Source organism: Lientehia hominis (assembly GCF_021044755.1).
GTDB lineage: Bacteria > Bacillota > Clostridia > Lachnospirales > Lachnospiraceae > Lientehia > Lientehia hominis.
The window spans coordinates 1-57,671 of record NZ_JAJNOR010000006.1; the positions used below are offsets into that span (position 1 = coordinate 1).

The window sequence follows — 57,671 nt, forward strand, 5'->3', positions numbered from 1 at the left end:
CCCAGGCCGCCGGGCAGCCAGCCCACTATGGCCCTCGCGAACTTAAACAGACGGTCCGTGACTCCGCATTTGTTCATCAGCTTTCCGGCGAGCAGGAAAAGCGGCACCGCCAGGATCGTGAAGCTGTTGAGGCCCGCCATCATCTGCTGGCCGATGGTGACCCATTTCATGCCCGTGCTGAACCGCATGATGAACAGCGCGGAAAAGCCGAGGGCATAGGTGACCGGCAGGCCGGACAGGAAAAGAACCAATAAAAGTAATAATCCCCAGATCGGATCCATATGCTATTCCCCCTTTTCTTCCAGTTCTTTCTGTTGTTTTTCAAATTCTTCTTTCGCTGCTTCCAGCTCCATGGCGTCCTTCTCATCCTGTGAGACATAGACAGCCTGGCCGGTCAGCAGGAATACGCATCGTACGATGTTGAAGATCACGGTAGCCACCAGGCCGACCGCCACGATGATATAGACCCAGCTGATGTGCAGCCAGCGGTTGGATGCAGCGATAATGCCATTCGCGTTCTCAATGTTCTTGATCATACTGTAGACACAGATCCCCGCAAATACAGACATGGCAATATGAAAGACCGCCAGCACTGCATGCCGTATCTTTCCCGGCAGCTTATCGAATAAAAAGGTCACGCATACGTCCGTCCCCCTCAGAGCGGCGATGGGCCAGGCCAAGAATGCGAAGATCACATATGCATATCTTGCCAGCTCCTCCGTTCCTGTCATGGAGATGTTCAGTTTTCTGGCAATAACCTGAAATACAATAACCGCAGTGATAAATACAAGGAGTATACTGTCAATGGTCACGACTGCCTTTTCAATTCCATCCAGAATTTTATTAAATGTTTTCACCCTCGTTCTCCTCTCCCTTGTTTTATAAAAAAGAAATAAAAAAACACCCTTCTGCCGTATATCCCTATGGAATATACCCTGGCGGGTGTCCTGAAACAACTCAAAGTAAGCTAGCATCGATCATAATCTCATCGTTACCGCAACACTTACTTTTCATTTTCACCTGCCAAAATCCCCCTGAACCCATTCAAAAGAGAATATTGTTCAGGTGATCTCAAAGTAATTGTTCCATAACTCATGAAATTAATTTAATTAATTCGGCCGCGCATTTCTGCGTCTGACGTCAGAATAAATTCGTATCAGAAAAAAAACGGTTCCCCCTTCCGTTTCTATCCTCTTATATACAATTTATATGTATTCTCCGACGCCCCCGTCAACCATCTGCACGATGGACACTAGCCCTCCTTTCGTTAATTACTTCTATGAATCTGCCCCTTCTGTCCCTCATCCGCCTTTAATCATTCTGATATTATCAACAATTTCCAGCCGATATAAGACAATTTAACATGAAAGATAGAATAATTATACCTTTTCTGTCTCTCATGCTCCTCGTCTCACGCCATAAAGAAAACATTAAGATTTGTGTCGATGCCACAAAACCTATAGGGTTTCCATTTCTCTGGCCTGCTTCATAAGTAAACACATTTTGCTGTGAGGACATTTCCCATAGGCACAGCCGGCGCTCTCCAGACGGATCTGCCCATCCCTCTTCACAAACTCGCAGATCACTGTCCTCGTCTCATTAAAGGTCTTGCAAAAGCCACTGAACATTTCTTCTATCAAATCGTCATCCATAATGATCCTCCCATAAAGATTTACATTTCTTTCTCGTATTTTATACGGCAGCAAACACCATACACTTGAACAAACAGATAAGCGGAAACCAATAAAAGTACAGGCACCATATCCACTCCCATGAGGGCAAAGGCAAGCAGCAGAGCCCCGAATACATATGTCATCAGATCATACGCTTTTGCTTTCGCAGAATTGGAGATCATAATATTCCGCTCATCTTTTTTATCGATCTCCATCTGTCTACGAAGCTCAGGGCTGTTTTCAACCGCCTTGACTGAAGCAATATTTCCCATTCCGTGCCCAAAAATCCCGCATCCGACTCCAACACAGACATATGGCAGAGCGGTCATAAATCCCGCAGGATCATCAGCCGTTTTAATCAAAAATAGACCTAAGACCACTAAAGCAATCCCCCCTATGATCAGAAGATAATTTCTTTGCTTCTTCATTTTGGATCCTCCTCATATATAAATATCTCTTCAATGCTCATGTTAAAGTACCTTGCGATCTTAAAGGCCAGCAGAATGGAAGGATTGTACCTTCCATTTTCCAAGGAACCTATTGTCTGTCGGGATACTTCAAGTTCAGAAGCCAGATCTTCTTGTTTAATGCCTCTTTGCTTCCTCAATTCTTCTAAACGGTTTTTCACAATGTCCTCTCTCCCTCGTGGAAAGTTTACTTTCCATGCCTTTATTATACCAGGTGTGCAGCATATGTCAAGCTGGCTTTCCATGAAATCATCAAGAAAACCGTGTCAAAAAGTCATAGATAAATTGAGCATAATCTAGTGAAATTGAAACTTGTATATGATATTATGGGAATAAGTCAAAAAGATAAGCAAAAAGAAAGGATACGCATCCATGGAATATGGTTTGATCGGTGAAAAACTCGGACACAGCTACTCAAAGCTCATTCACGAAAAGCTGGCGGACTATGCTTACGACCTGGTCCCCCTCTCTCGGGAGGAATTCCCGGAATTTATGAAAAGCCGCGCTTTTAAGGCTGTCAATGTGACTATTCCCTATAAGAAAGAGGTCATACCCTATCTGGACGAAATAGACGCCCATGCTGCCGCCATAGGAGCAGTCAACACCATAGTGAACAAAGATGGCAGACTTATCGGCCACAACACCGATTTTTCTGGTTTTGAATATATGACGGTATCCAGCCAGACAGAAGTATTGGGAAAAAAAGCTCTGGTACTCGGAACAGGAGGCGCATCCCTTGCCATATTGGCAGTCCTTAAGAAGCTGGGAGCGGCCTCCATTATCTCTGTGAGCCGGAGCGGCAAAGGAAACGCTGTCACCTATGAGGAATGCCTGACTCACCATACAGACGCAGAGCTCATCGTAAATACGACTCCTGTCGGCATGTTTCCGGACCTCTCATCTTCTCCTCTGGACCTGACTCCCTTCACTGCCTGCCGGTGTGTACTGGATATCATATACAATCCCGCCGTGACCCGCCTTGCTGCCCAGGCGCGCAGCCTCGGCATGAAAGGGATCACGGGGCTTTCGATGCTGGTAGCTCAGGCAAAATATGCCTGTGAATTTTTCCTGGAACGTAAGATTGACGACAGCGTGATTCCTGAGATCACAAAGGAATTAACTAAAGGAGGGCTGATATGAAACCGCTGACAATACGCAGCAAAAAATTGGGAGAGGGAATCCCAAAACTCTGCATACCGATCACCGGCAGAAACGAACCGGATATCCTCGAAGCAGCCGGAAGGATCTCCGGCCTTCCCCACGATGCAATAGAATGGAGGGCCGATCATTTCCGAGACGTCACAAAACCAGAGAAAGTCCGCAGAATTCTGGCCCAGCTTCGCCAGATCCTTCCCGACTCCCTTATCCTGTTCACCTTCCGGACTATGCAGGAAGGGGGCAGAGGAGATCTGTCCGCCGAAAACTATCTGGCGCTCAATGAAATGGTTCTCCGAAGCGGTATGGCGGACCTTCTGGACCTGGAGCTGTATACCGGAACAGATCTTATGCCGGAAGACCTCCTGGCTTCCTCACCGCTTCATCCCCTCCTTTCTCTGGCCCGTCAAAAGGGCATTCCTGTTATACTGTCCAGCCATGATTTTGAAAAAACCCCTCCGGAGGCTGAGCTGATTTCCCGCCTGTGCCTCATGGAGAGCATGGGCTGCGGCATCGCCAAGCTGGCTGTAATGCCCCATACAAAAAAGGATGTGCTGGCACTTTTATCAGCCACCCTTCGGGCCTCAGAGTCCCTGAGCTGTCCCATCATCACCATGTCCATGGGACCGCTGGGAGTCATCAGCCGGGTGGGCGGAGAGTTTTTCGGTTCCTGCCTTACCTTCGGTACCTCGGGCCAGGCTTCCGCTCCTGGTCAGCTTGACGCAGAAAAGCTGGCGGACCTCCTCCGTCTGCTGCATACATGATCTCAAAAGGCAGACGGCACCGTGATGCCCCTGGCTTCCTCCACTCCATATTCCAGCGCGAATTCCCGCACAGATTTCAGGATTCCTCTGTATCCGGAAGCCAGTTCTTCTGCAAAACCTTTTTTGTCTTTTATCTGAAGATAATGGACAGCCGCTAGGCTTCTCTGGCGCAGTGTGTTCAGGCTTCTATTTCCGTACCGGAAGAAAAACAGATAATAGCCCCGCTGCAGCAGCCGTTCCAGCTTCACGAAAATTTCTTTCATGGGCTCCAGAGGGATATTCTCGATTACTGTCCCCGTCAATACAGCAATCGGAAGTTCTCCCTCCCTCCTTCTCTTTTTGAGGCGTCTCTCTGTAAGCTCAAGGTCTATCCCATCGAATGCTTGAAAGACCGCCGGTCCAATGGAGACGGCCATGAACTGCAGTGCGCTCACATACAGCATCAAATCCTGCCTGTACGTTTCTTTCTCCAGAAAGTGTACCGGAAAGCCTTTGTCCGGCAGCTTTGCGTATGTTCCCTTCCCATTCACGGTCTGTGCAAATCCCAGCTCGTTTAACATAGCTGCCGCTTTTCTCACTGTTGCCAGAGACACACCGTATTCTCGGGCAAGGGCCGCCTCTGGCGGTATCAGGCTTCCCGCCGGATATTCTCCGGTCCCAATTTTTTTGATCAATTCTCTTCCGATATGCATATATAGATAAGTCCTTCTTTTTTCCGGGTTCCAGACATACGAAACCTTCCGCCCCGCTCCCTGTCCCGTTTCTTTTTCCGGCTGCTGGTTTCCATACTCCCGCACTGCTTCAGCTGCCCTGCGGTAAATGACGGCAAATTTCTCCTCAACCTCCGGCAGGTAATTTCTCTTCAGAGAATTTACCATATCTCTTATTCTGTCAATCCTTTCTCTGCTCTCCCTTTCCCTGAACGGATGCTCATCCTCTGAGCAGGCCGCCGCAGGAATCTGAGTATAGAGCTCCATGCTGGTATAAAGATCGTTGAAAAGAAGGTTATTGGACTTTTCCAAAATATCGTAAAACACCGCAGAGGTCACTCTCCATGTCCTGTTTATATCCTTCTTTGCACCACGTTTTATGGCAGAATCGTATTTTATAAAATCCTCCGTACTGCAGAAAGCAGCGGAGACAGAAAATAGGCGGGGCATCAGGACCGCCATAGTCTCATATACTTCAAAAATGGAAACCCGTTCCGACAGTACGTCCCTAATATTCAGATCCCTTTTATTTTCCGCGTCTCTCCGGCAGATGACCATCGCCGGCTTTCGCTCCTCCGTCCATATATAACCGTCTTTTTTCAAGGCGGCGAGCACATCACGAACCGTCCGCATACTGACGTGATATATGCCGCAAAGCTCTTTCATAGAAGGCAGCCGCCCGCCGTAAGCCAGCCGTCCCGCCATGATCTGCTCAAGCAGGCTTTGATATACAAACGCAAACAATGTATGCTTCTTGTCTGGGATTTCTTCCGTCCTTCCCTCTTTCATCATGTAGATATTTCCCCCTTACCTATATACTTATGTACACAGATTAGGCCTTGTTTTATTCTGCCGCAGGCGCTACACTTTATCCTGTAATTTTCTGTCCTTTGACGGACAGCTGACACTATTCCTCTATTCAGGAGAATCCTATGAAAAAGCAGAAAAAAGGCCCTGTCTCACCGCATCTGAGCAGCAGAATACTTCTCTGCGCCTTCACCGTGCTTGTAATTGCTTTGTCTGTCATTGCCGTTCAAAATTCGGCAAGACTTCAGACCGCCGTGAGCCAGAAGACACGCGCTTATGTAACCGATGTCGCCTTTCAGGTGCAGAACAACATTGACTTCCGCCTCTCCAGACTCACCTATGATCTGGAAATGGTCGGGGACAGCCTGCTGAAAATCAGCGGCGCAGCAAAGCCGGATGTGCTGAAAGCGTTCCTGGATGAAAAAACACAGTCCCTGGGCTTTAACAGTCTTATTGTAACCGGCCTGGATGGAACCACCTGCAGTACAGGCGAAATTCCCGAAAACTTGTCAGAGCTTCCCGGCATAAAAGCTTCTCTGAAAGGAGAAAATGGCGTCTCCATTTTAGGCCGGCAAAGTATCCTCTATTCTATTCCCCTTATAAAAGACGGGCAAGTGGCCGGCGTCCTGGCCGGCATACGGAACAAGGAAAACATGCAGAAGCTGATCCGGACTCAGTGCTTCAGCGGACTCAGCCTCACCTGCATTTTGGACCGGGAGGGAAAAGTCATCATTTCACCAACGGATTTGGAGCCATTCCTTGCCCTGGATGATATTTTTGTCAAACAGGATGACCGTGATGTCTTAAATTCCATCGAACAGATGCAGGAAGATATGAGAAACGGACAGAACGGACTTCTCTCCTTTACTGCGGCGGACGGGACTGATTCCATCATGGCCTATAACGCGCTGGGCAGTTATGACTGGGTCCTCCTCACGCTGATACCGGCAAACCTGATATCCTATGAAACAGACCAATATATCGCAAAGACCTATATCATCACCGCGTGTATCATCCTCCTGTTTGCGGCGCTTCTGGCAGCCATGTTTTTCTTTTACAGAAAGCACCGCCGGCAGCTGGAGCACCTGGCCTTTACCGACCGTGTGACCGGAGGCATAAATAACCTCCGCTTCCAGCTCATGTGCCGAGGGCTCTTTCAAAACGCTCCGGTCAACGCTTATACCATTGTGTCCCTCAATGTAAAAAATTTCAAGCTGATCAACGAGAGCTTCGGTGTCCGGCGGGGGGATGATACCCTCCGGTATATCATGCACACCTTAGAAAGAAATCTCGGTCCGGAGGAGCTGGCGGCCCGTGGAGAGGCCGATAATTTCTTTCTGTGCCTGAAGGAAAACAAACCGGCGTCCATCCAGAAACGTCTGTCCTCGCTCCTTGGACAACTGAATGAGTTCAATCAAAGTCTGGAACTGCCTTACCATCTGGTGATGCTGCAAGGCGCATATATCGTGGAAAATCCGTCCGTGGAAGTCACTGTAATGCAGGACCGGGCAAAAACAGCCTGCAAGAACCGCCTGGACGCCGACGACGATACCTGTATATTCTATGACGCCTCCTTTACCGCGCGTCTTCAAAAAGAGCAGGAACTAAATGCGCTTTTCCTCCCTTCTCTGGAAAATGAGGATTTTAAAGTCTTTCTGCAGCCTAAGGTCCGGCTGGCAGACGAACGGGTCACAGGGGCAGAAGCCCTCGTCCGCTGGGATCATCCCCTCAAAGGTATGATCTATCCTTCCGATTTTATCCCGTTGTTTGAAAAGAACGGAAGTATCTGTCAGCTGGATTCTTATATATTCACAAAGGTCTGCTCTGTCCTGGAGCGCTGGATAAAGGAGGGACGGGAAATTTTCCCTATTTCCGTCAACCTCTCCCGTCAGAATTTTAAAAAACCCGGCATCCTCGAAGATCTCGCCGGGATAGCCGGACAATACCATATACCGACCGGTCTGATAGAACTGGAGCTGACTGAATCTGTTTTCTTCGAAGACCAGGATATCGAAAATATCAAAGACCAGATAAAAGAAATGCACCGGCTCGGTTTTCTCTGCTCCCTGGATGACTTTGGTTCCGGTTTTTCTTCCCTGGGCCTGTTAAAGGAATTTGATGTGGATACCATTAAGTTAGACCGGAGATTTTTCCTGGATATCTCCCAGAAAAAAGCGAAAGATGTGGTCTCTTGTCTCCTGGAACTGTCCAGGAAGCTGAAAGTCCATACTGTGGCAGAGGGAATCGAGACTCCTGAACAGCTGGACTTTCTTCGCAGCATAAACTGTGAGCTCGTACAAGGATACATCTTTTCCCGCCCGCTTCCCGTTCCTGATTTTGAAGCTTGGGCAGACGCCAAGTGATTAAATCCTGTCAGCCACCGACAGCTTATCTCCGATTCTTTCAGCGATCTCTGCTGCAATCTGCTCAACGGGTTTTCCATCCGTCATCACCGCAAAATCCGCGGCCGCCTCATAGGCAGGCCGCCTTTTTTCCATTAATTGAGCAATATATCCGACGTTCATGTTCCCATTGAGAACCGGCCTGGATTTCCCGCAGCGCACCCGTTCAAAGATGGTCTCCGGCTCGGCCGTCAGAAGCACGATCACCCCGTCGCGCTTCAGCGCCTCCACATTGCATGCCCGCAGCACCGCCCCTCCCCCGCAGGAAAGGATTCGGCCGTCTCCCGACGCCAGCTCTTTTATCGCCTCCGTCTCCCTATCCCGGAAGGCCTGTTCTCCTTCTTTTTCAAAGATCTCCGCTATGGGGCATCCCGTTTTTTCCACGATCCACTGATCAATATCCGTCTCTTCTATGCCAAGACGTTCACTTAAGGCGTGGGAAACCGTTGTTTTCCCCACGCCCATAAATCCAATCAATGCAATATTCATGATTTCGCCATCTCCCTGTATTCCTGTTTCCACTGTGACAGCAATTTCTGGATCCCGGCCTTTCGCCTGATGGAATCCTTCTCCCAAAGCTCCTCCAATTCCTTTCCCTTTCCCGAATACATAAGGTGCTTATACAGAGTATCGAATTCTTCCTTCCATTTAAACTGCTGCTCCGCCGGCACCGCCAGCATCATGGCCTCAGGAAGCTCCAGCTCTCCGCTTATCTGGCAAAGGAAAAAAATTTCCTTCAGGATTTCTTCTCTTTCCAGGCTCTCGTATGCCTTTTCCATACACTCCAGGGCTTTTTCGGCTTCAAAGAGTCCCGCATACGCCACACCCTTGTTGTGATACAGCGCACCCATGAATTCTTTTGTCATTCCCTTATCCTGTTCCCCGCCGATTATACTGTCATACAAATGTATGGCTCCCGCATATTTCCGCTTCTGGAGCAGATAATCCGCCTTTTTCTTCGCCCGCTCGGAAGGATTGGCACGGCGCATCCACTCCAGCTGAGTTTTAAATACTCCCAGCTCCGCTTCGCTGTAGTAGTGGATATCCTGCAGGATCATAAACAGAATCTGAGCCATATCTGACTGGTCCATGATCCACTTGCGGATCTTCTCTTCCAGCTTAGGCATGGCCAGCTCAGTGCCGATAAAATATAAAAGAGGCTCATTGATGAAATCGCTTTCCAGCAGAAACACATAGTTGTAGATATAATAACAGAGCTCCTCCGCAGTATGCAGGGATATCCCCAGTTCCGCGATGGGATACGGATTCTTTACATTTGTATCGTTACATAAAATCAACCCACTCATAATGGCCCCTCTTCCATCTTCTGTCTGTTTTCATATTTGAAAATCCTGGCGTATCATCTGGCCGGCCGCAGGAAAAAACTCTCCGAATCCCCTGTCTATGACACGGATGCTGATCTTGGACTCGCTCAGAAACGCTGCGATCACCTCCACCTTTGTTGTCTTGTTCGGTCTAGCCGGAAATTCATCCAGCTGGATCGTCAGCTTACTCTGGCGGCCGTTTCCCATCGGCGTCACAAGAAATTCCAGCACATTAGTATTGTCCAGTATAAAGGACGCGGCGGCTTTTGCCTCATACCAGTCGCTCCCGGCCGAAGCCAATACCAGCTGCCGTTCCCGGCCTTCATGCCAGACCTGCATGCTTATGGTGGACTGCAGACGTCCCTCACACAGACATACGTAAGGATAAGAAGTCTCCTCCTGTATATGATCGTATGCCATATATGCGGCCCCCCTGGCAAAAAGGCCGGGGCCGGAAAATGCCCTCCGCTTATTGCAGACGAAGCGCAGGAAGCCAGCGGCCCACTGGCTGTCTTCAAAACCTTTTCCCGTCAGGAATACGGAGGTCATGACCTTCCTCTGCAGAAGCCGTTCGGCACAGGAGCTGAGGATCGTATCACCCAGCTTTTTCCCGGCGTTCGTTTCCAGAATCTCCAGACTGAAGCCTTCCTCCAGCTCTTCGTGGTTTACCTCGACCACCTGCGGCTTCCTTCCCCGAATCACGTTGAGCTCGTAGTAATGAAGCCCTGTCTCAGAAAGATCGAAAAGGCAGGATTGATTGATCCACAGCTCTTTTTTCTGGCTGATGACATAGAACAGATACGTCTCCGCATGGTTTGCCATGTGTACGCATTCTCTCGGTATACCCATTTCATCTGTCACCTTTATGACCGTATCCATCACATCGGCGCTCTTATTTTGAAATGCGAACACTACCGAAGCAAATTTATCGCTGCCCAGGCGTCCCACCGGTATCGCCAGAATCTGCTTTATAAAAATACGCAGCAGATCATCGGCGGAATATTTGATTCCTTCGATGGTAGCCGTCCCCTTCTTTCCCGCCAGCTTCACCAGCTTATCCACCATAGTGCCTTTTCCATACAATGCACACCTGTACGCTTCCTCGCCAATAAACCAGGAATCTGTTCCTTTTTCCTTACAGATGACCGTGGGGACCATGCAGGAACTCTCATCCTCAGTCAGCCCGAGATTCTCTGCCTCCAGAGTCTGCGGGTTAAAATAGCTGATCTGGCTGTAATCATCGCATATGTCGATTCCCAATAGTAATTCCTGCATTTCTCCACCTCAACCTTTAACACTTACAAATATTCAAACAGCTTCTCCGTCATTGCATCCCGGACAGAATAGCTCTCCATTTTTTCTTTCAAATCCCCGTCTTCCGACGCCTGCAGGCGAAGCAGTTCATCCAGCCGTCCGGCGCGGTTGCCCTCCGTCCGGCTGCTGTCTCCCTCATATTGAGCAGTGCCTGTCAGCACCGGCTCCGCACTGTTGGTGTCATCATAGATTTCATACTCCATCGTCTCTCCATAGAACAGGGACACCAGCTTAACAAAATAACCGTCAAACATGTGGGGAATCGTTTCTATGACCGTCTCTCCGCCGTCCGGCAGAAGTCTCTGGTGGATCCAGATACTCTGGCGGCGCTTTCCGTGATACTCAATGACAGTTTTCCCCATCAGCTCCCGGGGAAGGTCGATAAACCGGCCCAGCCCTTTATAATAAGCGAATACGATGCGCTTCCGATAAAGCTCGTCGATGATACTCTGGCACAGTTCGATCTGACGGTCCGTCAGCCCATCTGCCGTGCTGTAATATTTAGTCAGTGCAAGCATACAAATTTCCGGAAGACCATTCTTGATGTCATACCGTTCAATCTGAACTTCTACGTAGCCCAGGATATCCGCGTCCAGCGTTCCGTTTCCTTCAAAATACATTTGGCTCTTTACCACCAGATAAGCCCGCACCAGGCTCTCGTCCACAGATTTCCCTTCAATGTAGCATCGGAACACCTCGTCCATGTGGCAGTATACTCCGTCAAAAAGCATCTGTCCCAGCAGGCGCTCCGGCATATCATAAACAGTTATGCGTCCGGTAAGGGCCGCGGAAAGGACATGGTACATGGGCCGGCTCAGTCCATTGTAATGGCAGCACAGATATTCCACGATCACATCGTCATACCGGCCGCCCACGAAACAGTAATAAGCCATTTCCAGAAGAAGCCCGTCCTTCTCAAACAAATGCTTCAGGATCATCTTGGAGGTCAGCTTCAGAATCCGGCTGATATTCAGGCTGCGGTATCCGTACCGCGCGGCCATCTTATATGCCTCGTCATGGAAATCCTTGGTGATAAGGGCGTCCATGACCTTCAGCCTGTCTTCTGCTTTCAGCAGCTTTTTATCGATGCTGAGAAGATATTCGTCACAGGCCGCCGTCTCTTCCATTTTATAATAAAAGGAAATGATCTTCGACACCAATTTTTTCCGGTACAGCTCATGGATATTCTCTTCCTGGGAGATATCCTTCAGGATATCGATATCCTCCATACAATACTGTTTCTTGGCGAGCACCTGCTGACAGCTCAAAAGGCGCATCATCTCATGGGACGGATAAAGCTCTGCCGTGCGCTCTGCCAGCTTCGGGCAGTCCATCATGCCCGTCATGGAATAAGGTATGCCGCTGTACCGGTTTCCGTAGTCGTCCTGGAACATCACATGGACGTCTTCCAGATAGACCGGGACATAGGCCCTCCCGTTTCTCAGGGTAGCTGCGGTTTCTCCCCGCATTTCTTCATAACACAGCACGATCTGGCGCATCCGCGGATTCTCACACCGGATATTTTTGGCGTACAGAAGTTTCGGAAGCACCCGGGCTATCTTTTCATCAATGATCTCCGGAAAGACCATTTGGCTGTATATCTGGGCCAGGGCTTCATTCATATGGCTCTGGAACAGCTGCTCCACCGCGAAATTCTCGATCTGGCTCTCATAAGCCCGGTAAATCTCATCGTCCTCTTTCATGTATGTGAGCACATTCAGATAAAGGATTGCCTGTGCATGATAATCCAGCGTATGGTTATAGGAAAAATACAGGAGCAGTATCCGCGGGAGCGGTTTATCATATCCTTCCGGCAGCGCATACAGATAGTATTCATAAAGGCGGGTCAGATGGATATCCTCTTCCACCCCTTTGGCGTACCAGCTGAAATCGGCCCCGCTCCGGCAGTCGCCCCGAATCAGCATCGCACAGATGCCGGTCAGAATCTCTTTGGACGGATATATCTCATACAGCTTTTTCAAGAGTCTGAGGCAGAGCCTCCTGCACCGCTTCACCTGTATGGATTGGATGGCTGCCGCCTTTGCCAGCCCCTCTTCCACCATATGATATCTGGCCCCGAACCAGAGGCTGTGTATTTCAAACTCCTCCATGACCCGCAAAAGCTCCGGATTCTTCTTCAGAATCCGGCAAACACCCAGATATAAATAAGGGCTTCTGCACCCTTTGCGGAAATGTTCTTTGAGCCTGGATAAAGCCAGGCTGTCATTTTCCAGAAGCTCCTGATCCGTCTGCATTAAAATGTAAAGCGCCATGTCCGAGGCAACGCCTTCTTCATAATACTTTCTGAGCAGCTTCACCATGGTCTGTCTCTGGACATTCTCCCCACTTTCCCGGACTTTCAGATACATATAGAAGCAGTAGGAGGCAACATCCTTGTCCCGATTGTCCAAAATCGCGTCTCTGGCCTCTTCCATCATCTGGAGAGCCTGATCCTTTTTATCCTGTAGCAAAAAGATATCCGCCTGATAAAGCCGGATGACACTGGGGTTCTGCGCCGTGGCATGAGTACGGGAAAGCGCCGTCTGCATACTGTTGAGAAGAAGGTTCTTTTCGTATTCTCCCGCCCACTGCTTAAGATCCAAAGAGACAAAATTATTAAAATCCTTTTTACAGGAAGGTCCGTCTGTCCAGATCCGGTTGGAATGAAGGGTGACAGAAACAGGCACCTTCTCTTCTCCATATATCCCGCTCACCCGGATGGCTCCCCAGTTATGTCCCGCATGAAGCCGGTCAAAACGCACCGTATAGCCCACCGTACAGGCATCTCCGTCAAAATCCTGCTCAGTGACAGCAGTCCTTTCCAGTTGGATAAAATCAGTATCCGCGGTAAGCTCCAGGCGGATATATCCCCATCCGCTCCTTTTAATGACCAAGGTATCATAAAAGGACTCCGGAGGAGCCTGGTAATCTCTGTCTTTCTTTTTTATGTGAAACAGGACCGGTTTTTTCGAACCGGCTCCTACCAAAAACTCTTCCAGCGCATTCTGTCGGTTTCCCCGGCCCCAAAGCCCATCATACAAGACTCTGATACCGGCTTCCTGCATGAACGGACATTTGATAAAATCAGAGGACTCAAAAAATTTCAGAGCCTCTTCCTCGTTTTCTTTGGCCAGTATGGTAAATTCCTTCAGGGAAGTCACTTGGCGGCCCTCCGGATTTACCGCGCAGACATGAAAATGATAGGGAATCCGGAACTCCCCTCCGCTGCAGACCACCTGGAATTCTCCCGTGATGTCTCCTTCCGCGTAAGAGGCGTCTATCTCATAAATGATCCGGCAGTCCTTTCCCATAAAATTTTCGCTGAGCAGGCTTACTTTTTGATTGGTGGAATAGACCAATCCCTTGACGGCCTTTCCCTCCTCACAGATAACATGGAATTCTCCCCGTTTTTTATCATCCAGAACCACGGCCTCTTCTATCTGCGCAGCAGAAAAAGAGACCTGCACTTCATCGTATTCAATCAGTCCTTTTGCAAGACGGTTAATCCGTTCCTTCATATTTCCAAATCCACCTGCCTTTGATCGTGTACCCTGCCGTGGCCTCTCCGGCCACACCCTACAGTGGTTGCGCTCTGTGCCCATTCTATCATAAAAAGACATTCTTGGCACTAGAAAACAGGTTTTTTGACAAAAAAACTTAGATTTTCTGTGGGATTTGTATAAACATGCCGTAATCAGGACATGCCGTTCCCAAAAGAACAGATTAAAGGCATTGTATTATCAGCGGATTCCCAGTTCATCGAGCAGCTCCTGCACTTGTTTTCTGCTCCCCGAGAAGCTTTTGATATCTTTCCCGAGCCTCTGAGAAGCTATAGATGCCGTCACACTCCCGTTCCTCTCATGTACGCCGTCCTCTGTCTCCGCCTGATAGGTCCAGGAAATCTCTCCCGCATTGTCTATCAGCGCCAAAAGCACACAGGAATAAGCCTCCATCCTGCTTCGAAACAATTCCTCCCCGCTTCCGGTGACCGGATCCTTAAATTCCAGAGTCCAACCGTAAGGCTCCTCCGTCGTTTGAAGAGAGTTCTGGAAACCGCCCAGATCATCCGAAATGCCCAGAGTCTGTGCAATGCGGCCGTTTGCAGGCATATCCCCGATATAAGGATTTTTCTCTTCAAACAATTCCGCGGCTTTGCTGGAAATGACACTGCCGTCGGGCATGACTTCGTTTCCGTTTATCAGCAGTCCTTTTCCTATCTCCTCCAGGGAATAACCAGTGGAGAAATCGCCATTCTTGTTCCAAAAGGACGGCAGAGCTGTATACACGACCAGTCTTTTTTTCTCTCCCTCTGAGACAAGCCCGCATTTAACAAAAGCCGCAGCCGAGTCTGTAAGCGTTCCCTTGATCTGTACCTGCCCCTGGTCCACGGAAATCTCAGGCTCATAGCCCGAAGAAGGGCTTCCTGTCACAAACAGTTTGAAGAACACAGCCAGCGCCAGGATCATAATCGTCCCGATGATTCCAGCCGCGATTTTCGCCCGGTTCTTATTCCGGACCTTTTTCAGATAGTCAATCTCTTTCCGGTTACTGCTCTGTGTCTCTTTTTTCCCTTCTTCCGAAGGAATGTGCAGTGCTTCATACCGGCAGCGGCATTCTCTGCATGTAAGGAGGTGCTCCTCTATTTCTCTGCCGCTCACCTCGGAGGTCAGTCCGTCCGCATAAGAGGGCAGCAGGTCCTGTATAAGCTCACACGGTATTTTCTGGCTCATCTTTCTTTACCTCCTTCCATATCTTCTCTTTGCCCCGGTAAAAGTTTACCCTTGCCCAATTCTCTGTCCGCTCCATGATCTCACCGATCTCGCGAAAGGATAGGTTCGCTGTCAGCCGCAGATACATCACTTCCCGCATCGGTTCCTCCAGCCTGTGGAGAGCTTTCAAGGTCCGGAGGCTGTCCCAGTTCCCGATTGCCGTATCCTCCGCGGAACACACGGACAACTGCTGATCCGTCTCCTCTAGTCCGGCCGTCCTTTCCTGTTTCCTCTTTCTGAGATAATTGCACCATACATGGCCCGCAATAGAACACAGCCAGGTGAGGACGCTGCTTTCTTCCTTAAACCGGCCGGCGCTTTTGACCGCCTGATAAAAAACCTCCTGGGTCAGCTCCTCCGCCAGATCCGGATGGTTTGTCCTTGACAGGAGAAACCCGTATACGGCTTTGGCGTATTTCTGGTAAACTACTTCCATCGTATCCATATATGATTTCTCCTTTCTATAAGTTTAGTAACCGCGCTCCTCCATTCGTTACAGCTCTGCAAACTTTTTTGGATGAGATGATATCACACCCCGGCCAGCCTTCGTATCACATAGCCTGCCATAAGAAGCCCCGCCACAGGAGGAACAAAAGACACGCTCCCCGGCGCGGGACGCCCGGAATTTCCCTTTGTTTCCATGTCTGTCCCGGCAGGATATATGAGAACCGGCTCTTCTTTGGAATACAGTACAGTCAGATGTTCCACGCCTCGTTTTTTCAGCTCCCGCCTCATCACCCTGCACAAAGGGCAGACCGAGGTCTCGTAAATGTCTCCAATCTCAAAAGCGGAAGGGTCGAGCTTATTCCCGGTCCCCATACTGCTGATGATCGGAATGCCTCTCTCTTCCGCCAATACGGCCAGAGAGACCTTTGCCGTCACCGTATCGATGGCATCCACGATATAATCCGGTCTTTCTTCCAGCAGTTCCCCGATATCATCCGACAGCACAAATTGTTCTCTGACTGTCACCCTGGCCCCCGGATTGATATCGAGGATCCTGTCTTTCATCACCTGTGTTTTATACTGCCCGATGGTGCTGTGGCAGGCGATGCTCTGACGGTTGATATTGGTGAGGGAAACCACGTCATTATCCACAAGGGTAAAGGTACCGATCCCGCTCCTCGCAAGGGCTTCTATACAATGAGAGCCTACTCCTCCCACCCCAAATACCAGTACGTGGCTGTTTCTGAGCTTTTCCATGGGAGCACGTCCCAAAAGAAGCTCTGTCCTGGAAAATTCATTCTGCATCTGCGATCCTTCCCTTCCTGCACATTGATGCTGCTATTATATCATACCCTTCTTTCGCCGGTCATTTAAAATTCCTTTCATTTACCGTGTATTCCCCTTGTCAACCAGGGGCGGGAAAGGGTATAATGGAGAAAAATGCAGGAACGTATGTTTGAACCGGAGGATATTATGGATCTATTTGATTATATGAGAGAAAACACCCAGGAAAAAGAAGCTCCTCTTGCCGCCAGGATGCGTCCGTCCTGCCTGGAGGAAATTGTCGGCCAAAAGCATATCATCGGCAAAGGCACCCTGCTCTACCGCGCGATCGCCGCGGATAAGCTGAGCTCTATCATCTTATACGGCCCGCCCGGCACCGGGAAGACGACGATCGCCAAAGTCATCGCCAATACCACCAAGTCCACCTTCACGCAGATCAACGCCACCTCCGCGGGCAAGAAGGACATGGAGGAGGTCATCCACAAAGCCAAAGACGCTTTAGGCATGTATGGAAAAAAGACCATTCTGTTCATTGATGAAATCCACAGATTCAATAAAGGACAGCAGGATTATCTGCTGCCCTTCGTAGAAGATGGGACCATCGTTCTGATTGGCGCCACCACGGAAAATCCTTATTTTGAGGTGAACAGCGCCCTTATCTCCCGCTCCATTATTTTTCAGCTGGAGGACCTCACAAAAGAGGATATCAAGGAGCTCCTCTCCCGTGCCGTCCATGACAAGGAAAAAGGCCTTGGAGCGCTGAATGTATCCATAGAGGAGGACGCCCTGGAATTCCTGGCCGATATTTCCGGCGGAGACGCCCGCTCCGCCCTCAATGCCCTGGAGCTGGGGGCTTTATCTACGGCAAAAGATGAGCGCGGCCTGATCCGCATCACCCTGGATGTCGCCCAGGAGTGTATCCAGAAACGCGCCATACAATACGACAAAACAGGGGATAACCACTACGATACCATATCCGCTTTTATAAAAAGTATGAGAGGATCTGACCCCGATGCCGCGGTCTATTATCTGGCCCGTATGCTGTACGCCGGCGAAGACATCAAATTCATCGCCCGCCGTATCATGATATGTGCTTCCGAGGATGTGGGAAACGCGGATCCTCAGGCCCTCCAGGTGGCGGTGGCCGCCGCGCAGGCGGTAGAACGCCTCGGTATGCCCGAGGCCCGCATCGTCCTGTCCCACGCTGCCATTTATGTGGCCTCCGCACCCAAAAGCAACGCCTGCTGTATGGCCATAGATTCTGCCATGGAACGGGTCCGCTCTGAAAAGATGAAAACAGTCCCTCCCCATCTTCAGGATTCTCATTATAAAGGAGCCGCTAAGCTGGGACACGGACTGGATTATAAGTATGCTCACAATTTTCCCAATCACTATGTCAAGCAGCAGTATCTGCCCGACGAAGTGGTGGGAACCGTCTTTTATGAACCGACAGATCTCGGCTATGAAAAAAAGATCAAAGAGCGGCTGGAATGGCTGAAAAAAGAATGATTTTTTAATCTAAGATCAGTTCGTCCACCGTGACAAAAGTATAGCCCTGTTCCTTCAGCGCATCCACGATCTGAAAAGCCGCTTCTACGGATGTATCGTAAACGTCATGGAGAAGGATGATGCTCCCGCTTTCCACATGATTCAGCACATGCTTCACCACCGTGTCCGTATCCTGCACCTTCCAGTCTCTCGGGTCCACATTCCACAGCACCGACGTCATGTTGACCGCACATTCCAGTTTCTTGTCCCAGGACCCGAATGGAGGCCGGATATATTCCGGTATCTTCCCGGTGACATTGTAAATGGCGTCATTGGTCATCGTAATTTCTTCGCACGCTTTTTTCACTGGGAGCTTTGTCAGCTGCACATGGTTATACGTATGGCTTCCAATCAGATGACCGTCCCCGGCCATCTGTTTCACTACGTCTTCCTTCCCCTCAATGCTTTTTCCAATGAGAAAGAAAGTGGCTTTTACTTCCCGCTCCTTCAGGCCGTCCAGCAGTTTCTTCGTATAAACGGCATGGGGGCCGTCGTCAAAGGTAAGAGCTACCAGCCGAGGTTCATCCTCCGCCGTGCTCTCAGCCGTCTCCGCCCCCACATTTATATTTTCTTCCTGTTCCGGCTCCGTGCCGGCCTCCTGGCTCTTTATTTTTTCCATTCCCAGCAGGCAGACTGCCAGCAAAACGGTTAAAAGAACTGTGACTCCCCGCTTTCCCAAGGTTCCTGTCCCCTTTAACTGCGTATTTTATCTATTATATGCAGGAGGACACATGTACTATCCAACTTAGGGGGGCTTTACACAAACTGGTTTCCTTCGGCATCGTACTCACAGCCGATGGAAGCCAGACGTTCCGTAAGTTCTGTTTCTTTTATCTCCATCTCTTCACAGAGCGTCGTCAGCGAGGGATAAAAATCCCTCAATTTCATATTGACAATACTTAAAAGCATTGCCGGGTCCTTTGGCAGTTCCATTGGGAATACACCTTCCTTTTCTTTATCGCTTCGCTTCCACATAGGCCGTCAGGGCCCCGTCCCTTACGTCCATGACAATAGTATCTCCGGCCCTCACCTGATCTGCCAGTATCAGCTTCGCTGCCTGAGTCTCTACATGCTTCTGGAGATACCGTTTCAGGGGCCTTGCGCCATAGACCGGGTCATATCCATTTTCCACGACGAAGTCCTCCGCCGCCTTTGTCAGTCGGATGGAGATTTCACGCTCCTCCAGGCGCTTGTTCACGCCTTCCACCATCAGCCCGATAATATGGCCGATGTCATCCTTTGTAAGCGGCTTGAACATAATGATTTCGTCCAGACGGTTCAGGAATTCCGGACGGAAATGATTTTTGAGGTCATTCATGACCAGCTTCTCATTTTCCGGCCTGATAGTCCCCTTCTCATCTATCCCCTCCAGCAGATAAGAGGATCCCAGGTTGGAGGTCATGATCAGGATCGTATTCTTAAAATCCACTGTCCTGCCCTGAGAATCCGTGATACGCCCGTCGTCCAGCACCTGCAGAAGCACATTGAACACATCCGGATGGGCTTTCTCGATCTCGTCGAACAGGACCACCGAATAAGGCTTCCTCCTCACGGCCTCTGTCAGCTGACCGCCTTCGTCATAGCCGACATATCCGGGAGGCGCTCCAATCAGACGGGATACGGAGTATTTCTCCATATATTCGCTCATATCGATACGGACCATGTTCTGTTCGTCGTCAAACAGGCTTTCAGCCAAAGCTTTCGCAAGCTCAGTCTTGCCGACGCCGGTGGGACCCAGAAACAGGAAGGAACCGATGGGTTTCGTCGGATCCTTGATGCCGGCCTTGGAGCGGATTATCGCCTCCGTCACCTTCGTGACCCCTTCGTTCTGTCCGATTACCCTCTTATGCAGCTCGTCATCCAGGTGCAGCGTCTTATTTCTCTCACTTTCCGTCAATTTCGCCACCGGAATCCCCGTCCACCGGGAAATGATCCGGGCAATTTCCTCTTCTGTCACCGCTTCATGAAGCAGGGACAAATCCTGCCCTTTGACTCTTTCCTCTTCAATCTCCAGCTGTTTTGTAAGCTCCGGCAGTCTGCCGTACTGAAGCTCGGCGGCTTTGTTCAGATCATAGTTCTGTTTGGCTATCTGAATCTGACTGTTGATCTCATCTATCTGCTCACGCAGCTTCTGGAGCTTTTCCACGGAGGTCTTTTCATTATCCCACTGGGCTTTCATCTTTCCGAACTCTTCCCTGAAATTTGCCAGCTCCTTCTGCAGAGCAGCCAGCCTGTCCTTGCTCAGGTTGTCCGTCTCCTTCTTTAAAGCTGCTTCTTCAATCTCCAGCTGCATGATTTTTCTGGACAGTTCATCCAGCTCCGTCGGCATAGAGTCCAGCTCCGTTTTGATCAGCGCACAGGCCTCATCCACCAGGTCGATAGCTTTATCCGGCAGGAACCTGTCGGAAATATAGCGGTTAGACAGGATTGCGGCGCTTACCAGGGCCGCGTCGTTGATCTTCACGCCGTGGAATACCTCATACCTGTCCTTAAGCCCCCTCAGGATGGAGATTGTGTCCTCCACCGTGGGTTCATCCACCATGACCGGCTGGAACCTCCGCTCCAGGGCCGCGTCCTTTTCGATATATTTGCGGTATTCGTCCAGGGTCGTGGCTCCTATACAATGCAGCTCCCCTCTCGCCAGCATGGGTTTCAGCATATTTCCCGCGTCCATGGCTCCGTCCGTCTTTCCGGCCCCAACTATGGTATGGAGCTCATCCACGAACAGAAGAATCTTTCCTTCACTCTTCTTCACTTCTTCCAAGACAGCCTTAAGCCGCTCCTCGAATTCACCACGGTATTTCGCCCCTGCCACCAGGGCTCCCATATCCAGAGAAAACACAATCTTGTCCTTCAGTCCTTCCGGCACGTCGCCCCGGACGATCCTCTGGGCCAGCCCCTCGACTACGGCTGTCTTGCCGACGCCGGGTTCTCCGATGAGCACCGGATTGTTTTTAGTCTTTCGGGACAGGATTCGGATGATATTCCGTATCTCCGTGTCCCGTCCGATGACCGGATCCATCTCCTGATTCCTGGCCCTCTCTACCAAATCCGTTCCGTATTTAGCCAGTGTATCATAAGTGGCTTCCGGATTGTCACTGGTCACCCTCTGGTTTCCTCTCACTGTGGTAAGGGCCTGCAGGAAGCGGTCCCTGGTGATTCCGAATTCCTTAAACAATGCTTTTATCGCGGCGTTGGGATATTTAAGCAGTGCCAGAAACAGATGCTCGACCGACACATATTCGTCTCCCATCTGTTTTGCCTCATCTTCCGCGTTGATGAGGACCTTGTTCAAGTCACTGCTGACATAAAGCTTTGAATCTCCGGATACTTTGACCTTCTTATTCAGCGCCTCATCCACCCGGTTCACGAAATATTCCGGCTGGATTTCCATCTTGACGATCAGTTTTTTAATCAGGCTGTCATCCAGAGACAGCAGGCTGGAGAGCAGATGCTCCTGGTCGATCTCCTGATTTCCATATTCATAAGCCAGTTTCTCGCAGTTTTGAACTGCCTGCAGAGAATTCTGCGTAAATTTATTAATATTCATAAGGACACCTCCTTGTGTACTTTCCCTCTTTTTGTTATATTCGTACTATAACACGTATCCTTAGCACTGTCAAGAGGAGAGTGCTAATTCTTTTTAATTTCTTCTGCCCTAATAGTCCCCCGGATACTGCTGATATATGCGCCGTTCTGCGGACACTGGTCTATTTTTGTTATCCCAAAGAATATCTGAAACCCTTCCTTTATCTTAAGGAACAAGCTGACAAAGGCCAGTGAATCGAAGCCCAGATTCGTATGCAGATGGGATTTTCTGGTGATTGGAACGGACACGCATTTTACATCCTGGATTTTTTTGTAATACTTTTGAATACCTTTCAAACAAACTTATCTTTGCAAATCAGAGGGGACGGGAGGAAGTCCGTTTCCATCCAGGCGGCTCGCTGGCAGCCGTAACCAGCATCTTTGCGGCGCTCCCCTTATGATGGAATCCAATCATTCCTCCTGCTCCTCTTCCCGCACCGAAATAAGCTTTTGTTTGTTGGGAAAGCCACCGAGGCCCGCTGCCGTAAGGCGTGCGGGCCCTGGGGATATCCACTCCTTTTCTGGAATCTAAGAAATTAAATTTGTCCGGTACAGCGCGGCAGGCAGGGCACCGGCAGAGAGATTCCGGGCCGGCCTAAAGGCGAGCGCCGCAGGGCAGCGGCCGGTGTTCTCCAGGAGGAGGGAGGCAGAAACGGAAATACCGATTCCGTTTCTGAGCGAACAGGAGACGGGAAATCATAAGGATTTCCTGTCGACATGTAAGCGGTACTGCCGGAACGGAGATAAAGCGGCCCCTGCATCGCCAGCGAACCGAAATCGTGACGGTCCGGAACTTCTGCCGGTGCTGAACTGGAGCTTGATCGGAGCTGACTAAAAATGATTCCAAAAAGTATTTTGTATCATAATATCCCACACTTCCATTGCCTGCTTCTCCTCCGCTTTCAAGTTTTTATATTGCCGTGATATGAATGCTCTGGTATAGTTTACGCAGTTTTATCCAAACTGTTTTTCTTTCTCCCGGTTCGGGGCTGTTTATCCGACCTTTTTCACGTTTTATTGACATCTTCTGTTTTTTAGGGATATAATTACGGAAAGTGCTGTCTGTTTTATTGTGGAGGTAGTAGTATGGAATTTTATCAGCTTGTTTACTTCAAGAAAATAGCGGAATCTGAAAATATTACAAAAGCTTCCGCCGACTTAAATATATCCCAGCCTTCTCTCAGCCGTTCTCTGAAAAATTTGGAAAGCGAGCTGGGCGTGCAGCTTTTCAACCGGGAGGGTAAGAAGCTCCTGCTCAATGAAAACGGCATCGTATTCCTTGGCTATACTGACCACATCCTGGATACTCTGAACGAGGCCCGGGAAAAAATGAAGCAGCAAGCCTCTGTGTACTTGCCGCCGGTCAATATTGCCATGATACATGACAACCGGCTGCTTCCTCAGCTGCTTGCTGCTTTTCATCAATCTTATCCGCACATTCACATCAATCTATACCATTTTTCATCACCGCATAAGATTCCCGCGGAATGCAGCCTCGTGCTGCACGCTTCGGAGGAGATGATCGGCTCCTCTCCTTTCCGGAAATCCACCAAGCTCCTCAGTGAAGAATGTATGATCGGCCTATCCAGAGAGCACCCGATGGCAAAACAGGAAACCCTGTCTTTACAGGCACTCAGCAAGGAATCCTTTATCGTCCTGAGCCAAGAGAATTCATTTGGAGCATTTTCCCGGGGCTTTTTCCAAATCCTGGGGTTCAAGCCCAAAATCATTGTGGAATGTGACAGCCAGATCATGATCGACTCTCTGGTGGCCCAGAACGTCGGACTGGCACTGTTCCCCTCGGAGACCTGGGAACCGTCCAAGGAACAGATTGTCCTGAAACGGATTGAAAATCACCACCTGTACCAGCCACTGTATGTGTCCTGCACGTCAGCCATGACTGATCCCTCCACCCAACTGTTTTATGACTATGCGGTGGCCTTTTTCAAGGCCTTTGAAAACCGTCCGGATGCCCCCTCCTGCCCAATCTAGCGGGATGGCACTCCGGTATTATCTTTTACGATCTTCCCTTCCTGCAAGACGACCGGTATGTTCCCGGCCTCCTGCAAAAGGGTGATATCCTCCAATGGGTTTCCTTTAACGATTATTAGGTCCGCCAGTTTCCCCTCTTCTACGGTCCCCAATTCTTCCCCTCTCAGAATGATTTCCGCTCCCGTTTTTGTCGCCGCCATCAAGGCCTCCATCGGGGACATCCCAATTTCCGTCAGAAGCTCCAGCTCCATAGCATTTTTTCCGTACGGCATCATGGACCTGTCATAAATGAAGTCCGTTCCTGTGCCAATCTTGATGCCCGCCTCATAGGCCTTTCTCGCAGCGCTGCAGTGCTGCTCATAGATTCCGTCTACCTTCTCCCTCGTCCAAGGCACCAGCTTGTCCTTATTCTTAGTCAGCAAGTACATAGTAGAGAGAGTAGGAACCAGCCAGGCCCCCGATTTTTCCATCAGCTCTATGCACCGGTCATCCAGGAACGTACCATGCTCTATGCTCTTCACTCCCCCGATGAGTGCCTGATAGATTCCCTTCGTCCCTTCCGCATGGGTAGCCACATAGGTCCCCTTTAGCTCTGCCTCCTCCACAAACGTCCGGATCTCCTCCACTGTAAAATTAGCGTGGCCAGGCTGGTCTCCTTCCGACATCACCCCGCCTGTCGTACATATCTTCAGAAAATCCGCTCTGTCACGGAACATGAGGCGTGCCCCCTTCCGGCACTCCTCCACTCCGTCCACAATCAGGACTCCGCTGAGCCCGGTCTTGGAAAACTCCAGGGGAAAGCTCTGCAGTTCGTCGCCGTGTCCCCCAGTATCGGAGATCAAACGGCCCGACGCAAATATTCTCGGACCTTTGACCTTGCCCATCTTCCAGGATTTTTTAAGAAAATTTGCCGTGCCGCCCACGTCCCGGATGGAAGTGTATCCCGCGTTCAGAAGCTCTTCCAGCTCTTCCAGCATATACACGGTCTCTTCATACGGGTTGGTACAGTAAAACGCCAGAGAACTGGGTTTTCCACTGTTCCCAATATGACAGTGCTGCTCGATCAGCCCCGGCATGATAGTCCCGCCTTCTATCTCCAAAATCTCCGCGTCCTCCGGGGCCTGCAGCTCATTCTGTCTGCAGACCCGGGAGATCTTACCGTCTTCCACAGCCACCGCCGCCTTTTCCATCAAAGGGGCGCCGGTACATGGGATAACATTACCCTTTAAAATAATCACGATACGCCTCCTGCTATTCTTGTTCCTCCGATGGCAGCTTTTCCTGTTCCGGCCCGTCCGCGGCTTTGGATTTCTTCTTCTTGGCCGCGACTGCGTAAGAGATCAGTGAGAAGCAGATAACGCTGTACAGCATGAACGCCCGGAAATACTCGCTGTTCTGTGCATCTTCGAACACAGTCCCCACAGCGGAAGGAAGCACGATCAGGATCGTATGGAAAATGATGATCCCGAACAATGCCTGCTTGTTGGTGGCTTTCGTAACTGAAGCGCCGCCTACCAGAAGGGCTGCCACAGAATAAAGCGCTATATTGTTATGGGCCGCGTAGGTCTGCAGAGAGCCGATGCACTGCAGATAGATCAGCTGCCCGATCCCGGCAAACAAAGTGGACAATACAATAGCGTAGATACGCACCTTGTTAACATTGATGCCGGAGGCCGTAGCCACACTCATGCTCTGCCCCACGGTTCTCAGATTCTGGCCGATCTTGGTCTTGAGAATGAAGGTATTGAACAGGCAGAGCCCCAGAATTGCCAGATAGGTGGACATGGGGACTCTCACCTTAAGGATTGCCTTAATCTCATCCAGAGCTGCCTTGGAACCGGGATTTACATATTCCAGAGCCTGGAAGAAGATGATCACAGCCAGACAGACGGCCACGGCGATGACCGCCGATATCTTCAGATCCTCTTTTTTGAACTTCACGATCCGGTATACACTGAGGGCGATTGACAATACAGCTATGGCCATTCCCAGGTAATAGAAAATGATCATGAAATCCGCCGGTTTTTCTCCCGCCAGCATATAGGCGGTCATAGATGCCGCGCCCGCGAGGAAGGGAATCACAGATAAAAGCTTCCCGTGTTTCTTTCCCTCAAAGAATTTAAAATTAATCTTCCGGGTGAAGTGCAGGATAAACAGGCACATGATATAAGGGCCCGCGACTGCCAGCTTCCGGTTGAACAGGTTGTCTAAAGAGCTGGCGATCGTAATGTCAAAGGTATTCTTCACGCCGACTCCGCCAGAAATGATCAGGAACGGATTGTCAATATGGATCACGGTTCCGATAATGATCAGAAAGAAGAACATATAAATACCGGTAGCAAAAAAGCCAAGAATCATACCGGCTATCATTTCCTGCCCTTTCGTCTTGTTCAGCAGCTTTCCTGCCAGAAAACCGAAGAACAGAGAGAGAGGTATCAGCATCACCAGCGCGATCAGGAACCCGGAAAATCCGGAGAAAACAGCGCTCTGGGTCTGATATGCCCAGTTGGTCACGAAGAAAATAGCTATCTGAGCCGCCATAGCTCCGACCGTAATGGAAAAGTTAAGCCCCATGCCGGCTATGATCGGAATGATCAGCGCCAGGACCAGGAAGCTGTTCTGCCCCAGCCTTAAAAGCACCTGCTGGATCACGTAGGAAGGCTTCATCCCCGAAAGGGAATAGCAGATGATCGCAATGAGAATGAAAATGATCGCCGCGATATTTTTCTTGGCAAAGCTGCCCGCCTTTGCAAATTTACTGTTATTCTTCACTGGACGCACCTCCTGCCTTCGTCAACGCATACAAGATGATGCCGTTGGTAATGATGATACGGACAATTTCCGTGGGATCCATGCCGTCACCCAGACCAGACAGATATCTTCCTGCGATAGTGGGCCCCATGGTCAATATCCCCTGGAATAATACGACACCGATCAGCACATGGGATATCTTGGCCTGCTTTATACTCGCACCGCCGATCAGAATCGCAGCGATGGGAGGGAAGCACATATTAAGAGGCGCGTTGTAAAGCTGCAGAAATCCAAAGCTCTGTGCGTACACGAGGATGCCTACCGCCGACAGCATGATGCTCATGGTCGCGCCGATCATGCGCTGCTTGTTGATATTGATACCGCTTGCGCGGGCACAATCAGGATTGGAGCCTGCCGCGGCCATGGAAATCCCGGTCTTGCTCTTGTTGAAAAGCCACATGGCGAAACAGCAGAGAACCAGGAACACCAGCATACCCGTTGGAATTTCCATGGAAGTATTGGACTTAAAGGTGATATGTACGCTCAGCGCACTCCTGATGCCGTGCAGGAAGCCGATATCCGCAAAGGCGAGGACGGCGCAGACCACTGTGATCAGAGCAACGGAGATGATGCCAGTCTTCTTTCTTTCCTTCCGCGTCTTGTTGTAAGCGGCCAGTTCCTCATCCTTCATATTATCCAAGTCGATATCCCTCGTCCTGATGAATACCCAGTAAAGGACAATGGATACCACAAGCCAGATGACAAGCACGCCGACCGGTATCATCATGGTATCTCCCGCATTGTAGGATTTCGTTATGGCTCCGATATTATTGAGGGCGTTTCCAAAATACGGCTCCAAATTGATGGTATTACGAAGACCCTTTCCCATGGACCAGGTGATCGCATTGTTTGTAAAAGGAAGCAGGAGCCATCCGATGCACATGATGGCCACCATTGCATATCCGAAATATGTCGCTACCATCATTTCCGAATTCTTCACCCGGTTCATCAGGTAGCCAAACAAAAGCCCCATGGGGAAAGAAATGATCAAAGCGCATACGACCGCTACGGCAAATCCTCCGAGGCCGGTCATATTGAACTGGACGGCGATCAGCCCTCCCAGAAGTCCCGCCAGGATACCGAATGGAACGGCAAAATTAGGGCCGAGTCCCGACCGTATGGACGGTACCATACAGAGGACCAGCACACCATGCATACCGATTCTCGTCAATACATTGCTGATAGTCCCGGGCACTTCCTGCTTAGCCGTCATACAGAGCAGAAATACAAAGAACAGCGCCACGATCAGCCTGGAAATTCCTATGTTGGATATTACTTTCTTGATCTCCACCAGGGTGGAATTCTTCGGTTTCTTCGGTTCAGAGCTCATGATGTTTTCTCCGCCTCCTTTTCTGCCTTTGTACCTGCCATTGCCAGGCCGAACTTAGCGTCGTCCTCCCTTGGTGAAAGGATATCAGCCACTTTCCCGCCGCACACAATGACGATTCTGTCACAGATAGAACGAAGCTCCATAAGTTCACTGGACACCAGGATGATCGTGATGCCCTGATTCCAGCTGAGCTCCTTTAATTTATCCAGAACCAGCTTTTTGGCTCCGATATCAATTCCTCTCGTCGGCTCTGAAACGAACAGCACCTTCGGGTTCAGCGCGAGCGCTTTCGCCAGGCATACCTTCTGCTGATTCCCGCCGCTCAAGTTCTGGACCTGCTGTTTACGGCCCACACAGCGGATATCAAATTCATGAATCATCTGATCCGCGAACTCCGCGATCTTTTTGTTATTCCGGAACGAGAACAGCTTAAAATCAAAAAGATATTCCCTTTTGATCTGCATGGCGTTGAAGACCATATTGTCTTCTATGGATTCGGACAAAATAAGCCCGATTTTCTTCCGGTCCTCTGAAAGGAAAGAGATTCCTTTTTCCAATATTTTTTTTGTATGGTTCAGCGGGAGCGCCTTTCCCTCATATAAAAGCTCTCCCGATGCAGGATAAAGGCCCATGGCTCCGTTGGGGATTCCCAGCTTCCCCTGTCCGGCCAGGCCGCCGATCCCTATGATTTCTCCGCGTCTTACCTTCAGGTCGATATTCTTCACCTGTTCTCCCGGCATATCCACGGAGAAATTCCGAAACTCCAGCACAATGTCCGAATCATCAAACTTATCCACCCGGCCTGAGATATCGCTGTAGCTCACATTCCGTCCGACCATCATCTCGGCCAGCTGCACTGCATCCGTATCCTTTACCTGACAGTTGGTCACCAGGCTTCCGTCCCGGAGAATCGTGACCGTGTCGCATACGTCAATCACTTCCTGAAGCCTGTGGGTTATGAAGATGATCGCGATTCCCATGCCTGCCAGCCTCTTCATACTCTCCAAAAGTCTCGAAGCCTCGGTCTCGTTGAGCACTGCCGTCGGTTCGTCAAACACCAATATACGAACGCCTTTTTTGTCAATTTCCCTGGCGATCTCCAGAAACTGCATATGTCCGACGGGAAGCTCTCCCACCATCTCATCCGTGTCCAAATCCATTCCGACCTTATCCAGGGCCTCTTTCGTATCCGCTCGCATCTGTCCGTTGTCCAGGGATTCATAGCTTTTTCCTGCCACGCGGCTGACGGCATTCGGCTTCGTGACCTCCCTGTTCAGCTTCAGGTTCTCATATACAGCAAAACCAGGTATCAGCATAAATTCCTGATGTACCATACCGATTCCCAGATCCATCGCATGCTTCGGCGATGAGATATGTACTTTCTCGCCATCCAGACAGATTTCTCCCGTATATCCGCCGGTGTTATGGATCACCGGCATTCCAAAAAGAACATTCATCAAGGTGGATTTTCCTGCTCCGTTTTCACCTAAAAGGGCATGGATCTCACCAGGCTTTACTTTCAAATCTATCCCTTTCAGCACGGGGTTTCCTGAATATTCTTTTCCTATGTTTTTCATTTGCAGGACATAAGCATCACCCATGTTCTTATCCTCCATCCAAGGTGCGTTTTTTGTAAAAAGTCCCCCCTGAAGACTCCAGGAGGGACCTTTAATCTTTTAGTAGGTTACATACGTAGAGGAGAACAGGTAATAGTTGTCATAGGTATTACCCGTCTGGCTGTCCACAACATGATTTAAGGTAATTTCCGCACCGTTGGCAATATCATTCATACATTTCAGATAAGCTTCTTCATCATTCAGGCCGTTTGTGTTGCCCTTGATATACTCCAGAGCATACGCGACGCTGCCTACGATGATACTGTAGTCCGTAGGAGCGGCCCAGGTAGCGACTCTTCCTTCTCCGCCTTTTTCCTTCACTGATTTTGCCTCAGCCTCCAGAATATAAGGGACGTCTGCTTTCTTATCGTCCGGAATCTCAAGTCCCAGAGCTTCGGGAAGCGCATGGAGCGGAGACGGGCAGCACTGAAGCGGATAAAGAGAATTGTGTTCTTTGTCGTTTAAAATTGTAGTAATAATCGGAACCTGCAAAGAGCAGTTAGTCGCAAAGAACGCCACATTGTCTCCATACTCTTCCAGCTTACGGGGAAGGTCTTCCAGAATCCACTGCTGAGCACCGGAAACTCCCTGCTCACCCATGGGGTCAACACATTCTGCGTATACGAATTTCATTCCAAGCTCTTCACAGGATTTTTCAGCGTTGTCACGCTTCTGTACGACCAGCTCCTGGGCCATGTGACGGGCAAAGGAATAGAATACGAAGGTCTCTGCTCCCATTTCCTTTGCCTGCTTCGTCATCGAATAACCGATATTGGGATGGTCCGCGTCGATGGAGATATCCGCAGCCGTCGTGATAACGTTGGGATCTTCAAAAGGAACGCCTGCCACCAGCAGGATATCCTTGGTATTGGGATCGCTCTTGATCGCTTCAAACGCTACCTTTGTGCCGGGCACCGCCTGACATACGATGATAGCTTTCATATCCGGATCCTGGGCCATGTTCTTAATAGTCTGGATCACCTGCTGCTGCTCATCCTCAAATTTATCCGGATAAGTGGCAGTTACGATATGGTCTTCGCCGTAAAGAGTTTTCATGGACTGAGCTGCACGGTATTCTTCTTCCGTCTGAGCTACAGTACCAGTCACGATACCGATTTTATAGTTATCCGTATCCGAGCCGCCTGCTTCCTTGCTCTCGTCCGTCCCCTTGTTGTCCGCAGCCGCCGTTGTCTTGCCGCCGTCTGTCTCATTGTCATCCGAGTTTTTGCTGCCGCAGCCTGCCAGGCTGAGTACCATCACCAGGGACAGCAGCAGTGCCAATAATTTTTTCATGCTTCTTCCTCCTTTAATAATTTATAAGAAAGGCGCCTGCGTTCAGATGCGGGCGCCTTTGCCTCATCTCCATACTGAAGTCTTGTCTTCCCGTCTATTAAAACGTACCAACTGCGTTTCCGTAAAGCGCCAGCTCGCAAAGAAGCGCCGACTCCAGAGCATCTTCATCAATATCAAATCTGGGGGTGTGTACCGAAGCGCAGATCCCCTTGTTCCGGTTTCCGCAGCCTATATAGGCGAAGCATCCCGGCGTATGGTTCAAGAAATAAGCGAAATCCTCGCCGCCCAGATCAGGCCTGCATATCTCCACATGGAAGCCGGCCCTTTCCATGGCCTTAACCGCTTGTTCTGATACCTGCCGGTCATTGATCACTGCCGGATAGCCTTTTTCGTATTCCAGCTCATAGGTCGTCCCATAGATTTCGCAGACCCCTTTCAAAACCGTGTGTATCTTCTCTTCTATCCTGGCTCTCGCTTCCGCGCTGAAGGTCCGGACCGTTCCCAAAAACACCGCTTTGTCCTGAAGGACGTTGTACACCTTTTCTCCGGAATGGAACGTGCATATACTGACTACTGCCGAATCCAGCGGGTTCAGGAAGCGGGAAACAATATTTTGAAGCGCACAGACGGCAGCGGCTCCTGCCAGCAGTGCATCCGCCGCCAGATTGGGATCGGCTGCGTGAGCTCCCCTGCCATGGATGGTGACTGTAATGCTGTCTGCATTGGCCATGATGGCTCCTGTGGTAGTCCGTATGGTGCCGGTCTCCGTCTCCCCCTGAAAATGGAGGGCAAAGACTTCGTCCAGCCCGTCAGCAAAACCCTGATCCACCATGGATTTCGCTCCTCCCGGAGCCAGCTCCTCCGCCGGCTGGAAGAATAATCTCACCGTTCCGTGTACCAACTCTTTATGTTCTGTGAGCGCCTCCGCCAGCCCCAGCAGCACCGCCGTGTGGCCGTCATGTCCACAGGCATGCATCACGCCGGGAACCTGGGAGCGGTAAGGCACATCATTGGCCTCCTGTATCTCCAGAGCGTCCATGTCCGCCCGGAAGCCTATATTCTTTCCCGGCTTTCCGCCCGTGACCGTTGCGACGATCCCATAGTTTCCTTCACAAAGGACATAGGGCACGCCTATCCGTTCCAATTCCTTCTTCACATACGCCGACGTGTTCTTTTCACAAAAGGGAAGCTCCGGATGCATATGAAGATGCACTCGGTGTTCGATCATTTTTTCCCGGTACTGTCCCGCAAGTCTTTTCAGTTCATCCAATACCATTTCGTCTCTGCCCCTTCCTGCCATATTAACTGTCTCTCACCGGAACTCAAAAAGCCTCGGCTTAAGGAAATTGATCAAAGTGCTGGCCGCCAGCCTGTTGGTGGAACCGGTGGGGTCACAGGGCGGTGACACCTCTACCATATCGATTCCGCCGATGCAGGAAGCGTCCCCGAGGATGCTTCCGATCTCCAGAAGCTCCACGGCCGTGATTCCTCCATATACATAGCTGCCCGTCCCGCATCCATAAGCCTGATCCAATATGTCGATATCAATGGTGGCATATACCACATCACAACCTTCTGATGCGATAGCAATGGCTTTTTCCATCACCGCGCGCACACCGTCCCTGCGGATATCATCAATGGTATACAAAGCAGCTCCGCCGTTTACCGCGTGATCATAACACTCCGCTCCAGTCGTTCCGTTCAGGCCTACAAAGACCATATGCTTCAGATCAAAGCTTTCCAGCTCACTGATGCGCCGCGCCGGAGAGCCCTGATAATATTTTCCCCATGTATCGTTCTCATCGTACATGTCCATGTGAGAATCAATATGTAAATAGCCGATCTTCACATCCCTGCCCATGCGTTTTTTATATCCCTGCTCAAAACCCTTCACGACAGGATAAGCGATATAGTGATCTCCGCCCAGAGTGACGGGAAACGCGCCCTTTTCCACGATCTTTTCAATGGTGCCGGCCACTTGTTCCGTCGTCTTCATCACGTCCGTGGGATACACACGGATATCTCCGATATCCTTTACGATCTCTTTAGGCGGTGCCAGCATCCTTTTCTTCGTGCACACATCTACGACCTCCCCGTCAATGGCACAAAGATGGTAAATAAAGTGCTTGGTCTCCTCCCGAATCGCATTGGGAGCGTATCTGGGTCCCGGCCTGGTGCCGATGGTCACATCATAAGGAACTCCGGATACAACGTAATCTCCCTCCTTAATTTCATCCAAGGTCACATACGGCGCCCGCAGAAACGTATTGATTCCGCTGAAAGATGGATACAGGATTCTCTCGTCCATAGTCTTGCTTTCTCCCCTCACTGTTATTTGTAATCTGCCATCTCCCTGTCTTCTGCTTTGGCCTCCTTGACATGATTTCCGCAATTATCAGACTGAAATTTAAAAAAACGCTCAGTATCCGGGATACCAAGCACCATTGCTTCTATCTTTTTTACTTCAGCCCATCAGGGAACAGCATTTTCTTATTATTCATTATATCATTTCATAGTTTTTTAACAAATGCTTGTTGTCTATATGCTTATAGCTTTCATGTCCATGCCTCGGGCCGCAATTGTTTCCCCCTGCCGGACAACATATTTTCTTGAATACCAGCGGGCTTTATAGTAAGATAAATACGATTGGAACATCATCTCTAAGAAAGGGCTGACGAATATCAACTATGGAACTAAATAAGAACAACTCAAAAAAGATACTCGGATTCATTGCATTCGGAATCCTTCTGTTTGTCGGGCTGGAGCATCTGAGCATCGTTGGAAACGCTTTCCGATGGGTCCTCGGCCTCCTCTTCCCGTTCCTCCTGGGTGCATGTATCGCTTTCATCCTGAACGTACCCATGAGGCTGCTGGAGGAAAAGGTGTTCCGAAAGCTTAAAGGGCGGAAGGTCTGGGACCTCATACACAGGCCCGTCTGCATGCTGCTGTCCATTATTGTTGTACTGGCGGCCTTGTGCCTTGTGATCTTTTTAGTCGTCCCCGAACTGATCCGGACCATCACCATACTGAGCAAAAGTGTCCCCGTATTCATGGAGAACGCACAGGCCTGGCTGATACAGCTGGCTGAGGATTGGGACATCTCCACGGAGCGGCTGGAAAGCATTAATATCGACTGGAAACAGATGCTGGAGACCATAGGAAAATTCCTCCAGGACGGTGCGACCACCGTCGTCAATACCACTATCGGAGTCACCGCCTCCATTGTGAGCGGAGTCGTCAACTTCTTTCTGGCGTTCATCTTCTCTTTGTATATCCTGGCTTCCAAAGAAAAGCTCGGCGGTCAGTTCCGCAAGCTGCTCCAGGTATTCCTTCCGGAGAAAAGAGCCGGTCAGTTTCTCCGGGTCTGTACTGTCTCAAACCGTATTTTCTCGAGTTTCGTAACAGGACAGTGCACAGAAGCTGTCATACTGGGTGTCCTGTGCTTCCTGGGCATGACCATCCTGCGCCTTCCTTACGCGATGGTAATCGGCACACTGGTGGGCTTCACCGCCCTAATTCCCGTATTCGGAGCTTTCATCGGGTGTTTTATCGGCGCCTTCCTGATTCTGATCGTCAGTCCGGTCAAAGCTGTCGTCTTCATCGTCTTTTTGATGCTCCTTCAGCAGCTGGAGGGCAATCTGATATATCCAAAGGTAGTGGGCACTTCCATCGGGCTTCCCGGTATCTGGGTGCTGGTGGCCGTGACCTTGGGCGGGAGCATGTTCGGAATCGCAGGTATGCTGCTGTTTGTCCCGCTCTGCTCCGTCATCTACACGCTTCTGAGAGAATCCGTTTACCGCCGTTTAAAGCCTGCTCCTTCGTCAGATCATAAACAACAGCCCTGAGGTCAGGGAAGCCACGCTTCCCTCCACAGGGCTGTAAGTCTCTCCAGAGAATACGCCGCGTTGGCCGGACTCGTGGACGGCAGCTTCACCGCCTGCCGCCCGGTCCTTTTCTCCAGATATTTTTCATATAATTTAAAGGACGTTCCTCCGTTGCAGAAAATCACCTGGATATCCGCAGCGTCCAGGATCACGGACAGATCATTGGAAACCACGTTTTTTATGCTGCTGTCACTGGAACCGTCAATGTCGCAGCTGGCTATCACATCCCATACAGCTATCTGATTCTCCAGCAGAAACTGCTTTTTCTCTTCCACCGTTTCCGGGACATATCCTTCGCAGCTGTTCCCGCTGCAGGTGCAGGCTCCATATACCGCCGCCAGCACTTTCCAGAACCGGTTCTGAGGATGATGATAAAAAAATCTTCCTTCGCGGGACTTGACTGAAGGAAAGCTGCCCAGGATCAGAATCTTTGAATTCCTGTCATATACCGGCGGAATCTCGTGTACTACTTTATCCATAGTATATAGCCCTCTTTTCTCGGCTTCGTCTCCGGATATTCTCCGTCAATATAGCCCAGCAGACAATGTCCGATGCCCTCATACTGGTCATTCAGCCCCCACTCCTCAAGCAGCTCCTGTCCTTCCCGGGTCTTGAAGACTTCCTTCGCCCTGTGTATCCAGCAGGAGCCAAGCCCTATGGCATGAGCCGCGTTCAGCAGGTTCCCCATCACCAGGCTGCCGTCCTCTCTGTATGTGGGCCGGCTTGTATGAGCCAGAACTACGATAACCGTAGGAGCTCCATAAAAAGGGTCTGTATCCGTTCCCATAACATCCGCATTCATCCGGGAAAGCTTTTCTATCAAAGCCTTATCCTGTATCACCACCATCACCGGTGACTGCATATTCATACCCGTGGGCGCGTACGTCCCCGCCTCCAGCACCTGTTTCAGCTCCTCTTCGGAAATCTGTTCCGTTCTATAGCTCCGTATGCTGCGCCTCGTCTTTAAGTCCTGCAGTGTCTCTTTCATACGATACCTCCTTTCAGATGTACAAATATGGGATCCATTTCCAAGATTATAGCACATTCCAAGGTTCACATCAAACCGTCCATTCTCTTTTTATCCGGGAATGTCCCGCCGTTCTCCGCATACATTGTAACAATAACAGTTTTTGAAAGGTCAGCGTAAACATGAGATTTATACGTAGCCCGAAAAAGAAGCCCTCGAAAAAAGAACTTCTCCGCCGCATAGCGGAAAATGGCTTCTTGTGGCTGGCTGTCTTCATTCTGGCCGCCGGTGCCATTCTCTATATCCCCGCGGCCATTTCCGCCGGCAGTACCGTCGGCACCAGAGAGCTTCCCATCTACAGTGTAGATACCGACCGGAAACAGGTCGCCCTCAGTTTTGACGCCGCCTGGGGAAATGAAGGCACCAGGACCATCATGGATATCCTCCGGAAGCATAACATAAAATGCACCTTTTTCATGACCGGAGACTGGGTGGAATCCTATCCGGAGGATGTAAAATTCATTTCTTCGGAAGGCCACGATCTGGGAAACCACAGTGAGACCCATCCCAATATGAGTGAATTGAGCCCGGATGAAATCAAATCTGAGCTTATGTCTGTACATAGCAAGGTAAAACAACTGACCGGGGTGGAAATGACCCTGTTCCGTCCGCCTTACGGGAATTATGACAACAACGTAGTGCTGACCAGCAAAGAATGCGGATACTATTGCATTCAATGGGATGTGGACAGCCTGGACTGGAAGGATTACGGCACAGAAAACATTGTTAAGACCGTCCTCAACCACAAAAATCTCCATAACGGTTCCATTATCCTGATGCACAACAACGCCAAGTACACGCCAGAAGCTTTGGAAGCCATTATTACAGGACTCCAGAACCAGGGATATGAACTGGTCCCCATCTCTCAGCTGATATACAAAGACAGCTATCACATTGACCAAACCGGCCGGCAGATCCATGACTAACATTTCCTATTATCCATTAAAGCTGCTCCGGCAGCGTTTATTTTTGATACGGCCGTTCCGGCGATATGGCACTAGTGGTTGCCATATCGCCTTTTTCCGTATATCCAGGCCCAGAAATGGACAATTTAAAGATATGAGGCCCTTTTGTCCGCCTGTGCCGTTCTCCCGAAACATTTTCATTGAGTTTTGCCTGCCGCTGGCTTATAATGGTAGTATTGCATTTGGACACTTGATCATGGCAAAGGAAAGAAAGGCGGTTTGACTATGTATTGTACTACTTGCGGCAAAGAGCTCTCCGATGGCGCAGCCGTCTGTGATGAATGCGGTACCGTATTCACTCCTGACGGACAAGCAAAGGCTCCCGCGGAAGATATATCCGGACAGGGCGCTGCCTGGGATAACGGCAGCGAAAACACGGCTGGAGGCACATCCGAAGACGGCAGTTCCGAAGAACCTCATCGTCCTTATATGGATTATCAGCCATTTTCAGACCAGAATGAAACGAACTTTCAGGCCGGGCAGAACTCCTTCGAAGAATATGGGAATCAGCAGGGCTCTTATGAGCAGAATCCATATGGACAGAACCCTTATGGACAAAATCCCTATGGACAAAATCCTTATGGACAAAATCCCTACGGACAAAATCCTTACGGGCAGAACACCTATAAGAAGGACGGCAGAGAAGAAGGCCATACAGGCCTTGCCATCGCTTCACTTGTCCTCGGCATCATCGGCACCTGCTGCTGCTGCCTTCCTCTGCTCTGCATACCCATCGGCATCATAGGGCTGATATTTGGCATAATCGGCATGAAATCCAGTTCCCGCGGGCTCGCCATTGCCGGCCTGGTCCTCAGTTCCATCGCTCTGGTCCTCGGCGTGATGATGATACTGGTGATGATCGTCAGCGGTGATTCCTACATTTCCTACTATTGGAACTGGTATTAATTGAAAACGAGGCGAAAGTATGAATGGAGGCAGACGTATGTGGTTTTGGTTTGCGATTCTGTCGGCGGTATTTGCCGCGCTGACATCGATCCTGGCAAAACTGGGAATCGAGGGGATTAATTCCAATCTGGCCACCGCGATCCGCACCGTAGTGGTGCTTGTTATGGCCTGGGGAATCGTATTCATGACAGGAGCTCAGCAGGGGATTTCCGACATCTCCGCAAAAAGCTGGATCTTCCTGGTGCTGTCCGGGCTGGCGACGGGCCTGTCCTGGATCTGCTATTACCGCGCGCTGCAGCTCGGCGACGCATCTAAAGTGGTGCCGATCGATAAATTCAGCGTAGTGATCTCCATCGTCCTGGCATTCGTGATTCTTCACGAAGCAGTGACATGGAAAGCGGTCCTGGGAGGAATCCTGATAACCGCAGGGACCTTTGTGATGATTCTCTGATAAAAAAAGGGGTATTTATGGATAAGGAATTAAAATTCGCGATATTGATCGACGCAGACAACATTTCAGAAAAATACATTAAGATCATTCTGGATGAAACCGCCAAAAGCGGAGTGGCAACCTACAAAAGAATCTACGGGGACTGGACCAATCCCCAGCTGAACTCCTGGAAGAATGTCCTTCTGGACAATTCCATCATCCCTATCCAGCAATATGGATACACCACCGGCAAGAATTCCACCGATTCGGCCATGATCATCGATGCGATGGATATCTTATATTCCGGAACGGTGGACGGTTTCTGCATCGCTTCCTCAGACAGCGATTTCACCCGTCTGGCGGCAAGGCTCCGGGAATCCGGCATGCATGTAATCGGTATGGGGGAAAGCAAGACGCCGAAGCCCTTCATCTCTGCCTGCAACCAGTTTAAATATCTGGATATCCTTTTGTCCAATCTTCAGGAGGAGGAAGCCGCAGACGCTCAGGATCCAGAAAGTGAACCGGCGGCGGAAGCCGATAAGCTGGAAATGCCTGTTTCCAGAAAGGGAAGAACTTCCGCAAAAAAGGCCAGCAGTTCGGTTTCCAAGCTAAAAACCGAGTCTTCCGTATTGTCTGCCGCCTCAGTATCCTCCTCTTCCCGTCTGAAAAAGAAGGGACCTGAACCCCAGACTAACCTGAAGATGATCAAAAAGGCGATTCTCTCCCTGGTGGAAGAATGCTCCGACGACGACGGCTGGATCTTTTCGGCAGAACTGGGGAATCAGCTCGCTAAACGCTTCCCGGACTTTGACGTACGGAACTTTGGCTTTTCTAAATTCACTCCGTTCATCAATTCTCTTGATCTATTTGAAGTGAAGAGAAATCAGGCCAGCTCCAACAGTAACGTCCAGCTGGTATATTTCAAGATAAAAGAATCTGCTAAAAAAAGACCATAGGACATGGCTGGCATGTACTACGGTCTTAAAAAGCATTCATTTCAGGAAAAGCCTAAGAAGCTTTTCCTTTTTTTTCGTATAGGGCTGATAGCGGATCGGCATATCTATCCAGTTGTATTTTTTTACAATGCTCTTTTCATGGCTGAAAGTCTCAAAGCTCTTTTTCCCGTGGTAGCTCCCCATCCCGCTGGCACCTACGCCGCCGAAACCCATTCGGGAAGTAGCCAAGTGTATAATGGTATCATTTACGCAGCCGCCGCCGAAGCTAAGAGAACTGAGAAGCCGTTTCTCCACTTCTCTCTTTTTGGTAAAAATATAGCACGCAAGAGGCTTTTCCCTCACCTGGACGAATTTCTCCGCCTCGCCGATTTCCCGGAAAGTGAGCACCGGCAGCAGCGGGCCGAAAATCTCCTCCTTCATGACCGGAGCATCCGCCGCTGCTTCATCCAGGACTGCCGGAGCAATCTGGAGTGTCTCCCGCCGGTATTCTCCTCCTGTCAGGAGTTTCTCTCCCTCCATGAGACCCAGGAGCCTGTTAAAATGCTTTTCATTGACAATCTTCGGATAATCCGGATTCTCCAAGGGCCGTTCTCCAAACATGGAGCGGATCTCCTTTTCCAGCAGAGTCAGAAAAGGCTCTTTTACGGACTCCTGAATAAGCAGATAATCAGGCGCTACACAGGTCTGCCCCGCGTTCAGATATTTCCCAAAAGCCAACCGTCTGGCAGCCGTCTTAAGGTCTGCGGACTCTTCCACGATACAGGGGCTCTTTCCCCCCAATTCCAGCGTGACCGGCGTCAGATTCCGGGATGCCTTTTCCATCACCAGTTTTCCCACCTTCACGCCTCCCGTGAAAAAGATATAATCAAAACGCTGCTCCAGGAGCGCCGTATTCTCTGCCCGGCCGCCCTCTACAACCGCCACATATTCCGGCGGGAACACGGCCTTTATCAGCTCTCGTATGGCAGCTGATGTAGCCGGCGCATATGCAGACGGCTTCAGGACGCAGCAGTTCCCGGCCGCCAGCGCACCCGCCAGAGGTTCAAGACACAGCATAAACGGATAATTCCAGGGAGACATTACCAGCGCGGACCCATAGGGCTCAGAGACCGTAAAGCTCCTGCTGTGGAACTGTGCAAGCGGCGACAGCTTCATTTTCGGCCTGCAAAAGCTCTTTAAATGCTTCCGGAGATAACTCAGTTCAGCCAATGTCATGCCAGTCTCTGTCATATAGGACTCAAAGCCCGATTTATTCAAGTCCTTTTTAAGTGCCGCGTGGATCTGCGGCTCCCGCCTCTTTATTTCTTCCTGCAGCCGTTCCAGCGCATTCAAACGAAATGCCACAGGTCTTGTTGCGCCTGTGGCAAAATAATCCCGCTGTTTCTCTACAATCTTCTGAATCTCCACGTCTATCCCTCCATCACCTTCACATAAAAGGTACGCTGCCTGGGCCCGTCAAACTCGCATAAGTAAAGATCCTGCCATACCCCGAGAATCATCTCGCCCTCTTCCAGGATCAAGGTCACCGAAGCTCCCATGGTAGAAGCTTTTACATGGGCGTGAGAATTCCCTTCATAGTGGCGGTACCGGATATCCTTCGTAGGATAGGCATGCTCCATGGCATACAGCATGTCCTGGATGACATCCGGATCCGCGTTTTCATTAATCGTCAAGGCGGCGGTAGTATGCGGGCAGTGTACGATGATGACTCCGTTCTTGATACCGCTCTCTTTGATGTCCTTTTTTACCGTATCGGTGATTTTCACCATGTCCCTGCGCTCTGAAACAATGATATTATGCTTAAACAAATTCATAAAATCCCTCCAATACTTATCCCTTCCCCTCAGAAGGTCCTCGCACATCGACTTTAATTCTAGTATAGCACAATTCTAAATAAATCAAAGGGCTTTCGTATGAATTGTTTCTGCTGCACAAGGCCCCAGCCAGACAGCAAAGCTCCTATATTTCCGTTTTTTTTCCGTTCCGTCCCACCATAAGCAGCACTGCCGCCAAAGCCGCAAGCCCGACCAGCGTCCCCACCCAGCCATTTTTCGTAAATCCAGCCGCAAAATACCCGGCCAGACAGCATGCCGCCACCGTAAGAGCATAGGGTATCTGAGTCGATACGTGGCTCAAATGATTGCACTGGGCTCCCGCCGAAGCCAGGATTGTCGTATCTGAAATGGGAGAAATATGGTCTCCGCACACGGCCCCCGCAAGAATGGATGCCGTAGCAATAGTCAGCATATTGATATCTCCGGCATCGAATACCACGAACGCGATAGGGATCAGTATGCCAAAGGTCCCCCATGAAGTACCGGTAGCAAAAGACAGCCCAGTGGCCACGGCAAAGAAGATAGCGGGAAGGAGCATGCTGATCAGTGCGCTGCCCCCGACTGCCCCGCGGACAAAGCTTCCGATGTCCAGATACTCCTCACGGCATATGCCGGATAAAGTCCATGCAAGACAGAGTATCATAATGGCCGGAGTCATCGCCTTAAATCCCTCCGTAAAGCTTTCGCAGAACTCCCGGAAGGAGATCACTCTTCTGGGAAGATACAAAAGGAAGGTCACAACAAGGGTGAAAAAGGAACCCAGCACCAGACTTCTGGCAGAATCACAGTTCGCAAATGCCTCCACGATTCCGGCTCCGTCCAGGATCCCTCCCGTGTACAGCATACCGCTGATACAAAACAGGATGAGAACCGCGATCGGCAGAACCAGATCAATCACCTTTCCTCTGCCGCTGATGCGAAGCTCCTCTCCGGAGACCGCAGTTTCCTCCCCTTCTCTCGCCGTCTTTTCTTCATACCTTCTCATTGCACCGTAATCGATATTCCGTATGATCAGATAAAGCATGAAAATTATGGTCAGAATTGCATAGAGATTAAAAGGAATCGTCCTGATAAACAGGCTGAAGCCGTCGATCCCGCTCCCTTCAGGCAGGGACGAGCCTACCGCCGCCGCCCAGCTGGAGATTGGCGCAATGATGCAGACAGGCGCCGCAGTGGCGTCAATGATATAAGCCAGCTTCGCTCTGCTGATTTTATATTTATCTGTCACAGGCCTCATGACCGTTCCTACAGTCAGGCAGTTGAAATAATCGTCCACAAAGATCAATGATCCTAAAAGTACCGTGGACAAGAGGGCTCCCCTCTTTGATTTTATGACCTTGGATGCCCAGTTCCCATAGGCCTTTGACGCGCCGGATTTGGTGATCAGCGCCACCAGGATGCCTAAAAGTACCAGAAATATTAGGATGTCCACATTTCCGCCGATTTTGTCACCCATGATCGAGAACGTAGTCTCCACCGAAGCCAGCGGCTGAAATCCGGTCACCAGCAGTGCCCCGGACACAATGCCGATCAGCAGTGAAAGGTAGACCTCCTTTGTGATCAATGCCAGCGCGATCGCCACAACAGGAGGCAGAAGCGCCCAAGCTGTACCTGCCATCATACCCCTCCAATCTATTTAATTTTATTATTCCCCGTCTTCTGCCGGTTATGACCGCGGTAAGATTCCGAAAGCCTTTCCCTGTCCTCCGGATCCATTTCCACCCATTTTGTATAAGGAACATCGCATATCTTCATCGCCGTCCCGCAATGATAGCAGTTTGCTTTCAGGAACTTGGATACCACTCTCGCCTTACCGCACTCCGGACATATGAACACCCGAATCACTGTACTCCCTCTTTTCCGCGGCCTGCCATATCATATCTCCTGCAGACTGCTCAGCTTAGCAGCCTGGTCGGCCGCGATCAGACTGTCAATGATCTCATACAAATCCCCGTCCATGACGGAATCAATCTTGTAGAGGGTCAGCTTGATCCTGTGCTCTGTCACCCGTCCCTGCGGGAAATTATATGTCCTGATCTTCTCAGAACGGTCGCCCGTTCCGATCTGGCTTCTTCTTTCTTCCGCTTCCGCATTCTGCTTCTTTGCCAGCTCAAGGTCATATAACCGGGAACGCAGCACCTTCAGCGCCTTATCCTTGTTTTTAAGCTGTGATTTCTCGTCCTGACAGGAGATAACGATCCCGGTGGGAATGTGGGTCAGCCGGACTGCCGAGTCCGTCGTATTTACACACTGTCCGCCGTTTCCGGAAGCACGGAACACGTCAAATTTACAATCGTTCATATCGAGCTGAACATCCACCTCTTCCGCCTCCGGCATGATTGCCACCGTGCTGGTGGAGGTGTGGATACGGCCGCCGGATTCCGTAGCCGGTACACGCTGTACCCGGTGGACTCCGCTCTCATACTTGAGTTTAGAATAGGCGCCGTGGCCGGAAATCATGAAGATCACTTCCTTCATGCCGCCAATCCCGCTCTCATTTACGCTGATCATCTCCACCTTCCAGCGGTTTCGCTCGGCGAAACGGCTGTACATCCGGTAAAGTTCCGCGGAAAACAGAGCCGCTTCATCCCCGCCGGCGCCGGCGCGGATCTCCACGATAACATTCTTATCGTCATTGGGGTCCTTGGGAAGAAGCAGGATCTTAAGCTCCTTCTCCAGTTCTTCTATCTTTTTCTTCGCAGATGCCAGCTCTTCCTTGAGCATCTCACGCATCTCCTCGTCGTTCTCATCCTCCAGCATCGCCAGACTGTCCTCTGCGTCCTGCCTGGCTCCTTTATAATCCTTGTATGCCTCCACAATAGGAGCCAGATCCGTCTGTTCCTTCATCAGTCTGCGGAACTTCGTCTGGTCCTCCACTACATAAGGATTATTCAGCTCTTCCATTATTTCCTCGAACCGAACAAGAATATCATCCAGCCTGTCGAACATGGCAGTTCCTCCTTGTCTCGCTCTGTCAGTCAAGTCTCCTGACGGCAGCTTTCACCACCCGGTCCCTTCCTGTCAGATCTTTTATAATCTCTATATCACGGAAGCCGGCCTCCATGAGAGCCGATTCCACACCTGTTCCCTGATTCCATCCAATTTCCAGATAGATCTCGCCGTCCGAGGTCAGATACCCAGCGGCTTCCGAGGCTATTCTCCTGTAAAAGGCCAGCCCGTCCTTCTCCCCGTCCAGGGCAAGTAAAGGCTCATGCTCCCTCACCTCCGGCTCCAGTCCCTCAATATCCCGGCTGGGGATATACGGCGGATTGGATACGATGACCTGAAACCGCTCACCCGGCTTTTCTTTAAAAGCTCCGAACAGATCAGACTGCAGAACACGGCAGCAGTCTTTGCATCCTAGGCGGCATATATTTTCCCGTGCTACGCGCAGTGCGTCGGCAGAGATATCGCTGAGCGTCACCTGCAGCTCCGGATATCCCCGCAGATAGTGTGCCAGGCTGATTCCAATACAGCCGGAACCCGTACAGAGATCCAGTATGTGCAGCCCTTCAGCCCCGGCACGCGTTCTTCTCACATCTTCCAGCACCCGCTCCACCAGTGTCTCCGTGTCCTGGCGGGGTATCAGCACATGTTCATTCACGCGGAAAGAAAGCCCCATGAATTCCTGTTCGCCCAAAATATACTGAAGCGGAATCCGCGCTCCTCTGCGCTCTACCATGGAACGAAACCGTGCCACGGTATCTGTTTCTTCTTCCTCTGCTGTACAGTCTCTTTTTAAATAATACCCGGCTCTGTCCATGGAAAAGCAGCTGGAAAACAAATACCAGGCATCCAGACTCCATTCCTCCACCTGATGCCCGGAAAGGAATGTCTCCGCTTCTTTTAAAAGCCCGCCATATGTCCTCCGTTCCATGGTCCTGCCTCCTAAGAAAATGTCCTGCCGAAATTCTCTTCTTCGTACTTCTTCCAGTCAAAGACCTCTTCCACGGAACGAATGGCCACCTCGATCATATCATCATCCGGTTCCCTGGTCGTAAGACCCTGCAGCCAAAGCCCCGGCTTGCTGATCAGATTTATCAGCCAATTCTCACTGCTTCCCGCAAGCTTAAGAATCTCATAAGAGATACCTGCGATCACAGGAATCAGCAGAATACGCAGCAGGACTCTGAGCCACACCACATCGGTCTGGATGACCATGGAGAACACGATACTCACAATAACCACGAACAGCAAAAAGCTTGTCCCGCAGCGTTTATGGCGCTTGGAGCTCTTTCTTACATTTTCCACGTTAAGCTCCAGACCATGCTCTACACAATTTATACATTTATGCTCGGCCCCATGATACATGAACACCCTGCGGATATCCTTCATCAGAGAGATCAAGAGCACATACCCGATGAATATAGCCAGGCGGATCAGACCCTCGATCAGGCCCATGAGAGCCCTGGATTCGATAAAGCTCCGAAACAGGCTGGCCAGGAAGAGAGGAAGAATCATAAAGATCCCCACGGCCAAAATGACTGATACGCACATGGTGATTCCCATGATGACGCTTTCCTTCTTTTTTTCCCTTTCGTCCTTTTCTTTTTCCTCTTCCTCCTCATAAAAGCTGGCGGAAAATGTGAGGATTTTCATGCCCAGGCGAAGAGAATCCACAAAATTAAAAATTCCTCTTATGAAAGGAATGTTGAATGCCTTGTGTTTTTCTGTAAAAGACTGATACGTGTCAACCGCTACTTCTATTTCCTGATCTGGTTTTCTGACCGCGACGGCGTATACATCCTTGTTCCGCATCATCACGCCTTCAATAACCGCCTGGCCTCCGATACCCGATGATCTCATCCGGCTTTCCACCTTTCGCATATATTATAACTGGGAGAGTTCAAGGACCTTTCCCATAGAATAAAAAAGGCTGAGATTCCACAGATAATACGAAATCTCAACCTCATCATTGTGCATAGCCTTATTTTTCTGTGTTAACACCATACTTACGGTTAAACTTCTCGATACGTCCGCGGGCGGATGCAGCTTTCTGTTGTCCTGTATAGAACGGATGGCATTTGGAACAGATCTCTACGTGAATGTCTTCTTTGGTAGAGCCAGTCACGAATTCATTTCCGCAGTTACACACAACCTTTGCCTGATGATAATCAGGATGGATTCCTTCTCTCATGCTTTTCACCTCTCTTATGGTTCTTTCTATCGCTTGACGCACAAGCGCCCATCTTCTTTTAAAACAGCGAAGTTTATTATAACATAAGGTTTCTTTCATTGCAAGTATTTTGGGGCTTTTTTTATATTTTCATCTTGCCGACCATATCCATGAATTCCTTATTGTTTCTCGTATGTTTGAACAAATCCAGAATCCTCTCCACCGCTTCATCCGACTTCATTCCGCCAGTGGCTTTCCGCACGGTCTCCACTGCCGCCTGCTCCTCCTTTGTAAGGAGCAGGTCATCTCTGCGGGTACCGGATTTCAAGATATCGATAGCCGGAAAAATACGCTTCTCCGACAGCTTCCGGTTCAGCATAAGCTCCATGTTTCCTGTACCTTTGAATTCCTCAAACACCACGTCATCCATACGGCTTCCGGTCTCGACAAGCGCTGTGGCCAATATGGTCAGGCTTCCGCCCTCCCGCATGTTTCTCGCGGCTCCGAAAAACCGTTTTGGCATGTGGAGCGCCGCCGGGTCAAGGCCGCCCGACAAAGTCCTGCCGCTTGGCGCCACCGTCAGGTTATATGCCCTTGCCAGTCTCGTAATGCTGTCCAGCAGGATCACCACGTCGCGCTTATGCTCCACCAGACGCTTCGCCCTCTCCAGCACCATCTCTGAAACACGTTTATGATGCTCCGGCAGTTCATCAAAGGTGGAATAGATGACCTCCACATTGGGACCTTCAATAGACTCCTTGATGTCCGTCACTTCCTCCGGCCGTTCATCTATCAGCAGAACGATCAAGTGCATATCTCTATGGTTGCCGGTCACCGCCTTGGCGACCTCCTTTAGCAGCGTGGTCTTTCCGGCTTTGGGCTGGGAAGCTATCATCCCCCTCTGCCCTTTGCCGATGGGAGACAGCAGATCCACGATACGCATGGCTATACTCCCTCCAGACATCTCCAAATGTATCCTGGAATTGGGGAAAATAGGAGTCAGATCTTCAAAGTTCGGTCTTTTTTCCGCGATTCCGACCGGCAGTCCGTTGATCTTGGAAACGTATAAAAGCGCAGCGAATTTCTCCGAAGAGGTTTTCACCCGTTTGCTTCCGCTGACGATGTCTCCTGTCTTCAGGTTGAATCGGCGTATCTGAGAGGGGGAGACATAGACGTCATTCTCACCGGGCAGGTAGTTTTCGCACCGGATAAAACCGAATCCGTCCGGCATTACCTCCAGGATTCCATGGGCCGGAATTCCGCTGTCCAGATTCTGAAGCTCCTCAGGATTGATATTCGGCGCCACAGAGGGCTGTCTCCTGACAAAAGGAGCGGCAGCCTGCTCTCTGACCGGCTGGACAGCCGGCTCCACAGCATCCACGGCCGTTTCCTCTTCTTTTTCCTTTGTTTCATTGGCTTCCAGAATACAGCTGATAAGCTCCGCTTTTCTCTGTGCCGTGATATTTTTAACCCCAAAGTCTTTTGCAATTCCGCGCAGCTGCGCCAGAGACAGGGTTTCCAGTTTCTCCCTCATAGGCTCTCCTTTTCTTTCTATATTCCATCTATATTCCATCAATCGGGGGGATCCATAAAGACTGCTGCCGCGAAAGCGGCAAAATAGATTTTCAGATTCTGGTAATAATCTTAAGTGTGTTTCATATTATACAACAAATGCGGGAAATTTACAACTTGATTTCATTTTCTAAACTTGGTATGATAAAAACATTGACAGATTTTGTAGAAATTTGGAAGGAGACGCACTGATGTCCGAGCCATTGACCCTATACAAATTAATGATTTTATATATGCTGAAGCAGGTGAAGTTTCCACTTGCCAACGCCCAGATCTCTGAATTCTTCCTGGACAAGGAGTACACCACTTACTTCACCCTCCAGCAGGCGCTGTCCGAGCTCATCGAATCTCATCTCATCAAGCTGGAATCTACCCGGAACAGCTCTCGTTATGAGATCACAAGAGAAGGGGAGGAGACCTTGTCTTTTTTCGGCAAAAAAATCTCTTCTGCCATCATTGAGGACATCGATACCTATTTGAAGGAAAATAAAGTACGCCTCCGCGACGAGGTGGGCCTCATTTCCGATTATTACAAATCCACCAATCAAGACTATGTGGTCCACTGTGCCATCCGTGAGGGAAAAACCCAGCTCCTGGAAGTAAATATCTCCGTACCGGATAAAGAACAGGCGGAGCATATGTGCAGCCGTTGGAATAAGGAAAGCCAGCAGATATACTCCGCCATCATGCAGAGCCTTATGAAGGAGTGATCACCGCTTTCCAATATCCAGAAGCTTTGCTTTCAGTTCACTTTCCAGGCGGTTCATCTCCACCTCCGCTTCTGCCCTCTTCTGCCGGCCTTCTTCCTGGATGTGGAGCACTTCGTCCAGCGTCGAGATCAGCGTTTCGTTAGTCGTACGCAGGGTCTCCATATCTACGATTCCCCGTTCCGATTCTTTTGCCACTTCCACTGACGCTGTCTTAAGTGCCGCTGCATTTCTGCTCAGCAGTTCATTGGTCATATCTGATACTTTCCTCTGCGCCTCAACTGCCTGTGCCGAATGGGCAGCTCCCAAAGCCAGTACCATCTGATTCTTCCAAAGAGGAATCGTATTTACGATCGTCGACTGGATTTTCTCCACCATAACGGTATCATTGTCCTGAACCAACCGTATCTGAGGCGCCGTCTGCATCGCGATCATCCTGGTGAGCTCCAGATCATGAAGCTTTTTTTCAAACCGGCTGCAGCGCGCGTCCAAATCTCTGGCCGCCTGAGCGTCCTCCGGCAGACCGCTTCTCTCCGCTTTCGCCCGCAGCCCCGGAAGCTCTGTCTCCCGAACGGCATACAGCTTCTTTTTTCCCGCCAGAATATACATGGACAATTCTTTAAAATAAGTCAGGTTCAGATCATACATTTTATCCAGCATGGCCGCGTCCTTCAAAAGCTGTACCTGATGGGTTTCCAGTACCTTGCAGATTTTATCCACGTTTGCCTCTGTCTTGGCATATTTTGCTTTTACGGCTGTGATCTTATTGGAGGATTTTTTAAAAAAGCCAAGGAAACCCTTTTCTTCCTCCGCGTCGAAGCTTCTCAGCTCTGTCACAACGCCGGCCAGCAGATCTCCGATCTCGCCCAAATCCTTTGTTCTCACATTATCCAGAGCTGCTTCTGAAAAATCTGCCATCTTTTTCTGAGCCCCCGCACCATACTGCAGCACGGCGGCAGAATCGCTCAGATCAATCTGACCGGAGAAAGCATCCACCATCTTCTTTTCCTCTTCTGACAAGATGCTGTCGTCCCATTTGGAAATCGGCGGCTCTTCTGTTTTTACAGGCAAATCCTCCTGATCTGTTTCAAAAGGGTTCAGTGTCAGCACCGGCTCCTTCACCGGCATATCCCATTCCTTGCTCATCGTCTCTCTCCTCCTGTATCACGCCGCTTATCAAACCCGCCTTCTGACAGCCCTTCCTGCGCCAGTATCGTCTTCAGCACGGATATATCCGTAGAAACATCCCAGGCCGTATCCTGAAACAAACTGTCCAGCAGCTTTTCAAAGGCTATATTCAAGGTGCCCAGCGTCTCTTCGATCTCTTTCTTGGAGCTTATGATGTTATCTCCCTGAACCGGCTGCCGGTCCAGCTCCTCATACGCCTCCAGCAGCTTCACCGTAGTAGGAAGATAATATTCCATCAATTTATGGATATCCTCCACGTTTTCCGGATGCCGCTCCACTCGGTCAAAGATTCGTTTGATGACCAGCTCCATCCTGGATATCTTCTCCGATATTTCTTCACCGGGAATGGCGTCGTTGCATCTCCGGATTCTTTTCAAATAATCCGCGCCGGCCTGAATCACCGCATCTGTCTCTCCAGACACCACCGGCCCGCACTCTTCCTCTTCTCTCTGAATCTCCGCCTGGTGAATAGTCTCTTTATACTGAAGGTATGTGGCGTTGTCAATGATCAGGCATGTCTCCTGCTCATCCAGGTGCCCTTCCCGAAACCATTCTTTCTCAATCATCTTTTTAATATCCCGCGTCACATACTTTTTGCTCTTTCCTATATATTCGGATAATTCCTTTAACTCACAGTACGTGCGTCCGCGCAGCCTCTCCACATACCGCCGGAACCGCTTCGCCATGGAAAGCTTGGTGGAACCGCTGCATACCATGACTGCTCCCGCTATAAAGACCGGAAGAAGACAATAATTCGCTATACGTACGCCGGCAATGCCGCCTATGGCCAGAGTGATCATGAATAAAACTGCCATGGCCATCGCTGTACCAATCCCCAGTATATAGCCGCATACCGTGAGAGCGATGCCTCCGGCCCTGGTCCTTGCCGCAGAGTATTCCGAAAAAAGTGTACGTTTGTCCGCCGGTGTATAAGGCCTATTTCTGTTTTCTGCCCCCGTCTCCGGCGAAGACGCTTCTCTTGCCTTATTCCACTGGAAGCTGGCTCTCGATACGCCCTTTTCCACACCGTCCACAGCACTGTTAATGGCGCCCTTGATCGTCTGATTTAGTTTTCTGAAATCCTGGGAATTTACGGCATCCTGAATGATATTCCGAATATCGTTCCCTAAATCGCGCCATTCCTGGTTCATTGTACAGTCTCCTCCCCGGGGGTCTTTGTCTTTTGGAAGAAATCCCGGGCGGCAAAATCCGCCCGGTCCTTCTCCACTGATGTAAATTATAGCGAAAACAGAATCAAAATGCAATGGAAACTGTCTGTCAATACGCAAACAGAGTTCCGTACCCCTTTATCTCCGCTTTTACGTCTATGGCTTTCAGCGCCGCCCAGAGACTGGCCTGATTGCTGGAGACCACCGGTATCCCCAGATCCTTTTCCAGGTCTTCCAGAACTTCTATGGTTCTGAAGTTGGTACAGCTGATAAACAAAATTTCCGTATTTTCCCTCACTGCGCCTTTGGCCAAACGATATGCCCGTTCCGGCGTCTGGCTGCGGATATCCGTCCCCTGGTCATAGCCCAGATGCGAGCCGCCGGTCATGCAGAATCCCTGTCTGGCAAAAAAGTCATGTTCAATGGCGCTTACCTCATCGTTATAAGGGCTCACTACCGTCAGATTCTTTTTGCCGAAAACCTTCAGGGCATCCAGCACAGCACCAGTGGTCGTGATGCTTTTACAATGAGCTTCCTCTGCAATCTGTTTTTGCAGTGCCTTTTCCCACTCCGGACCATTTACAAAGCTTCCGCTGGTACATCCATAAATGACCACATCCATATCTGCCGAGCCGAGAAGTCCGGCGCAGCGCTCCACATCTTCATCCTGTCTCTTCAGATCCTCTGTGCTGCATCCCATGGCGAACATGCGGCTGCAGTGGATGCTGACCCCTTCAGGCGCCATTTTCCACAGTTCCGGTTCCATCGTCGTGTTCGCGGATGGAATGATGATCCCTATTTTACCGCGCCAACCATACATAATCCTACCTCCTATCTTAAAGATTTCCCATAGAGTAACGTTCGAAAACCCGAAAACCTTCCCTGTATGTCGCACTTTTTTCAGAGGGGAAGCCCATTGTAAGATAACATTAATCATACCGCAGGAAAGGAGAAAAGTAAAGTTTACTTCTTCCGCATTTCCCACTCCATGGGGAGAAGCCCTCCCCCCTTCAGGCTCTCTGTTTCTTTTATGGACGTGTACGGCTCCGCTTACTTGGAACACTGCATGATCAGTATAATAGAATCTATAGGCAAACAAAACCGGCCTGGTCAGGCCGGTTTTGTTTGAAGTGAAGGTTATTAATGGGCTCTGCGCTTTTTAGAGTACAGGACTGCCCCTGTCAGGCCGCCGGCAAGCACGAACAGCGAAACCCAAAGAGCGGGATTACTGTCATCGCCTGTCTGCGGGCTGTTGGTATTGATGTTCGGTTTGGTCGGAGCGGCTGGCTTAGACGGATCAGCAGGTTTTGTCGGAGCCGGCGCCTTTTTTTCTAATCCATTTAAGGACTCCTCAATCGCCTGTGCCATGGCGTCCACCTGCTCCTGCTCTGTTATGTTCTTTCCGCGGACAACAGCGCTGACGGCGGTATCCACTGCTGAAAAATCTTTATAATCATCCTTATTCAAAGCCTCGGCTTTTGCGATTGCTTCATCAACCCTGCTGTAATCAGCATCCTTATATTCCAAAGCTGCAACAGCGGCCTCGATTGCCTGTGCCATAGCGTCTACTTCCGCTTGTTCGGTTGATTCCTTATCGCGCACAACGGCATTGACTGCTGCTTCTACTGCTGAAAAATCTCTATAATCCCCTTTGTTTAAGCCAGCGGCCTTAGCTATGGCCGCGTCCACTGCCGCATAATCTGCAAAGCTCCTAAGGCCGATGGTTTTCTGCTCCGGCGCAGTCAGGGGACTATAATTTTGCGCCGTATCCAGAACATTTACGGACGCTGTCATACGGTCAACGGCTGTTCCTTCAGCGGCTGCAAAAACGGCGCTGTAGCGATTTCCGTCCTTTTTGACTTCCGTGAGCCTTTGTGCATTGTCAACCGTGAGAGACATGTCTTCTGCTAAAGGAAGCCCCGCGTCGTAATCAAAATGGTTGACGATCGTCGCCGTAAGGGTAAATTCATTCCCCGGCCAGACGGAAGAAGGCGCTTCTATTTCAATCTGCGGCTCAGCTTTGCTGATTACAACAGCATCCTTCAGCTGCACATTCTCATAAACCGCGTCGTACTTTACAGTATAATACTCCTTGTCCTCGCCCTTCAAAACAAGGTGCGTCGCATTTAATGCGTTGTAGGTACCGGCATTGGGAGACGGCAAAATCCCCTCACCGTCGGCCGAAACCTTGTCTATCACAAACACGCCGGAAAACTGAAAATCCGTAATGCTCACCAGATTCGTGCCGTCATACACCCTCCCAGAAGCGACTGCCTCATTATAACCAAACGTGTCCAGCGCAAATGCTGCAGCAGGAACCATCAGTACTGCAAAGCACAGGCACAGCAGCAAAGCCCCTATTTTTCTTACATGCTTCATCCTTTTTCCTCCTTCTTATTATTGTGCTTTCTCGTCCTGGCAAAAGCCGATATGAAATCGTGAACCTTTACAAACAGGTGAAAAGGCTGCTGCACCATAAGAAAAATATAGTAAACCACTTGAAAGATTACTGTTTTGCTGATATATTTAGATTTAGGGATTTATGTGTTCTCAAATTTGTAAAGGTTCACCTTTCCAAATTTTTAAGCGTTATAATATGGTAGACTTTTCGAATTTGACCGCTTTTGTATAAAAGGTTCCTACTGGCATTCCACAGGCTTTGGCCGCCTGTCGGAGCGCTATTTTTTTTTCCCGCCACGCCTTATGTACCTCATAAAAATTGTCCGGCAATGGGAGCGGCGGCCTGCCGAACTTCACCCCTCTGGCCTTTGCCGCCGCTATCCCCTCTGCCTGCCGCTTCTTGATGTTTTCTCTTTCGCTCTGAGCTGCAAAAGACAATATCTGCAAGACCAGATCCGCAATAAAGGTCCCCATAAGATCTTTGCCCTGCCTGGTGTCCAGAAGCGGCATATCCAGCACACAGATATCCACGCCTTTCTCCTGTGTGAGTATCCTCCATTGTTCCTGTATCTCCTTATAGTTTCTTCCCAACCGGTCAATGCTCAGAATATACAGCAGATCGCCCTGTCTCAGCCGTCTTGCCAGCCGTTTATATTTTGGCCGCTCAAAGTCTTTCCCGGACTGCTTGTCGATGTAAAGCCGTTTATCTGGTATCCCTTTTCTGCGCAGGGCTACAAGCTGTCTGTCCTCGTTTTGATCCGTGCTGGAGACACGGATATACCCATAGTCCATAAAATTCACCTCCCTTCCAGCTTAAATATGCCGGAAAGAAGATAAAAAACAAAGGGGAATATCGATCGGATATCATCTGATAATATAAAAAAATTGACCGCGTCTTAACCGGCGGTACATTTCTGCCTTACACCCAATATGACAGATGTTCAGCGAAAGAAAAGACAGACGGATCATTCCGCCTGTCTTACTTTCTCCCTATGGCCAGTTTCCCTTCTGTTCCATTTTTTTCTTCTCACGGCTTATCCGGATCGTCTCCGGAGGTCAGCTGTTCGATCAGATTCCAAATCTCATCACGTCCCTGTTTCGTCTCTGCTGAAAACGGTATCACCATGACCTGGTTCCCAATCCCAAGGCCGCTCCGCAGAAGTTTCAGCTGCTTCTGCAGCTGGCTGCGTTTTATTTTATCCAGCTTTGTGGCGATCACTACCGGTTCATAGCCGTTATGCACGATCCAGTCGTACATCTGCCTGTCATTGACAGAAGGCTCGTGGCGGATATCCACCAGCAGGAACACACATTTGAGCTGACGGGATTTCTTCAGATAATTCTCTATCATCCTGCCCCATTTTTCTTTCTCAGCCAGTGAGACCTTTGCATACCCGTATCCGGGAAGGTCCACATAATAGAGGGCTTCGTTGATATTATAGAAATTAATAGTCTGGGTTTTCCCCGGCTGCGCCGAAATACGGGCATATGACTTCCGGTTCATAAGCGCATTGATCAAAGAGGATTTCCCTACATTTGATTTCCCCGCAAAGGCAATCTCTGGCTTGTCGTTCTCCGGAAGTCTGCTGGTGACGCCACAGACCGTTTCCAGATTTACAGTCTTTATAATCATCCGGTCCCTCCTTTTAAAAGCGGACTGGCCGGCTGACCTGCCCGTTCCGGGCATATCAGACCAGCGCTTCTTTTAATACCTCATCCATGGAACCTACAAATTTAATATCCATGCCGTCCAGAATCTCATTGGAAAGCTCCTGCACATGAGGCTTATTGTTTCCCGGCACCAAAACTGTGTGGATATCCGCCATCTTCGCCGCGAGGAGCTTTTCCTTCAGCCCGCCGATGGGGAGCACGCGGCCCCTCAGCGTAATCTCGCCTGTCATAGCCAGATCCGCTTTCACCTTTTTATTGGTGACTGCCGACAGCATGGCCGTAGCCATTGTGATCCCTGCCGAGGGTCCGTCCTTTGGAACGGCTCCTTCCGGAATATGTACATGGATGTCATTCTTTTCGTAAACGGCGCTGTCCACCTGATAAGCGGGGCTCACAGAGCGGACATAGCTCAAAGCCGCTTCTGCCGATTCCTTCATCACATCGCCCATCTGTCCGGTCAGCTGAAGCTTTCCGCTCCCGGGCATCAGATTCACCTCTACCTCCAGGGTATCGCCTCCCACGCTGGTCCACGCCAGACCGCGGACAATACCCACCGCGTCTTCTTCATTGGCCGTTTCAAACCGTACAAGCTCTTTGCCCAGATATTTTTCCAGGTTCCCTTCGGTAATCTTCACCTGCTTTTTCTTTCCGTCGAGGAGCTCTTTTGCCGCTTTCCGGCAGAGTTCTCCAATCTTCCGTTCCAGCTCACGGACTCCGGCTTCCCTCGTATAATTATGGATGATCTTTCGGACTGCCTTAGCCGAAACAGAAAACTGATCCGCCGTAAGGCCGTTTTTCTTCATCTGCTTTACCACCAGATATTTGTCCGCTATGTGATACTTTTCGTTCTCCGTATAGCTGCTTACCTCTATGATCTCCATTCTGTCGAGAAGAGGCCTGGGAATAGTCTGAGTCGTATTGGCCGTCGCAATAAAAAGCACGTTTGACAGATCAAGGGGAATCTCGATATAGTGATCCCGGAACGTATCGTTCTGCGCGCTGTCCAATATCTCCAGAAGCGCCGATGCCGGATCACCTTTATAATCGCTGCCCACCTTGTCCACCTCATCCAGAAGCATCAGCGGATTGGAAGTGCCGGCCTGCTTCAGAGCCGCCGCCACTCGTCCAGGCATGGCGCCCACATACGTCCTCCTGTGGCCGCGTATCTCGGCTTCATCCCGGATGCCTCCCAGACAAATCCTGACATATTTCTTCCCCAGCGCTCTGGCGACGGATCTGGCAATGGATGTCTTTCCTGTACCGGGCGGACCCACAAGACAGATGATGGGGCTGTCTCCCTTCCCTGTGAGAGAACGGACCGCAAGAAACTCCATGACCCTTTCCTTCACCTTTTCCAGGCCATAGTGATCCTCTTCCAGTATCTTCTCCGCCCTGGCCAGGTCCTTGTTGTCTCTGGACATTCTGCTCCAGGGAAGCTCCAGCAGAGTTTCAATATAATTCCTGCTCACATACGCTTCCTGGCTCCCCATAGGCATAGTCTTATACCGGCTGATCTCTTTGGAGATTCTCTCTTTCACTTCTTTTCCTGCTTTTAATTTCTCCAGCTGCTTTCCAAACTGCTCCGCATCGGCCTGAATCGTGTCCTCTCCAAGCTCCTCCTTAATCAGTTTCATCTGCTCCCGGAGTATATATTCCTTCTGATTTTTGTCTATCCGCTCCTTGACCTTTTCCTGAAATTCCTGCTTGATCCGGCTGATCTCCACTTCCGTACCCAGTATCTGTTCGACCAGGACATACCGCTCCGGCAGAGAAGTAGTCTCAATCAGCTGCTGCTTGTTCTCCATACTGAACGGAATATTGATGGAAATCTCATCCAGAAGCTCTTCCAGGGTCCTAGACTCCAAGAGCATCCCAGCGACATCTTTGCTGAGGGCAGGGTTCACTGCCGCATATCTCTCCACATGCTCCTTAAGGATCCTGCACATAGCTTCCTTTGTGACGTCATCCGCTTCCAAAAACGGTTCCGGAGGACATACTTCCACATCCGCCTCCAAATATCCTTCCTCCGCCTCCAAAGCGTTCAGCTGCGCCCGCTCCAGCCCTTCGACCAGCACGCGCACCATCCCTCCGGGCAGCTTGAGTATCTGTTTGATCGTCCCAATGGTGCCGATGGAATAAAGCTCCTCTTTTCCGGGATCCTCATCCTGTACGGATTTCTGTGCCACAAGAAAGATCTTCTGGTCGCCCACCATCGCCTTTTCCAACGCAAGAATAGACTTTCTCCTGCTGACGTCAAAATGCACTACCATTTTCGGCAGTACGCATAAGCCGCGCAATGCAATTGCAGGTATTGTCATGTTCTTTCCTCCTTTTGCCTTTCAGCCGCCCCCTCCGGGGTCCAGCTTTAAATGGGGCGCTGCAGAATACTGCGGCCCCCCATCCTCAGGCTGTTTCGCCTTTTCGTGTCTTCACTTCCGTGTCCCGGTAAGTAAGCTCCGGCTTACTCTCGCCCTCTACCACTTCTTTCGTGATCAGGCACCGGCCAATATTTTCATCGGACGGAATCTCATACATGATATCTGTCATTACCTTTTCCATGATAGCCCGCAGACCTCTGGCGCCAATCTTGCGTTCCACCGCCTGATCCGCGATCGTCTCCAGCGCATCCCTGGAAAATTCCAGCTCCACGCCGTCCAGATCAAACAGACGTTTATACTGCTTGACTATGGCATTTTTGGGCTCTGTCAGGATACGGATCAGCGCATCCCGGTCCAAAAGCTCCAGAGATTCCACCATCGGTACACGGCCGATAAATTCCGGAATCAGACCGAACTTTATCAGATCCTGAGGCATCACCTGGGCCAAAAGCTCGCTGATGTCTCTTTTATCCTTGTCTTTCAAATCTGCCTCAAACCCAATGGATCCGGCCCCCAGTCTGTTTTCGATGATCTGCTCCAGACCGTCAAAAGCCCCTCCGCAGATAAACAGGATATTGGTAGTGTCGATCTGGTACATCTCCTGGTGGGGATGCTTCCTGCCTCCTTGTGGAGGAACACTGGCCGTGGTTCCCTCCAGAATCTTTAAGAGCGC

General features: G+C 50.2%; 55 protein-coding genes (1 of these 55 running past the window's edge). 12 read left to right on the top strand and 43 right to left on the bottom strand.

Annotation, left to right across the window (positions count from 1 at the left end):
• The 5 genes from LQE92_RS10450 to LQE92_RS10470 form a co-directional block, all read right to left on the bottom strand.
• Positions 1-281, bottom strand: a 281-nt coding sequence (locus tag LQE92_RS10450) for a TRAP transporter large permease subunit (RefSeq protein WP_231062906.1), incomplete at its 3' end; no start/stop codon positions are given.
• Between the two features lie 3 nt (positions 282-284).
• Entirely contained in the window at positions 285-857 is a 573-nt protein-coding gene (locus tag LQE92_RS10455) for a TRAP transporter small permease (RefSeq protein WP_231062907.1), read from the bottom strand.
• A 600-nt stretch (positions 858-1,457) separates the two neighbouring features.
• Positions 1,458-1,652, bottom strand: coding sequence for a ubiquinone biosynthesis protein UbiE (locus tag LQE92_RS10460; protein WP_231062908.1), 195 nt, complete (start codon positions 1,650-1,652; stop codon positions 1,458-1,460).
• Between the two features lie 20 nt (positions 1,653-1,672).
• On the bottom strand, positions 1,673-2,101 hold the full coding sequence (locus tag LQE92_RS10465) for a hypothetical protein (RefSeq protein ID WP_231062909.1): 429 nt from the start codon (positions 2,099-2,101) through the stop codon (positions 1,673-1,675).
• Positions 2,098-2,301: a helix-turn-helix transcriptional regulator gene (locus LQE92_RS10470; protein ID WP_231062910.1), complete on the bottom strand. Its 204-nt coding sequence runs from the start codon at positions 2,299-2,301 to the stop codon at positions 2,098-2,100. Before LQE92_RS10470 ends, LQE92_RS10465 begins: the two co-directional genes overlap by 4 nt.
• 211 nt (positions 2,302-2,512) lie before the next feature.
• Here LQE92_RS10470 and LQE92_RS10475 point away from each other — a divergent pair, with 211 nt between their 5' ends.
• Both LQE92_RS10475 and aroD read left to right on the top strand, forming a co-directional pair.
• Positions 2,513-3,280, top strand: a complete 768-nt coding sequence (locus tag LQE92_RS10475; RefSeq protein WP_231062911.1) for a shikimate dehydrogenase family protein — start codon at positions 2,513-2,515, stop codon at positions 3,278-3,280.
• Positions 3,277-4,059 (top strand): type I 3-dehydroquinate dehydratase, encoded by a 783-nt coding sequence (aroD, locus tag LQE92_RS10480; RefSeq protein ID WP_231062912.1) that lies wholly within the window; start codon positions 3,277-3,279, stop codon positions 4,057-4,059. Before LQE92_RS10475 ends, aroD begins: the two co-directional genes overlap by 4 nt.
• Positions 4,060-4,061: 2 nt before the next feature.
• Here aroD and LQE92_RS10485 read toward each other — a convergent pair whose 3' ends face one another.
• The gene (locus LQE92_RS10485; protein ID WP_231062913.1) at positions 4,062-5,561 is read right to left on the bottom strand and encodes a GntR family transcriptional regulator; all 1,500 of its coding nucleotides are present in this window, start codon (positions 5,559-5,561) and stop codon (positions 4,062-4,064) included.
• Positions 5,562-5,701: 140 nt separating this feature from the next.
• Here LQE92_RS10485 and LQE92_RS10490 point away from each other — a divergent pair, with 140 nt between their 5' ends.
• A complete protein-coding gene (locus tag LQE92_RS10490; RefSeq protein ID WP_231062914.1) occupies positions 5,702-7,939 on the top strand; it encodes a bifunctional diguanylate cyclase/phosphodiesterase in 2,238 nt (745 codons plus the stop codon).
• Here LQE92_RS10490 and LQE92_RS10495 read toward each other — a convergent pair whose 3' ends face one another.
• The 7 genes from LQE92_RS10495 to LQE92_RS10525 form a co-directional block, all read right to left on the bottom strand.
• Positions 7,940-8,467, bottom strand: a complete 528-nt coding sequence (locus LQE92_RS10495; protein ID WP_231062915.1) for a shikimate kinase — start codon at positions 8,465-8,467, stop codon at positions 7,940-7,942. It abuts the gene before it with no gap.
• Complete coding sequence (locus LQE92_RS10500) at positions 8,464-9,285, bottom strand: hypothetical protein (RefSeq protein ID WP_231062916.1); 822 nt, start codon at positions 9,283-9,285, stop codon at positions 8,464-8,466. The genes LQE92_RS10495 and LQE92_RS10500 overlap by 4 nt, the downstream gene beginning before the upstream one ends.
• A 30-nt stretch (positions 9,286-9,315) precedes the next feature.
• Positions 9,316-10,578, bottom strand: coding sequence for a DUF5716 family protein (locus LQE92_RS10505; RefSeq protein ID WP_231062917.1), 1,263 nt, complete (start codon positions 10,576-10,578; stop codon positions 9,316-9,318).
• Positions 10,579-10,601: 23 nt separating this feature from the next.
• Complete coding sequence (locus LQE92_RS10510) at positions 10,602-14,135, bottom strand: DUF5717 family protein (RefSeq protein WP_231062918.1); 3,534 nt, start codon at positions 14,133-14,135, stop codon at positions 10,602-10,604.
• A gap of 222 nt (positions 14,136-14,357) precedes the next feature.
• Positions 14,358-15,347: a DUF4825 domain-containing protein gene (locus tag LQE92_RS10515; protein WP_231062919.1), complete on the bottom strand. Its 990-nt coding sequence runs from the start codon at positions 15,345-15,347 to the stop codon at positions 14,358-14,360.
• On the bottom strand, positions 15,325-15,831 hold the full coding sequence (locus LQE92_RS10520) for an RNA polymerase sigma factor (protein WP_231062920.1): 507 nt from the start codon (positions 15,829-15,831) through the stop codon (positions 15,325-15,327). Before LQE92_RS10520 ends, LQE92_RS10515 begins: the two co-directional genes overlap by 23 nt.
• Positions 15,832-15,914: 83 nt before the next feature.
• The gene (locus tag LQE92_RS10525; RefSeq protein ID WP_231062921.1) at positions 15,915-16,637 is read right to left on the bottom strand and encodes a tRNA threonylcarbamoyladenosine dehydratase; all 723 of its coding nucleotides are present in this window, start codon (positions 16,635-16,637) and stop codon (positions 15,915-15,917) included.
• 168 nt (positions 16,638-16,805) lie between these two features.
• Here LQE92_RS10525 and LQE92_RS10530 point away from each other — a divergent pair, with 168 nt between their 5' ends.
• On the top strand, positions 16,806-18,125 hold the full coding sequence (locus tag LQE92_RS10530) for a replication-associated recombination protein A (RefSeq protein WP_231062922.1): 1,320 nt from the start codon (positions 16,806-16,808) through the stop codon (positions 18,123-18,125).
• A gap of 4 nt (positions 18,126-18,129) precedes the next feature.
• Here the strand turns inward: LQE92_RS10530 and LQE92_RS10535 are convergent, their stop codons facing one another.
• The 4 genes from LQE92_RS10535 to LQE92_RS10550 all read right to left on the bottom strand — a co-directional run bounded on the left by LQE92_RS10535 (position 18,130) and on the right by LQE92_RS10550 (position 22,001).
• Entirely contained in the window at positions 18,130-18,843 is a 714-nt protein-coding gene (locus tag LQE92_RS10535) for a polysaccharide deacetylase family protein (RefSeq protein WP_231062923.1), read from the bottom strand.
• A 77-nt stretch (positions 18,844-18,920) separates the two neighbouring features.
• The gene (locus LQE92_RS10540) at positions 18,921-19,097 is read right to left on the bottom strand and encodes a DUF4250 domain-containing protein (protein WP_231062924.1); all 177 of its coding nucleotides are present in this window, start codon (positions 19,095-19,097) and stop codon (positions 18,921-18,923) included.
• 22 nt (positions 19,098-19,119) lie between these two features.
• Entirely contained in the window at positions 19,120-21,714 is a 2,595-nt protein-coding gene (clpB, locus tag LQE92_RS10545; protein ID WP_231062925.1) for an ATP-dependent chaperone ClpB, read from the bottom strand.
• A gap of 83 nt (positions 21,715-21,797) precedes the next feature.
• Complete coding sequence (locus LQE92_RS10550; RefSeq protein ID WP_231062926.1) at positions 21,798-22,001, bottom strand: acyl carrier protein; 204 nt, start codon at positions 21,999-22,001, stop codon at positions 21,798-21,800.
• A gap of 376 nt (positions 22,002-22,377) precedes the next feature.
• Here LQE92_RS10550 and LQE92_RS10555 point away from each other — a divergent pair, with 376 nt between their 5' ends.
• The gene (locus LQE92_RS10555; RefSeq protein ID WP_231062927.1) at positions 22,378-22,587 is read left to right on the top strand and encodes a hypothetical protein; all 210 of its coding nucleotides are present in this window, start codon (positions 22,378-22,380) and stop codon (positions 22,585-22,587) included.
• Positions 22,588-22,838: 251 nt separating this feature from the next.
• Entirely contained in the window at positions 22,839-23,744 is a 906-nt protein-coding gene (locus LQE92_RS10560) for a LysR family transcriptional regulator (RefSeq protein ID WP_231062928.1), read from the top strand.
• On the opposite strand, the gene LQE92_RS10565 is transcribed toward LQE92_RS10560, so the two are convergent.
• The 7 genes from LQE92_RS10565 to LQE92_RS10595 form a co-directional block, all read right to left on the bottom strand.
• Positions 23,741-24,982, bottom strand: a complete 1,242-nt coding sequence (locus tag LQE92_RS10565; protein ID WP_231062929.1) for a metal-dependent hydrolase family protein — start codon at positions 24,980-24,982, stop codon at positions 23,741-23,743. The genes LQE92_RS10560 and LQE92_RS10565 overlap by 4 nt on opposite strands.
• A 13-nt stretch (positions 24,983-24,995) precedes the next feature.
• Complete coding sequence (locus LQE92_RS14545) at positions 24,996-26,516, bottom strand: ABC transporter permease subunit (RefSeq protein ID WP_231062930.1); 1,521 nt, start codon at positions 26,514-26,516, stop codon at positions 24,996-24,998.
• Positions 26,506-27,885: an ABC transporter permease subunit gene (locus LQE92_RS10575; RefSeq protein ID WP_231062931.1), complete on the bottom strand. Its 1,380-nt coding sequence runs from the start codon at positions 27,883-27,885 to the stop codon at positions 26,506-26,508. The genes LQE92_RS14545 and LQE92_RS10575 overlap by 11 nt, the downstream gene beginning before the upstream one ends.
• Positions 27,882-29,486, bottom strand: a complete 1,605-nt coding sequence (locus LQE92_RS10580) for a sugar ABC transporter ATP-binding protein (protein ID WP_231062932.1) — start codon at positions 29,484-29,486, stop codon at positions 27,882-27,884. Before LQE92_RS10580 ends, LQE92_RS10575 begins: the two co-directional genes overlap by 4 nt.
• Positions 29,487-29,561: 75 nt before the next feature.
• Positions 29,562-30,794, bottom strand: a complete 1,233-nt coding sequence (locus LQE92_RS10585; RefSeq protein WP_231062933.1) for a DUF3798 domain-containing protein — start codon at positions 30,792-30,794, stop codon at positions 29,562-29,564.
• Positions 30,795-30,891: 97 nt separating this feature from the next.
• On the bottom strand, positions 30,892-32,094 hold the full coding sequence (locus tag LQE92_RS10590) for an amidohydrolase (RefSeq protein ID WP_231062934.1): 1,203 nt from the start codon (positions 32,092-32,094) through the stop codon (positions 30,892-30,894).
• Between the two features lie 12 nt (positions 32,095-32,106).
• The gene (locus tag LQE92_RS10595) at positions 32,107-33,102 is read right to left on the bottom strand and encodes an agmatinase family protein (RefSeq protein ID WP_231062935.1); all 996 of its coding nucleotides are present in this window, start codon (positions 33,100-33,102) and stop codon (positions 32,107-32,109) included.
• 379 nt (positions 33,103-33,481) lie between these two features.
• On the opposite strand from LQE92_RS10595, the gene LQE92_RS10600 reads away from it, so the two are divergent.
• The gene (locus LQE92_RS10600) at positions 33,482-34,639 is read left to right on the top strand and encodes an AI-2E family transporter (protein WP_231062936.1); all 1,158 of its coding nucleotides are present in this window, start codon (positions 33,482-33,484) and stop codon (positions 34,637-34,639) included.
• Positions 34,640-34,641: 2 nt separating this feature from the next.
• Here the strand turns inward: LQE92_RS10600 and LQE92_RS10605 are convergent, their stop codons facing one another.
• Both LQE92_RS10605 and LQE92_RS10610 read right to left on the bottom strand, forming a co-directional pair.
• Positions 34,642-35,157 (bottom strand): DNA-deoxyinosine glycosylase, encoded by a 516-nt coding sequence (locus LQE92_RS10605; protein ID WP_231062937.1) that lies wholly within the window; start codon positions 35,155-35,157, stop codon positions 34,642-34,644.
• Entirely contained in the window at positions 35,145-35,666 is a 522-nt protein-coding gene (locus LQE92_RS10610) for a nitroreductase (RefSeq protein WP_231062938.1), read from the bottom strand. Before LQE92_RS10610 ends, LQE92_RS10605 begins: the two co-directional genes overlap by 13 nt.
• A gap of 161 nt (positions 35,667-35,827) precedes the next feature.
• On the opposite strand from LQE92_RS10610, the gene LQE92_RS10615 reads away from it, so the two are divergent.
• From LQE92_RS10615 to LQE92_RS10630, 4 genes are all read left to right on the top strand, one after another.
• Positions 35,828-36,631, top strand: a complete 804-nt coding sequence (locus tag LQE92_RS10615; RefSeq protein WP_231062939.1) for a polysaccharide deacetylase family protein — start codon at positions 35,828-35,830, stop codon at positions 36,629-36,631.
• A 264-nt stretch (positions 36,632-36,895) separates the two neighbouring features.
• Entirely contained in the window at positions 36,896-37,576 is a 681-nt protein-coding gene (locus LQE92_RS10620) for a zinc ribbon domain-containing protein (RefSeq protein WP_231062940.1), read from the top strand.
• A gap of 37 nt (positions 37,577-37,613) precedes the next feature.
• The gene (locus LQE92_RS10625) at positions 37,614-38,027 is read left to right on the top strand and encodes an EamA family transporter (protein ID WP_231062941.1); all 414 of its coding nucleotides are present in this window, start codon (positions 37,614-37,616) and stop codon (positions 38,025-38,027) included.
• Between the two features lie 17 nt (positions 38,028-38,044).
• Positions 38,045-38,962, top strand: a complete 918-nt coding sequence (locus LQE92_RS10630) for an NYN domain-containing protein (RefSeq protein ID WP_231062942.1) — start codon at positions 38,045-38,047, stop codon at positions 38,960-38,962.
• 36 nt (positions 38,963-38,998) lie between these two features.
• Here the strand turns inward: LQE92_RS10630 and LQE92_RS10635 are convergent, their stop codons facing one another.
• The 9 genes from LQE92_RS10635 to rho all read right to left on the bottom strand — a co-directional run bounded on the left by LQE92_RS10635 (position 38,999) and on the right by rho (position 47,447).
• On the bottom strand, positions 38,999-40,369 hold the full coding sequence (locus tag LQE92_RS10635) for an aldehyde dehydrogenase (RefSeq protein WP_231062943.1): 1,371 nt from the start codon (positions 40,367-40,369) through the stop codon (positions 38,999-39,001).
• A gap of 2 nt (positions 40,370-40,371) precedes the next feature.
• Positions 40,372-40,776 carry a secondary thiamine-phosphate synthase enzyme YjbQ gene (locus tag LQE92_RS10640; RefSeq protein WP_231062944.1) on the bottom strand — a complete coding sequence of 135 codons (405 nt, stop codon included), beginning with the start codon at positions 40,774-40,776 and terminating at the stop codon, positions 40,372-40,374.
• A gap of 145 nt (positions 40,777-40,921) precedes the next feature.
• Positions 40,922-42,415, bottom strand: a complete 1,494-nt coding sequence (locus LQE92_RS10645) for a Na+/H+ antiporter NhaC family protein (protein ID WP_231063114.1) — start codon at positions 42,413-42,415, stop codon at positions 40,922-40,924.
• Between the two features lie 14 nt (positions 42,416-42,429).
• Entirely contained in the window at positions 42,430-42,642 is a 213-nt protein-coding gene (locus LQE92_RS10650; RefSeq protein WP_231062945.1) for a DNA-directed RNA polymerase subunit M, read from the bottom strand.
• A 30-nt stretch (positions 42,643-42,672) separates the two neighbouring features.
• Positions 42,673-43,746: a peptide chain release factor 1 gene (gene prfA, locus LQE92_RS10655; RefSeq protein ID WP_231062946.1), complete on the bottom strand. Its 1,074-nt coding sequence runs from the start codon at positions 43,744-43,746 to the stop codon at positions 42,673-42,675.
• A 25-nt stretch (positions 43,747-43,771) separates the two neighbouring features.
• Entirely contained in the window at positions 43,772-44,674 is a 903-nt protein-coding gene (prmC, locus tag LQE92_RS10660) for a peptide chain release factor N(5)-glutamine methyltransferase (protein ID WP_231062947.1), read from the bottom strand.
• Between the two features lie 11 nt (positions 44,675-44,685).
• The gene (locus tag LQE92_RS10665) at positions 44,686-45,603 is read right to left on the bottom strand and encodes a DUF1385 domain-containing protein (protein ID WP_231062948.1); all 918 of its coding nucleotides are present in this window, start codon (positions 45,601-45,603) and stop codon (positions 44,686-44,688) included.
• Between the two features lie 121 nt (positions 45,604-45,724).
• On the bottom strand, positions 45,725-45,934 hold the full coding sequence (gene rpmE / locus LQE92_RS10670; protein WP_147595301.1) for a 50S ribosomal protein L31: 210 nt from the start codon (positions 45,932-45,934) through the stop codon (positions 45,725-45,727).
• A gap of 121 nt (positions 45,935-46,055) precedes the next feature.
• Positions 46,056-47,447, bottom strand: coding sequence for a transcription termination factor Rho (gene rho, locus LQE92_RS10675; RefSeq protein ID WP_231062949.1), 1,392 nt, complete (start codon positions 47,445-47,447; stop codon positions 46,056-46,058).
• 226 nt (positions 47,448-47,673) lie between these two features.
• Here rho and LQE92_RS10680 point away from each other — a divergent pair, with 226 nt between their 5' ends.
• On the top strand, positions 47,674-48,195 hold the full coding sequence (locus LQE92_RS10680) for a DUF4364 family protein (protein ID WP_231063115.1): 522 nt from the start codon (positions 47,674-47,676) through the stop codon (positions 48,193-48,195).
• On the opposite strand, the gene LQE92_RS10685 is transcribed toward LQE92_RS10680, so the two are convergent.
• The 8 genes from LQE92_RS10685 to clpX form a co-directional block, all read right to left on the bottom strand.
• On the bottom strand, positions 48,196-49,338 hold the full coding sequence (locus LQE92_RS10685) for a toxic anion resistance protein (protein ID WP_231062950.1): 1,143 nt from the start codon (positions 49,336-49,338) through the stop codon (positions 48,196-48,198).
• Positions 49,335-50,531, bottom strand: coding sequence for a 5-bromo-4-chloroindolyl phosphate hydrolysis family protein (locus LQE92_RS10690; protein ID WP_231062951.1), 1,197 nt, complete (start codon positions 50,529-50,531; stop codon positions 49,335-49,337). The genes LQE92_RS10685 and LQE92_RS10690 overlap by 4 nt, the downstream gene beginning before the upstream one ends.
• Positions 50,532-50,658: 127 nt before the next feature.
• On the bottom strand, positions 50,659-51,369 hold the full coding sequence (locus LQE92_RS10695) for a maleate cis-trans isomerase family protein (RefSeq protein ID WP_231062952.1): 711 nt from the start codon (positions 51,367-51,369) through the stop codon (positions 50,659-50,661).
• A gap of 320 nt (positions 51,370-51,689) precedes the next feature.
• Positions 51,690-52,928 carry a YDG domain-containing protein gene (locus LQE92_RS10700; protein WP_231062953.1) on the bottom strand — a complete coding sequence of 413 codons (1,239 nt, stop codon included), beginning with the start codon at positions 52,926-52,928 and terminating at the stop codon, positions 51,690-51,692.
• Between the two features lie 210 nt (positions 52,929-53,138).
• Positions 53,139-53,741 (bottom strand): recombinase family protein, encoded by a 603-nt coding sequence (locus tag LQE92_RS10705; RefSeq protein WP_231062954.1) that lies wholly within the window; start codon positions 53,739-53,741, stop codon positions 53,139-53,141.
• Positions 53,742-53,976: 235 nt separating this feature from the next.
• Complete coding sequence (gene yihA / locus LQE92_RS10710) at positions 53,977-54,582, bottom strand: ribosome biogenesis GTP-binding protein YihA/YsxC (protein WP_231062955.1); 606 nt, start codon at positions 54,580-54,582, stop codon at positions 53,977-53,979.
• 55 nt (positions 54,583-54,637) lie between these two features.
• The gene (gene lon / locus LQE92_RS10715) at positions 54,638-56,938 is read right to left on the bottom strand and encodes an endopeptidase La (RefSeq protein WP_231062956.1); all 2,301 of its coding nucleotides are present in this window, start codon (positions 56,936-56,938) and stop codon (positions 54,638-54,640) included.
• Between the two features lie 85 nt (positions 56,939-57,023).
• A protein-coding gene (clpX, locus tag LQE92_RS10720) for an ATP-dependent Clp protease ATP-binding subunit ClpX (RefSeq protein WP_231062957.1) crosses the window boundary here: on the bottom strand, positions 57,024-57,671 show its 3' portion. Its footprint extends 612 nt past the window's final position; the window shows 648 of its 1,260 coding nt (coding positions 613-1,260); the start codon falls outside the window, past its right edge; it ends in the stop codon at positions 57,024-57,026.

Bases quoted from the DNA above. Each gene is read 5' to 3' on its own strand.
- LQE92_RS10460 (WP_231062908.1), bottom strand. From the start codon at position 1,652: ATGGATGACGATTTGATAGAAGAAATGTTCAGTGGCTTTTGCAAGACC.
- LQE92_RS10465 (WP_231062909.1), bottom strand. From the start codon at position 2,101: ATGAAGAAGCAAAGAAATTATCTTCTGATCATAGGGGGGATTGCTTTA.
- LQE92_RS10475 (WP_231062911.1), top strand. From the start codon at position 2,513: ATGGAATATGGTTTGATCGGTGAAAAACTCGGACACAGCTACTCAAAG.
- aroD (WP_231062912.1), top strand. From the start codon at position 3,277: ATGAAACCGCTGACAATACGCAGCAAAAAATTGGGAGAGGGAATCCCA.
- LQE92_RS10485 (WP_231062913.1), bottom strand. From the start codon at position 5,561: ATGATGAAAGAGGGAAGGACGGAAGAAATCCCAGACAAGAAGCATACA.
- LQE92_RS10490 (WP_231062914.1), top strand. From the start codon at position 5,702: ATGAAAAAGCAGAAAAAAGGCCCTGTCTCACCGCATCTGAGCAGCAGA.
- LQE92_RS10495 (WP_231062915.1), bottom strand. From the start codon at position 8,467: ATGAATATTGCATTGATTGGATTTATGGGCGTGGGGAAAACAACGGTT.
- LQE92_RS10500 (WP_231062916.1), bottom strand. From the start codon at position 9,285: ATGAGTGGGTTGATTTTATGTAACGATACAAATGTAAAGAATCCGTAT.
- LQE92_RS10505 (WP_231062917.1), bottom strand. From the start codon at position 10,578: ATGCAGGAATTACTATTGGGAATCGACATATGCGATGATTACAGCCAG.
- LQE92_RS10510 (WP_231062918.1), bottom strand. From the start codon at position 14,135: ATGAAGGAACGGATTAACCGTCTTGCAAAAGGACTGATTGAATACGAT.
- LQE92_RS10515 (WP_231062919.1), bottom strand. From the start codon at position 15,347: ATGAGCCAGAAAATACCGTGTGAGCTTATACAGGACCTGCTGCCCTCT.
- LQE92_RS10520 (WP_231062920.1), bottom strand. From the start codon at position 15,831: ATGGATACGATGGAAGTAGTTTACCAGAAATACGCCAAAGCCGTATAC.
- LQE92_RS10525 (WP_231062921.1), bottom strand. From the start codon at position 16,637: ATGCAGAATGAATTTTCCAGGACAGAGCTTCTTTTGGGACGTGCTCCC.
- LQE92_RS10530 (WP_231062922.1), top strand. From the start codon at position 16,806: ATGGATCTATTTGATTATATGAGAGAAAACACCCAGGAAAAAGAAGCT.
- LQE92_RS10540 (WP_231062924.1), bottom strand. From the start codon at position 19,097: ATGGAACTGCCAAAGGACCCGGCAATGCTTTTAAGTATTGTCAATATG.
- clpB (WP_231062925.1), bottom strand. From the start codon at position 21,714: ATGAATATTAATAAATTTACGCAGAATTCTCTGCAGGCAGTTCAAAAC.
- LQE92_RS10560 (WP_231062928.1), top strand. From the start codon at position 22,839: ATGGAATTTTATCAGCTTGTTTACTTCAAGAAAATAGCGGAATCTGAA.
- LQE92_RS10575 (WP_231062931.1), bottom strand. From the start codon at position 27,885: ATGAGCTCTGAACCGAAGAAACCGAAGAATTCCACCCTGGTGGAGATC.
- LQE92_RS10580 (WP_231062932.1), bottom strand. From the start codon at position 29,486: ATGGGTGATGCTTATGTCCTGCAAATGAAAAACATAGGAAAAGAATAT.
- LQE92_RS10585 (WP_231062933.1), bottom strand. From the start codon at position 30,794: ATGAAAAAATTATTGGCACTGCTGCTGTCCCTGGTGATGGTACTCAGC.
- LQE92_RS10590 (WP_231062934.1), bottom strand. From the start codon at position 32,094: ATGGCAGGAAGGGGCAGAGACGAAATGGTATTGGATGAACTGAAAAGA.
- LQE92_RS10595 (WP_231062935.1), bottom strand. From the start codon at position 33,102: ATGGACGAGAGAATCCTGTATCCATCTTTCAGCGGAATCAATACGTTT.
- LQE92_RS10600 (WP_231062936.1), top strand. From the start codon at position 33,482: ATGGAACTAAATAAGAACAACTCAAAAAAGATACTCGGATTCATTGCA.
- LQE92_RS10605 (WP_231062937.1), bottom strand. From the start codon at position 35,157: ATGGATAAAGTAGTACACGAGATTCCGCCGGTATATGACAGGAATTCA.
- LQE92_RS10610 (WP_231062938.1), bottom strand. From the start codon at position 35,666: ATGAAAGAGACACTGCAGGACTTAAAGACGAGGCGCAGCATACGGAGC.
- LQE92_RS10615 (WP_231062939.1), top strand. From the start codon at position 35,828: ATGAGATTTATACGTAGCCCGAAAAAGAAGCCCTCGAAAAAAGAACTT.
- LQE92_RS10620 (WP_231062940.1), top strand. From the start codon at position 36,896: ATGTATTGTACTACTTGCGGCAAAGAGCTCTCCGATGGCGCAGCCGTC.
- LQE92_RS10625 (WP_231062941.1), top strand. From the start codon at position 37,614: ATGTGGTTTTGGTTTGCGATTCTGTCGGCGGTATTTGCCGCGCTGACA.
- LQE92_RS10630 (WP_231062942.1), top strand. From the start codon at position 38,045: ATGGATAAGGAATTAAAATTCGCGATATTGATCGACGCAGACAACATT.
- LQE92_RS10640 (WP_231062944.1), bottom strand. From the start codon at position 40,776: ATGAATTTGTTTAAGCATAATATCATTGTTTCAGAGCGCAGGGACATG.
- LQE92_RS10645 (WP_231063114.1), bottom strand. From the start codon at position 42,415: ATGGCAGGTACAGCTTGGGCGCTTCTGCCTCCTGTTGTGGCGATCGCG.
- prfA (WP_231062946.1), bottom strand. From the start codon at position 43,746: ATGTTCGACAGGCTGGATGATATTCTTGTTCGGTTCGAGGAAATAATG.
- prmC (WP_231062947.1), bottom strand. From the start codon at position 44,674: ATGGAACGGAGGACATATGGCGGGCTTTTAAAAGAAGCGGAGACATTC.
- LQE92_RS10665 (WP_231062948.1), bottom strand. From the start codon at position 45,603: ATGAGATCATCGGGTATCGGAGGCCAGGCGGTTATTGAAGGCGTGATG.
- rpmE (WP_147595301.1), bottom strand. From the start codon at position 45,934: ATGAGAGAAGGAATCCATCCTGATTATCATCAGGCAAAGGTTGTGTGT.
- rho (WP_231062949.1), bottom strand. From the start codon at position 47,447: ATGAGGGAGAAACTGGAAACCCTGTCTCTGGCGCAGCTGCGCGGAATT.
- LQE92_RS10685 (WP_231062950.1), bottom strand. From the start codon at position 49,338: ATGAGCAAGGAATGGGATATGCCGGTGAAGGAGCCGGTGCTGACACTG.
- LQE92_RS10690 (WP_231062951.1), bottom strand. From the start codon at position 50,531: ATGAACCAGGAATGGCGCGATTTAGGGAACGATATTCGGAATATCATT.
- LQE92_RS10695 (WP_231062952.1), bottom strand. From the start codon at position 51,369: ATGTATGGTTGGCGCGGTAAAATAGGGATCATCATTCCATCCGCGAAC.
- LQE92_RS10700 (WP_231062953.1), bottom strand. From the start codon at position 52,928: ATGAAGCATGTAAGAAAAATAGGGGCTTTGCTGCTGTGCCTGTGCTTT.
- LQE92_RS10705 (WP_231062954.1), bottom strand. From the start codon at position 53,741: ATGGACTATGGGTATATCCGTGTCTCCAGCACGGATCAAAACGAGGAC.
- yihA (WP_231062955.1), bottom strand. From the start codon at position 54,582: ATGATTATAAAGACTGTAAATCTGGAAACGGTCTGTGGCGTCACCAGC.
- lon (WP_231062956.1), bottom strand. From the start codon at position 56,938: ATGACAATACCTGCAATTGCATTGCGCGGCTTATGCGTACTGCCGAAA.